Annotated in this window: 41 protein-coding genes and 2 riboswitches; of the genes, 36 read left to right on the top strand and 5 right to left on the bottom strand. The window is 40.6% G+C overall.

Annotated features, from left to right (window positions below; translation table 11 throughout):
* Positions 1 to 745, bottom strand: a 745-nt coding sequence (locus BM390_RS11965; protein ID WP_089855066.1) for a hypothetical protein, incomplete at its 3' end; no start/stop codon positions are given.
* 169 nt (positions 746 to 914) lie between these two features.
* On the opposite strand from BM390_RS11965, the gene BM390_RS11960 reads away from it, so the two are divergent.
* The 4 genes from BM390_RS11960 (at position 915) to BM390_RS11945 (ending at position 3,252) form a co-directional block, all read left to right on the top strand.
* Entirely contained in the window at positions 915 to 1,283 is a 369-nt protein-coding gene (locus BM390_RS11960) for a Fic family protein (RefSeq protein WP_082394533.1), read from the top strand.
* 128 nt (positions 1,284 to 1,411) lie between these two features.
* Positions 1,412 to 2,026, top strand: a complete 615-nt coding sequence (locus BM390_RS11955; protein ID WP_062322559.1) for a DUF2975 domain-containing protein — start codon at positions 1,412 to 1,414, stop codon at positions 2,024 to 2,026.
* Between the two features lie 24 nt (positions 2,027 to 2,050).
* Complete coding sequence (locus tag BM390_RS11950) at positions 2,051 to 2,287, top strand: helix-turn-helix domain-containing protein (RefSeq protein ID WP_062322561.1); 237 nt, start codon at positions 2,051 to 2,053, stop codon at positions 2,285 to 2,287.
* 113 nt (positions 2,288 to 2,400) lie between these two features.
* Positions 2,401 to 3,252, top strand: coding sequence for a hypothetical protein (locus BM390_RS11945; RefSeq protein ID WP_089855063.1), 852 nt, complete (start codon positions 2,401 to 2,403; stop codon positions 3,250 to 3,252).
* A 532-nt stretch (positions 3,253 to 3,784) separates the two neighbouring features.
* Here BM390_RS11945 and BM390_RS11935 read toward each other — a convergent pair.
* Both BM390_RS11935 and BM390_RS11930 read right to left on the bottom strand, forming a co-directional pair.
* The gene (locus BM390_RS11935) at positions 3,785 to 5,392 is read right to left on the bottom strand and encodes a PTS transporter subunit EIIC (protein WP_062322567.1); all 1,608 of its coding nucleotides are present in this window, start codon (positions 5,390 to 5,392) and stop codon (positions 3,785 to 3,787) included.
* Between the two features lie 194 nt (positions 5,393 to 5,586).
* A complete protein-coding gene (locus tag BM390_RS11930; protein WP_062322569.1) occupies positions 5,587 to 6,150 on the bottom strand; it encodes a TetR/AcrR family transcriptional regulator in 564 nt (187 codons plus the stop codon).
* A gap of 279 nt (positions 6,151 to 6,429) precedes the next feature.
* Between BM390_RS11930 and BM390_RS11925 the strand changes: the two genes are divergently transcribed.
* From BM390_RS11925 to BM390_RS11915, 3 genes are all read left to right on the top strand, one after another.
* Positions 6,430 to 7,131: an ABC transporter ATP-binding protein gene (locus BM390_RS11925; protein WP_062322571.1), complete on the top strand. Its 702-nt coding sequence runs from the start codon at positions 6,430 to 6,432 to the stop codon at positions 7,129 to 7,131.
* 12 nt (positions 7,132 to 7,143) lie between these two features.
* On the top strand, positions 7,144 to 10,590 hold the full coding sequence (locus BM390_RS11920; protein ID WP_089855060.1) for an FtsX-like permease family protein: 3,447 nt from the start codon (positions 7,144 to 7,146) through the stop codon (positions 10,588 to 10,590).
* Positions 10,591 to 10,940: 350 nt separating this feature from the next.
* A riboswitch (purine riboswitch) is annotated at positions 10,941 to 11,041 on the top strand.
* 124 nt (positions 11,042 to 11,165) lie between these two features.
* On the top strand, positions 11,166 to 12,464 hold the full coding sequence (locus BM390_RS11915) for an NCS2 family permease (protein ID WP_062322575.1): 1,299 nt from the start codon (positions 11,166 to 11,168) through the stop codon (positions 12,462 to 12,464).
* Between the two features lie 62 nt (positions 12,465 to 12,526).
* On the opposite strand, the gene BM390_RS11910 is transcribed toward BM390_RS11915, so the two are convergent.
* Positions 12,527 to 12,856, bottom strand: a complete 330-nt coding sequence (locus BM390_RS11910; RefSeq protein ID WP_062322577.1) for an Hsp20 family protein — start codon at positions 12,854 to 12,856, stop codon at positions 12,527 to 12,529.
* Positions 12,857 to 12,956: 100 nt separating this feature from the next.
* Here BM390_RS11910 and BM390_RS11905 point away from each other — a divergent pair, with 100 nt between their 5' ends.
* The 14 genes from BM390_RS11905 (at position 12,957) to purD (ending at position 26,837) form a co-directional block, all read left to right on the top strand.
* A complete protein-coding gene (locus tag BM390_RS11905; RefSeq protein ID WP_089855057.1) occupies positions 12,957 to 13,601 on the top strand; it encodes a DUF2179 domain-containing protein in 645 nt (214 codons plus the stop codon).
* Positions 13,498 to 13,767, top strand: a complete 270-nt coding sequence (locus BM390_RS15890) for an NETI motif-containing protein (protein ID WP_089855054.1) — start codon at positions 13,498 to 13,500, stop codon at positions 13,765 to 13,767. The genes BM390_RS11905 and BM390_RS15890 overlap by 104 nt, the downstream gene beginning before the upstream one ends.
* A gap of 81 nt (positions 13,768 to 13,848) precedes the next feature.
* Positions 13,849 to 13,947: riboswitch (purine riboswitch) on the top strand.
* Positions 13,948 to 14,102: 155 nt separating this feature from the next.
* A complete protein-coding gene (purE, locus tag BM390_RS11895; RefSeq protein ID WP_062322579.1) occupies positions 14,103 to 14,594 on the top strand; it encodes a 5-(carboxyamino)imidazole ribonucleotide mutase in 492 nt (163 codons plus the stop codon).
* Positions 14,581 to 15,705 (top strand): 5-(carboxyamino)imidazole ribonucleotide synthase, encoded by a 1,125-nt coding sequence (gene purK, locus BM390_RS11890; protein WP_231631524.1) that lies wholly within the window; start codon positions 14,581 to 14,583, stop codon positions 15,703 to 15,705. The genes purE and purK overlap by 14 nt, the downstream gene beginning before the upstream one ends.
* A 151-nt stretch (positions 15,706 to 15,856) precedes the next feature.
* Entirely contained in the window at positions 15,857 to 17,152 is a 1,296-nt protein-coding gene (gene purB, locus BM390_RS11885; RefSeq protein ID WP_089855051.1) for an adenylosuccinate lyase, read from the top strand.
* A 24-nt stretch (positions 17,153 to 17,176) separates the two neighbouring features.
* Positions 17,177 to 17,881, top strand: coding sequence for a phosphoribosylaminoimidazolesuccinocarboxamide synthase (gene purC, locus BM390_RS11880; protein ID WP_062322583.1), 705 nt, complete (start codon positions 17,177 to 17,179; stop codon positions 17,879 to 17,881).
* Positions 17,881 to 18,129 carry a phosphoribosylformylglycinamidine synthase subunit PurS gene (gene purS, locus BM390_RS11875; protein WP_062322585.1) on the top strand — a complete coding sequence of 83 codons (249 nt, stop codon included), beginning with the start codon at positions 17,881 to 17,883 and terminating at the stop codon, positions 18,127 to 18,129. The genes purC and purS overlap by 1 nt, the downstream gene beginning before the upstream one ends.
* Positions 18,126 to 18,809, top strand: coding sequence for a phosphoribosylformylglycinamidine synthase subunit PurQ (gene purQ, locus BM390_RS11870; protein WP_062322587.1), 684 nt, complete (start codon positions 18,126 to 18,128; stop codon positions 18,807 to 18,809). The genes purS and purQ overlap by 4 nt, the downstream gene beginning before the upstream one ends.
* Positions 18,793 to 21,021, top strand: a complete 2,229-nt coding sequence (gene purL, locus BM390_RS11865; RefSeq protein ID WP_089855048.1) for a phosphoribosylformylglycinamidine synthase subunit PurL — start codon at positions 18,793 to 18,795, stop codon at positions 21,019 to 21,021. The genes purQ and purL overlap by 17 nt, the downstream gene beginning before the upstream one ends.
* Positions 20,997 to 22,406, top strand: coding sequence for an amidophosphoribosyltransferase (gene purF / locus BM390_RS11860; protein ID WP_062322589.1), 1,410 nt, complete (start codon positions 20,997 to 20,999; stop codon positions 22,404 to 22,406). The genes purL and purF overlap by 25 nt, the downstream gene beginning before the upstream one ends.
* A gap of 15 nt (positions 22,407 to 22,421) precedes the next feature.
* Positions 22,422 to 23,453: a phosphoribosylformylglycinamidine cyclo-ligase gene (purM, locus tag BM390_RS11855; protein WP_089855045.1), complete on the top strand. Its 1,032-nt coding sequence runs from the start codon at positions 22,422 to 22,424 to the stop codon at positions 23,451 to 23,453.
* Complete coding sequence (gene purN / locus BM390_RS11850) at positions 23,440 to 24,015, top strand: phosphoribosylglycinamide formyltransferase (RefSeq protein WP_062322591.1); 576 nt, start codon at positions 23,440 to 23,442, stop codon at positions 24,013 to 24,015. Before purM ends, purN begins: the two co-directional genes overlap by 14 nt.
* 17 nt (positions 24,016 to 24,032) lie before the next feature.
* The gene (purH, locus tag BM390_RS11845; protein ID WP_062322594.1) at positions 24,033 to 25,565 is read left to right on the top strand and encodes a bifunctional phosphoribosylaminoimidazolecarboxamide formyltransferase/IMP cyclohydrolase; all 1,533 of its coding nucleotides are present in this window, start codon (positions 24,033 to 24,035) and stop codon (positions 25,563 to 25,565) included.
* A gap of 21 nt (positions 25,566 to 25,586) precedes the next feature.
* Complete coding sequence (purD, locus tag BM390_RS11840; protein WP_089855042.1) at positions 25,587 to 26,837, top strand: phosphoribosylamine--glycine ligase; 1,251 nt, start codon at positions 25,587 to 25,589, stop codon at positions 26,835 to 26,837.
* Between the two features lie 110 nt (positions 26,838 to 26,947).
* Here purD and BM390_RS11835 read toward each other — a convergent pair whose 3' ends face one another.
* A complete protein-coding gene (locus tag BM390_RS11835) occupies positions 26,948 to 28,267 on the bottom strand; it encodes a 6-phospho-beta-glucosidase (RefSeq protein WP_089855040.1) in 1,320 nt (439 codons plus the stop codon).
* 236 nt (positions 28,268 to 28,503) lie between these two features.
* Here BM390_RS11835 and BM390_RS11830 point away from each other — a divergent pair, with 236 nt between their 5' ends.
* The 15 genes from BM390_RS11830 to istA form a co-directional block, all read left to right on the top strand.
* Positions 28,504 to 29,553: a DUF3048 domain-containing protein gene (locus tag BM390_RS11830; RefSeq protein WP_231631525.1), complete on the top strand. Its 1,050-nt coding sequence runs from the start codon at positions 28,504 to 28,506 to the stop codon at positions 29,551 to 29,553.
* 45 nt (positions 29,554 to 29,598) lie between these two features.
* Positions 29,599 to 29,901: a YerC/YecD family TrpR-related protein gene (locus BM390_RS11825; RefSeq protein ID WP_062322598.1), complete on the top strand. Its 303-nt coding sequence runs from the start codon at positions 29,599 to 29,601 to the stop codon at positions 29,899 to 29,901.
* Positions 29,902 to 30,888: a Gfo/Idh/MocA family protein gene (locus BM390_RS11820; protein WP_089855037.1), complete on the top strand. Its 987-nt coding sequence runs from the start codon at positions 29,902 to 29,904 to the stop codon at positions 30,886 to 30,888.
* A 162-nt stretch (positions 30,889 to 31,050) separates the two neighbouring features.
* Positions 31,051 to 31,728, top strand: a complete 678-nt coding sequence (pcrB, locus tag BM390_RS11815; RefSeq protein WP_062322604.1) for a heptaprenylglyceryl phosphate synthase — start codon at positions 31,051 to 31,053, stop codon at positions 31,726 to 31,728.
* A gap of 12 nt (positions 31,729 to 31,740) precedes the next feature.
* On the top strand, positions 31,741 to 33,948 hold the full coding sequence (gene pcrA / locus BM390_RS11810) for a DNA helicase PcrA (protein WP_089855034.1): 2,208 nt from the start codon (positions 31,741 to 31,743) through the stop codon (positions 33,946 to 33,948).
* Positions 33,949 to 33,964: 16 nt separating this feature from the next.
* Positions 33,965 to 35,950, top strand: coding sequence for an NAD-dependent DNA ligase LigA (gene ligA / locus BM390_RS11805; RefSeq protein ID WP_089855031.1), 1,986 nt, complete (start codon positions 33,965 to 33,967; stop codon positions 35,948 to 35,950).
* Between the two features lie 17 nt (positions 35,951 to 35,967).
* The gene (locus tag BM390_RS11800) at positions 35,968 to 37,119 is read left to right on the top strand and encodes a CamS family sex pheromone protein (RefSeq protein WP_089855028.1); all 1,152 of its coding nucleotides are present in this window, start codon (positions 35,968 to 35,970) and stop codon (positions 37,117 to 37,119) included.
* A 118-nt stretch (positions 37,120 to 37,237) separates the two neighbouring features.
* Positions 37,238 to 37,528 carry an Asp-tRNA(Asn)/Glu-tRNA(Gln) amidotransferase subunit GatC gene (gatC, locus tag BM390_RS11795; protein ID WP_062322609.1) on the top strand — a complete coding sequence of 97 codons (291 nt, stop codon included), beginning with the start codon at positions 37,238 to 37,240 and terminating at the stop codon, positions 37,526 to 37,528.
* An 11-nt stretch (positions 37,529 to 37,539) separates the two neighbouring features.
* Positions 37,540 to 39,018, top strand: coding sequence for an Asp-tRNA(Asn)/Glu-tRNA(Gln) amidotransferase subunit GatA (gene gatA, locus BM390_RS11790; protein ID WP_062322611.1), 1,479 nt, complete (start codon positions 37,540 to 37,542; stop codon positions 39,016 to 39,018).
* Positions 39,019 to 40,449: an Asp-tRNA(Asn)/Glu-tRNA(Gln) amidotransferase subunit GatB gene (gene gatB, locus BM390_RS11785; protein ID WP_089855025.1), complete on the top strand. Its 1,431-nt coding sequence runs from the start codon at positions 39,019 to 39,021 to the stop codon at positions 40,447 to 40,449.
* A gap of 145 nt (positions 40,450 to 40,594) precedes the next feature.
* Positions 40,595 to 41,551: a diacylglycerol kinase gene (locus BM390_RS11780; protein ID WP_089855021.1), complete on the top strand. Its 957-nt coding sequence runs from the start codon at positions 40,595 to 40,597 to the stop codon at positions 41,549 to 41,551.
* Between the two features lie 133 nt (positions 41,552 to 41,684).
* Positions 41,685 to 43,061: a 23S rRNA (uracil(1939)-C(5))-methyltransferase RlmD gene (rlmD, locus tag BM390_RS11775; protein ID WP_089855017.1), complete on the top strand. Its 1,377-nt coding sequence runs from the start codon at positions 41,685 to 41,687 to the stop codon at positions 43,059 to 43,061.
* A gap of 444 nt (positions 43,062 to 43,505) precedes the next feature.
* Entirely contained in the window at positions 43,506 to 44,282 is a 777-nt protein-coding gene (locus BM390_RS11770) for a recombinase family protein (protein ID WP_218161160.1), read from the top strand.
* A gap of 17 nt (positions 44,283 to 44,299) precedes the next feature.
* Positions 44,300 to 44,722, top strand: a complete 423-nt coding sequence (locus tag BM390_RS11765; RefSeq protein ID WP_089855015.1) for a hypothetical protein — start codon at positions 44,300 to 44,302, stop codon at positions 44,720 to 44,722.
* Between the two features lie 139 nt (positions 44,723 to 44,861).
* Positions 44,862 to 46,337: IS21 family transposase (gene istA / locus BM390_RS11760; RefSeq protein WP_089855070.1), on the top strand; the 1,476-nt coding region annotated here is incomplete at its 3' end.

The following is a 46,337-nucleotide window of genomic DNA, read 5'->3' as shown; positions in this document are numbered from 1 at the left end:
CTGATTTGGCGTCTTTCCGTCCCGAAATGGTCATCTTACCGTAACGCGCCGCTACCCAATCTTTCTGCCAACGCTCAGGATGAGCGTGATAAGACTTTTGTGTTAACCGGCCGCGCGCGAGTTTCTTACTCCCGAAACACACACCCGTCACTTTGTTTGTCAATTGAATCAATTGTTTTTCATATCGATCTTTCTTAAAGTTCAACTGGCCCAAGCGAGACTTTAGGTGTTTGATTTCAACATCAAGGTATTGATGTTCAAAATCATAAGCACAGTAAAATAAGCGTGTGGAATGCTTATATGTCACAACAAAAAAGGCCCCTTTTTGTTGTTCACGTGACGTTTTATTGAACATCGGTGTTCCTTTGACAAAAGAGCCTTTTATCTTTTGAAGTGTCGTCAAGCGCGCCTTCGTCGCTTTTATTTTTCTTTTAACGGCGTTGATTTGTTCTTTTTTATTACGCATGTACACCTTCTTCAATTCTTTTTGCGCGGATAGACGGGCGCGTCCTTGTTGAACAGCACTGTTCGCATAATAATCATTTAATCCGTAACGTTGCTTTAACCGTTGATGGATGGAGACGGAACTTTTCTCTTTCACGCCCCTAAGCTCACGAACCTCAGCTTGATAACGAAAATGTTTGGCTTGATTAAACACCCGAAGGGTGTGATCCATGGACATAACAAAGTTTGCGTCGATCTTATGCTTATATAAGCGATTTGAAAAAATAGCCTTCATGCCCATGAAACCCACCCTCTCTTTGTTTTGTGACGATCACTGTTAATGCTTTAATTATACCACGAGGAATATATGTTTGTCACTTCAAAAATATTGAAAACAAGCGATTCATCACCCACCTAGTGCTGACGCACTTGAGGAAGGTGTCTTCTCACCCTAAAGCGATAAAGTCTTAATTACGGGTGCAAATCATATACCACCGTCTCCTGAAAAGATTCAGGATGAGATGGACAAATTAATGGCTTGGTACGAAAATGCTGAATGCTTACACCCAGTAGAAAGAGCAAGTGTGCTTCATGCGAAATTTATGAACATTCATCCATTTAGTGATGGTAACGGGAGAACGAGCCGGTTATTAATGAATTTTGAATTGATGAAAGCAAAGTACCCACCAATCACCATAGAAAAAGATGATCGATTTAACTATTATGAAGTATTAGATATTTCTGGTTTGAAAGGTGATTATGAGCCATTTATCGCATTTGTGGCTGAAAGAGCCATCACGACTTTAGTATACTATTTAGATTTTTTAGATGGCAATTAGATTGAGGTCTGTTGTAAATTTAAATGCATTTTTTAAAGTGTTAATTTAAATTTTTATAGTTGATTGATTGGTTGTGTGGTATTATATGGAGGGAGTGTAGAATATAAAAAGGAAGTGGAGGGAGTTAAATGAAACAAGATCTAACTGTATTGCAAAAGAAGATTAAAGGGGATACGACATTTCTTTTAGTTAGTGGCATTATTCTTGTTTTTGTCATAGGATTCTATGTAACTGATATTTTTCAGTACAGTACAATGACAGATTCAGCGTTTACTATCCAGCAAGTAAACACAGATACAGGAATGCAAAATTATCTTTATATAAATGGTGAACAGCAGTATCCTATCGACTATAATTATTATGGACGCCTAAATGAAGAAGGAAGTATGGAAATTAGAAAACTTCTTATTTCGGAAAATATAATAAACACGGTAAGAAGCCTTTTAATGATGATTATTCTCTTTACACTAACGAAAATATTTAAAGACTTAAAAGCAAAACAATCACCCTTTTATCATAAAAACGTGAAACGATTACGAATGGTAGCGTTGGTGAGTATGTTATTTGCTGTCTTACCACCAACAATTGACTTCGTCTTTTCGCTCGTGATATTTAATTTTGCCATTTTTAACGCTACATCATTGAACTTTTATATTATTTTTATAAGTGTTGTGATCGGAATGATTGCTGAAGTATTTAATTATGGCTCTGTCCTTCAAAAGGACATGGATCAAATTGCATAAATTATATTGTGAATGGAGATAAATATGGCGATTATTATTAGACTCGATCGAGTGATGGCAGATAGAAAAATGTCTTTGAACGATTTAGCCAAACAGGCTGAGATGACAAATGTCAATCTATCTAACTTAAAGACAGGCAAAATGAAGGGAGTACGCTTTGAAACGATGAACAAATTGTGTAAAATATTACATTGTCAACCAGGTGATTTATTTGAATTTATCGAGGATGACAGTGAAGAAGTGATAAATAAAACACGTTAAAGTTCAGAATAACAGGCACATTAATCATATATGAAAAAAGTGTATGAGTTATTTTCCTATGGTCAAAAACATGTGTGATTTTGAATGCAAATGAACGAGCTGGAGTTGATAAGGTGCACCAAAAAGCTAAGACGTTACTGATATCGAATAGTATATTTTTTGTCCTAATCTTTTTTCATCACTGGGTCATTCATCGTTTTGGTGATGATTGGGTGATTTATGTTTTGTTGTATGTCTGTCTGGGCTTTACTTTCAACATTCTAGAGGATGCGCTGATACAAAAACAACGAACATTGATTATTTTTTCAAGTCTAGATAGTTTCATTCGAGTGACGGCTCTTTTTGTTCATTTTGCATTGATTATATTAAACCAATCGATACTACAATGGAGGATTATCTTGATGTACATACTATCGCTCATGATGGAATATCAAATAAATCGGTACATGATGAAGAAAGACTATAAGAGCGTATCTTGGTATAATAGACGAACGATTCAGTCTGCGATAGATCAAATTGCCACTTTAAATAACAATGAACCAATCAAAGCCAATAAACACCTTTGTATTATTCGATATTTAAGTAAACAAACAACCTATGTCATCCTATTATTTTTACTTATGATTATAAGTGCTGTTACATATAGGCAATTAGATTTCTTAGTATTACTTCCAATAAGCATGGTTATTTTTATAACGTATTTAGCTATTAGGAATCAATGGCAGATGAATAAAGTCACTCATCTTATCCCGTTTAAACAGGTTCTCAATGTTTTAACGTTTGGTTTGGCTGTGATCTTGATTTACACTGTCGAAGTATTTTTAATAAAAGATACGTCTATGCTGTATGTTAGTTTATGGTTTGTGACAATTCTATTATTGATACCGACATTCTTACTTAAACGTCAGATAGAGCAATCACTTGTTCAAGCAGCAAGGGCTGATTCGGAACAGAAGGGCGTGTAAATATGAGAGAGACGTTACTATTTATGGTGTCTGTTACGGTACAGGTTATGAATTCAATATATATCATGCGTGTGGGTGCCGACCTTGTATTAATGAAAAGATTACAGCGCGCTAAAGTTGATCGATCATTTTTACCTTCCGAAAAAACAGTCGTTTATCAGATAATTGGCTATGTCGGACTGTGGGGGATATTTACGTGGCATTACTTTTTCAATACGCCTTTTCTAGATTCATCGACAAGACTAATCGCATTTCAGACTAATGCAACCTTCCTTATCGCGCATATCGCCTGGGATTTTTTCATGACAAGAAAGGAACCGGTAGAAAGTGTGCCCAATTCGTTTACACAAGTTGATTGTATTAAATCTTGGCGGGAAAAGATAGCTAATAGTACAGCTTGGACCCTTTTGACATCTCTCTTGATAATGCTTATATACTGATTGTCACGGTGATGTTGATTTAATGAAATGAGACAAGCCCCGTTGATACACCATGTATCAACGGGGCTTGTCATGTTCTATTGATGACGCAGTTACTCTTTTTTCTGTGCTTGGCGATATTCATCAATATTTGATTTAATATTGGCCACTTTAGGTCCGTAAATTACTTGGACGTTATTTCCTTTTACCATGACACCCGCAGCACCCGTTGATTTAAGTAACGGTTGATCGACTTTTTCACCGTCTTTAACGTTTACACGTAAACGTGTGGCACAGTTACTCACGTCATTCAAGTTATCTTCGCCACCTAAACCTTCAATAATATCTTTTGACATTTCATCTGTCACATCACCCGTTTTTCCACCGGCTTTTTTATCTTTATAATCTTGTTTTGTGTACAGTTTAGATTCGGTATCGCCTTCTTCACGCCCAGGTGTTTTAAGGTCAAATTTATGGATGAAGAAGCGGAAAGCGAAGTAATAAACAAAACCATAAATAACACCGACGATGACGACTGGAATCCAGTTAGTCATAGCTTGACCTGGTAAAATACCGTAGAAGATAAAGTCGAGTAAACCACCGGAGAACGTTAAACCGACCCCGACTTCTAAAACGTGCATGATAACGAATGATAAGGCACCTAATACAACGTGTACACCAAAGTATAAGAATGGTGAAGCAAATAAGAATGAAAACTCAATAGGTTCAGTAATACCAGTAAAGATTGAAGTTAATGAAGCAGAAACCATTAAACCTTTAACGTCTTTTTTACGCTCTTCACGCGCTGCTTGATACATCGCAAAAGCAGCGGCAGGGAAACCAAAGATCATGAATGGGAACATACCACTAAAGAATTTTGCGGCTTCAGGATCAATCGGCTCGCCAGCTGAGAGCTGAGCAAAGAGAATGTTCTGAGCACCTTCGACTGTTTGACCCGCGACCTCTGCTACACCACCAAGAGCTGTTTGCCAGAATGGTAAATAAAAGACGTGGTGTAAACCGAGTGGGATCAGCGCGCGATAAATGAAACCATATAAGAATGTCCCAACATAACCTAAGTCGGCAACGGCTTCACCTAACCAAGCAATACCACCACCGGCAAATGGCCATAAGAAGGCCATAAGGATACCGACAAAGACAGCGGTAAAGGCTGAAATAATCGGTACGAAGCGTGTACCTGAGAAGAATGATAGCGCATCTGGTAATTCAATTTTATAAAAACGATTGTGTAAGTAAGCGACAATCAGACCGATGATAATACCACCAAACACCCCCATATTTAATGTATTATCAAATCCAACGACAGACCCAACTAACCCTGCCGTTTCATTTAATGCATCAATATCACGGAAGTTATCGATGGTACTCGTCATAGACGCATACATCATAAAGTAAGCAACGGCCGCTGAAAGTGCTGCAACTTCTTTTGCTTGTTTAGCCACACCGAGACCAACAGCAATCGCAAAGAAGAGTGGTAAGTTACCGAAAATAACATCACCAGAGTCACTTAGAATAGATAGGAAGCCATTTAGAACGGTTCCTTCACCTAAAATATTTTCAAGACCATACAATTCGATGAACGCATCACCTGTAAAGGATGCCCCAATCCCAAGCATAATACCAGCAGCTGGCAGCAGTGCGATCGGTAGCATAAACGTTCGTCCGAGTGTTTGTAAGGTGTCCATTACCTTACCTTTCATAGTTATCTCCCCCAAAAAAATATAGTCTACAAAAAAGGTGAGTAACAAAGAATAGCCCTTCTAAAAAAATGAATAATAACGGTTGTGTTGACTATTCAATCGTTACTCGGTTTTTAGTAGCTAGTTTAGTATTCCCGTAAGAGGCTAAATTAAACACGAAACGAGCGTATTGACTACTGATGACATGTCAAGTGTCAGTCATCATAATAGTAAGTGCCATTTTCGGTCAGTTGAATAATCAGTTGGGCGAGGGATTCTGTGGATTCTTTCATGCCATTTTTAAGCCATTTCTTCAAAATGGCCATGCTGCCACTTACCCCAAATAATACAACATATTCTTTCATCTGTTCGTCAAACTGATCTAAATGTGTTAGGGAGATAAAATTAACAAACTGCATAATTTCATTTTCTAATGTGTCGTCACTGTTCTCACTCAAAAGCACGGAGATTAAGGCGGCATTTTTCTTTCCATACTCTAAGATAGGGATTAATTTTTGCTCATTAACGGGATGAGTCGTATCAACGGTTTGTTGTTCCATGTAGTGACGGATATTTAGCACAACATCTGCTTGAATTTGTTTTAATAGATCATATTGATCAGCATAATGCGTATAGAATGTACTACGATGCACATCAGCTGTCTCGCATAAATTTGTCACGGAAATTTTTGAAATGTGTTTCACTTGTAGGAGTTCAACCAGCGCTTCTTGTAATAACAGTTTAGTCATTTTTACACGACGATCATTCGTTTTACTCATAGTATAACCTCTTTCCAAGGATATTTTTTGTGAAAGAAATGAATGGTAATTTATAAAATTTCGTACGGAAACCGACATTTTTTTGAAAAACGTCGGGTATCAGACAATCAATCCGACATTGTAGATTGATAATAGACACTATGTCTATTATAATTTAAATGTATAGTCATCGCAACAAGCATTTGTTTCATTACAAGTGAAAAGCGATGCATGTAAGAGAAAAGAGTCACCCTAAAAAATAGGGTGAAAAAGATACAACATGATAAGGGGGCGTCTGACGTGAGTTATGTACGTGTAGTAGATGAATTTAAGCGTTATACAATGGGGGAGAATACCATTGTCGCAAATAATGGGATTACGTTTGATGTAGAACAAGGCCAATTTGCCGTTATTTTAGGTCCAAGTGGGGCCGGAAAATCAACGGTGTTAAATATATTAGGGGGCATGGACTCACCGGATGACGGTCATATTTATGTCGATGACAAAGATATTAGTCAATATTCTAAAAAACAACTCACAACGTATCGTCGTGATGATGTTGGTTTTGTGTTTCAATTTTATAATCTTGTCCCGAACCTAACGGCGAGAGAAAATGTTGAACTGGCCAGTCAAATTTCACCTGATGCACTTGATGTTGATGAAGTGATGGAGAGCGTCGGCTTAACAGATCGCCGTGACAACTTTCCAGCACAACTTTCCGGCGGGGAACAACAACGGGTGGCCATCGCCAGGGCACTGGCGAAAAATCCGAAATTATTACTGTGTGATGAACCGACAGGGGCATTAGATGTTCAAACAGGTAAACAGATTTTACGTCTCTTACAAAACACAGCGCGTGATTTTAATACGACAGTCATTGTGATTACACACAATGCTCAAATTGCGCCGATGGCTGATCGAGTTATTTATATTCATGATGCAAAAGTAAAAGAAATCGTCGAAAATCCACGTCCACGTTCAGTGGATGAAATCGAGTGGTAGAAAGGAGCTCTCATGCAGAAAAAAACAGCCTTGTACAAAATGATTTGGCGTGAGATTACTTCTTCAAAAGCACGCTTTTTCTCAATTTTGTTTTTAATTTTACTCGGCGTTGGCTTCTTCTCTGGTCTACAAGCAACCGGACCAAATATGTTGAAGACAGCGGATGATTATTTTAATCAACAAAACTTGTATGATTTACACATCCAATCCAATTATGGTTTAGATGAAGAAGAATATACACGATTAGAAGAAAAAGAAGAGATTGAGTCGCTTGAAGGGCATTATAGTCATGATGTGCTATTTGGAGAAGATAGACTGGTCATAAAGTTGATGGGTCATGATGAAGACAATCAACTTAATCAGCTTAGAGTGGACGAAGGACGCCTGCCAGAGAAATCCAATGAAATAGCACTTGACTACAATGATGTCTTAACGAGTCAATATACTATTGGTGACGAGGTCACGATTTATAGCGGTAGTCAGGAGGCAAATCTTTCTGACACCGTATCAGAATCAACGTTTACGGTCGTTGGTTTTGTCACATCCCCTCGTTACATTACGAATGATTCAAGAGGTCAAACGACGATTGGACGTGGTCAACTTGATGCTTTTGGTGTCGTTCAAGCAGATGTCTTCACCCTTGATGTATATACGGATATCTTCGTTACGTTTAAGGCATCAGAAAACCTATCGATGTATAGCGACACTTATATCGAACAAATGAAGGACTATAAAGACGCATACGAACCTGCCTTAGAAGAAGTAGGGGCAGGTCGCCTTGACAAAATTAAGGCCGATGCTAGAGAAGAAATTGAAGAGGGTCAAACAGAGATTGAAGAGGCCAGACAAGAACTGGCCGATGCAGAACAAGAATTAGCTGAGGCAAAAGAAGAACTTGAAACAGGAAAAGAAGAACTGGCTTCAGCAGAAGCTGAACTAGAAGACGCTTTTTTAGAGCTTGACCGGGAAGAACAAAATTACCGTGACGGTGTCGACACGTTCGAACAAGAAATGAAACAGGCAGAAGAACGACTAGCAGATGAAGAACAGACACTTCTGGAGAGTGAACAACAAGTAAAGAATGGTCTAAGTGAGATTGAAGCAGGACTGAATCAATTAAATGAGCCTTATGCCGACCTTGTCGGTCAAGAGACAGCGCTGCTTGATCAACGCGACGATATTCGTCAATTAAACCAACAATTAAGTGAGTTTTTCCAAACGCCCGTCGAATTATTAACGGATGAGATGAAACAAGCGTGGATCGACGAAACAGCCGAGATGACGTTTAATGACACGTCTTTATCTACGTTATTACAAGGTTACTTTAACGGCACCGTAACACAAGAAGAAATTACGGCGTTTATGTCTTCGGCTGATGCCGGTTTAACAGCTGGCATTTCAGAGTTGCGTACTAATATTAATGAAATCAATAATCAGCGTGATGAACTAGAAGCCCAGCAACAAGAACTACGCGCAAGTCTAGAAGAGATTAACGCAGGAAAACAAGCATTAGAAGAGGCGCGTACGGAGTTAAATAATCAGCGCACCGAAACAGAACAAGAGCTCGCGGCCGGCCGGAGTCAGCTTGATGAAGGTTGGGCTGAGTATGACAAAGGTGTGAGTGAACTAGAAGAAGCAAGAGGGGATCTTGCGGAAGGTCAAGCGGACTACGAAGAAGGTCTAGTGACCTTTAATGAAGAAAAACAAGACGCAGAACGTGAGATTAAAGAAGCAGAACAAGCACTTATTGAAGCACGTGATGAGCTTGATAAGCTTGAGGCACCAACGTATTACTTAACCGTCCGCCATGATAACGGTCAACTCGTCGAATTTGAAGAGAATGCGGAACGGATGAGTGATTTAGCGACAATCTTCCCGGTGGTATTCTTCTTAATTGCTGCCCTTGTGACGCTAACGACAGTGACACGGATGATCGAAGAACAACGGGTTGAAATGGGCACATTAAAAGCACTCGGATATACCGATCGTGATATTCAGAAGAAATATTATCTTTATGCTTTATCCGCAACCCTAGTCGGGGCGATCCTCGGGTTAGTCCTAGGGTACACGTTATTACCAAAAGTGATTTTTAATGCGTATCAAATTCTGTATAACTTACCACCACTCGCCTTAGATTTTTATTGGTCATTTACCTTGATTTCACTTGCGGTGGCTTTATTCTCTAGTTTAGTGACCGCTTGGTATGTCTTGCGTAAAGACTTAAAAACAACACCAGCCATCTTGATGCGACCAAAAGCACCAAAGAGCGGGAAACGCATTTTAGTCGAACGTATCACGCCGCTGTGGCGCCGGATGAACTTTATGCAAAAAGTCACCGCCAGAAACCTATTCCGATATAAACAGCGGATGTTAATGACGGTGATTGGGATCAGTGGTTGTGCAGCGCTTATCATTACTGGATTTGGCCTGAAAGGGGCTGTTGAAGGGATTGTTGACTTACAATTTGGTCGGGTGATGAACTATGAAGCCGTTGTGGCGCTTGATAGTGAAGCATCATCAGATGAAAAAGAAGCGTATCGCACCATTATTGATGAGAATGATATGATTGAAGCATCTTTAATGGTTTATCAAGAGACATTAGCTGCGAATAAATCAGGGGTTACCCCTCAAGATGTCACGATGTTTGTACCAGAAACACCAGCTGAACTCAATCGATTTGTGCAATTAAAAAACAGAACGAGTGGAGAAGCTTTTGATTTATCAGAAGATGGGGCGATTATTACTGAAAAGTTAGCGACATTATTTGAAGTAGAAAAAGGTGATGATATGACCTTTACAACAGCTGATGATGACACGCTGACAGTGACCGTTGGAGGTATCATCGAAAATTATGCGGGTCACTACTTATACCTCAGTCCAAGTCTATATGAAGAGAGTTTCTCTTTAGAACCAGAGTATAATGCCGAGCTGTTGAAGTATCCTTACAGTGAAGCGTTTGAAACAGAACTCAGTGATGACTTAAGTGAGTCAGATTACGTCATTACGACAAGCTATAATCAGTCGATGCTTAACTTATTTAAAGATTCGATGGAAAGTTTAAATATTGTTGTCGTTGTCTTAATTGTCGCAGCGGCTGGATTAGCCTTTATCGTGCTGTACAATTTAACCAATATTAATGTGTCAGAAAGGATCAGAGAGTTATCCACAATAAAAGTACTCGGGTTTTATGACAATGAAGTGACGATGTATATTTATCGGGAAAATATTATTTTGACATTGATGGGCATTGTCGTCGGTGGCTTATTCGGGCGTCTTTTACACGTCTTTGTTTTAGGTACAGCCTCAATGGATAATATGATGTTTAATCCAAGTCTTGACTGGACAAGTTACCTTTATGCGGCGATTCTTACCATGGTCTTCTCAACGATGGTCATGTTGATGATGCACCGTAAATTAAAACATGTGGATATGATTGAAGCATTAAAATCGAATGAATAAGACTGGTAATTGTAAATGGAACATCTTCAATAATTGATAGTATTCGTTTAGTATAAAGATAATGAAGCAGCCGTCATCCCTCATGAAGGAAGGGATGACGGCTGTTTGTTTGTAAAGGAAAAAAGTAGAAACACAATCTTTTTTATAAGTGAAAAGAACGAATCTAGTCGTTTGGATGAAGACATACACCTGTTAATGTTTTTGGTAAACACTAACATTCGTCTTTTTTAGTTATAATATTCTGTTAAATGAAAGAGATATCCGAATAATGAATCCTTAAATTTTTAATAATATTCGTATTTTACTATTGACGATTAAAACTGAACCATGTATGATAAACGATGTAATCAAAATAAAACTAAATATTTCGTCGTATAATCTTGAGAATATGGCTCATGAGTCTCTACCGACCACCGTAAATGGTCTGTCTACGCAGAAGTGAATAACCATCGTTTGATGCTTTTTTTTATTTATATGTTTTAAACAAAAACTTCTGACTAAACACTACACACTCAAGATTAAGTGATCTTTGGTGTGTTTTTTTATGCCGACGAAACAAAGAAGGGAAGAGGATTATGTTAGAAAAGTATTTTAATCTAAAAGAGTTAGGCACGAACGTCAAAACAGAATTTATGGCAGGTTTAACCACCTTCCTAGCGATGGCGTATATTTTATTCGTTAACCCAGATGTTTTATCAGCATCAGGTATGGATAAAGACGCTGTTTACGTTGCGACAGCACTTGCAGCGGTCGTTGGAACGCTTGTCATGGGGCTTTATGCGAAATACCCAATCGCGCTTGCGCCTGGTATGGGACTAAACGCATTCTTCGCTTTTACCGTTGTCGGTGATTACGGTATTCCTTGGCAAACAGCACTAAGTGGGGTATTAGTATCTGGTTTAATCTTTATCGCATTGACTTTGACAGGCGTGCGTGAAGCGATCATCAATGCGATTCCAAAAAACTTAAAACTAGCGGTTGGTAGTGGTATTGGATTATTCATCGCCTTTTTAGGGTTCCAAAATGCAGGTATTATCGTTGGTGACCCAGCAACACTTGTGGCATTAGGTGATTTCTCAAACGGTAACACAGCGCTTGCGATTTTCGGTCTTGTTGTAACAGTTGTTCTTATTACACTTAAAGTCGGTGGCGGTGTCTTCTACGGTATGATTATTACCGCAGTTGCTGGTATTATCTTTGGTTTAATTGACTTACCAAATGCCATCTTTGGTTCAATCCCATCCATTGCCCCAACATTTGGTCAAGCGTTCACCAACTTTGGTGATGTCTTTACTTTACAAATGCTTGGTGTTATCTTAACCTTCCTTTTCGTTGACTTTTTCGATACCGCAGGTACGCTTGTAGCGGTTGCTGAAAAAGCTGGTTTAATGAAGGGAAATGAATTACCAAATGCAAGTAAAGCTCTTCTTTCAGACTCTGTCGCAACAGTGACAGGTGCTGTTTTAGGAACATCTACGACAACAAGTTACGTAGAATCAGCTGCAGGTGTTGGTGCGGGTGGACGTTCTGGTTTGACGGCAGTCTTTGCGGCACTTTTCTTCGGTTTAGCGCTATTCTTTTCACCGCTATTAAGTGTTGTCACAAATGCGGTAACAGCGCCTGCTTTAATTATTGTCGGTGTTATGATGGTATCGAGCTTAAAAGAAATCGAATGGGATCACATCGAAGTAGCTGTCCCAGCTTTCTTAACGATTATTATGATGCCACTGGCTTATAGTATTGCGACAGGTATTGCGGTTGGGTTTACTTTCTATCCAATTACGATGTTAGCACGTGGTCGTGGTAAAGAGATTCCAGGCCTAATGTGGGTGTTATCTGTTATCTTTGTGTTATTCCTAGCGTTTTTAAGCTAAGTTAACAAGTATCTAGGTTAATCAATAGTATGTATCATCGCCAAAAGCGTCGCCTATAGTCATTATAGCCGGCGCTTTTTTAATACATATTCCGTTCCATCTTCTGTGTGAATACAAGCAATAATTTTTTGGTCAATGGCTTCTGGTAAGGTGACTTGTCGGTTAATGTGTGTACTAGGTACTTCTTGATAGAGGGTGGTGCCATCATTTGATGTTGATAGATGACCAGTAAAGGTAAGGGTACGATTGTGAATCGATAACTTTAAAGATGAAGATAATTTCTCAGGTAAAAAGGTACGGATATAAAAATAGTCCTTATCTTCATATATGTTGAGAAGCGGAAAAGGAATCGATTGCTTTGTCAAATGAAGTTTATCTAATAAAGTTTTCATCCATATCACCTCCACCCATAGTGTATGACAGATCGTTAAAGGTGTTCATTGGAAAAAACATCTGGACTATTATACAATGTGTGTTGGGAGGTTTTAAACTATGCTAGATAATGCGATTGGGATTATACTTATCATTTTAGCAGTTAATATCGTGTACGTTTCTTTATCAACGATTCGAGTTATCTTAACGTTAAAAGGTCAAAAATATATCGCGGCAGCGATTGGTACGTTAGAGATTATGCTCTATACGGTTGGTTTAGGCTTAGTACTTGATAACTTAGACCGCATTGAAAATTTAATTGCCTACGGGCTTGGTTACGGCATTGGTGTCATTATCGGTTCGAAAATTGAAGAGCGCTTAGCGCTTGGTTATACAACCGTCAATGTGATTTCGAGTGAACCCGACCTTAACTTTACGGAACGCTTACGGGAAAATGGCTATGGTGTCACCAGTTGGTACGCTTATGGTATGGAAGGTGATCGTCTCTCAATGCAGATCCTTACCCCGCGTAAATACGAAGGGCACTTGTATCATACGATTAAAGAAATTGACCCAAAAGCTTTCATTATTTCCTACGAACCGAAACAAATTAATGGAGGGTTCTGGGTGAAGAAAGTAAAGAAAGGAAAGATTAAACGCAGTGTCCAACAAGAAGAAACGATTATCAAAGCAATCAACGAATCAGAAGGCATCCACGTCTCAGACGAAACGAAAGAAAGAACGCTTCATAAAACAGACGAATGAATCACTCGATGACTGTTTAGATCGCATCAAGCAAGCAGGGTATATGCCGGTGCGTCGAGTGGAAAAACCGATATTTGAAGAAGTGTTAGAAAATGGCTCAAAAGTGAATAAAGTTGTCTCGAGTGACATTTCATTTGATGCAATCTTGATTAAAGACGAACAATAAATTAGTATTATAATTTATTGTTCGATTTTTATTGACTAACCCCCCTGCAATTGTTATGATAATGATGCAGAAAAAAAGTGTAAAAACGATATAAACTCGCCTCATATAATTTGAGAATATGGCTCAAAAGTTTCTACCCATTACCGTAAATAATGGACTATGAGAGCAGGTGAATCAATGATCAATCATGTTTAACAACCGTTAAACGTTGTTTGTGATTGTCTGTGTTAATCAAATTGTGATTAAGCGCATGTTCATCTTCTCTCATCTAATCCATGACGTGAAGGTGAGTATGTGCTTTTTTTATTGAATAATTTCTAGAAATGAGGGAGACAATGGCGCAAGTTGGTGTAATTATGGGAAGTATTTCAGATTGGGACACAATGAAGCACGCCTGTGACGTGTTAGAAGGATTTATGATTCCTTATGAAAAAGAAGTGATTTCTGCTCATCGCACACCAGAAGATATGGTGCGTTACGCGAAAGATGCGCGTCAAAGAGGCTTAAAGGTCATCATTGCGGGGGCTGGTGGGGCAGCCCACTTACCAGGGATGGTCGCAGCTTCAACCACACTACCAGTCATTGGTGTACCGGTTGAGTCAAAAGCATTAAATGGCCTTGATTCATTGCTCTCAATCGTACAAATGCCAGGTGGTGTGCCAGTCGCAACGGTAGCCATTGGTAAAGCAGGAAGTAAAAATGCGGGACTGTTAGCAGCGCAAATCCTCGCAACGACAGATGAGGCGATTGAAGAGACATTAGAAAATTATCGCCTTGAGATGAAAGGGAAAGTAGAAGAAATGAGGGATGAACTTGCCGATCAATAGTTTACTGTACGGAAAGACGATAGGCATCATTGGCGGGGGGCAACTCGGACGCATGATGGCTACAGCCTTAAGACATATGGGGTATCGTTTGATTGTCCTTGATCCAACACCAGACTGTCCGGCAGCGCAGCTCGCTGATGAACAGATTGTGGCACAGTATGATGATTTAGAAGCCGTGAAACAGCTTAGAAAAAAAAGTGATGTCGTGACGTATGAATTTGAAAATGTTGATTTAGAAGCCGCACGCTATCTAGAAGCGGAAGGTGTCCTACCTCAAGGCGCGAAATCACTAGAAATCACCCAAGACCGTGAAAAAGAAAAACAAGCGATGCTTGATAGTCATCAACCGGTCAGTCCGTTTCAGATTGTGACATCAGAAAAAGAGTTAGATGAAGCGATTCAGACGATCGGCTTACCTGCGGTTGTAAAAACATGTCGCGGAGGTTACGACGGTAAAGGTCAGGTCAAACTAAAAACAAAAGCAGATCTACCTGCTGTAAGTGAGATGCTTGAACGAGGCGAAAGGTTAATTTATGAAGCGTTTGTTACTTTTGATTGTGAAATTTCTGTCGTCTTTACTAGAAGTATGGACGGGGATATTCGTTATTTCCCGGTTGGTGAGAATGTGCATCGTGACCACATCCTGCATACGACAACCGTTCCGGCAAATGTGTCAGAGAACGTCTTAAACAAGGCCAAACAAGCTGCCAAGGATATTGCTGAAACGATCAGTGTTGTCGGAACCTTTACTTTAGAGCTCTTCGTTAAAGGTGAGGACATTTATGTGAACGAACTTGCCCCTCGCCCGCATAACTCTGGCCATTACACTATTGAAGCGTGCAATGTGAGTCAATTTGAGCAACATATTCGGGCCATTGTTGGTTTGCCGCTCTTACCGGTCTATTTCCACGGGGCCAGTCAGATGATTAATTTACTAGGGGATAACTTAGATCAATACTTTAACTATCCGGAGCGCCTTACTGATGTGCATATTCATATGTACGGGAAAGATGATATTAAACCGAAGCGAAAAGTCGGTCACTTAACGATTGTAGCTGAATCAAACGAAGCGCTCATTCAAAAAATAAATGATTTACACAGACAAAAATAACATAAATAGAGATCAGTGACGTTCAATTGAACGTAATGGGGACAAGCTATACTATAGAGAACAATAAAAAATAGAGAGAAAAAGATAAAATAGATCTTGGTAGAGAAAAAGACAGTAGCTAAAAATAAGAGGCATACCAGGAGGAAAACAAATGATAGAACGTTATACACGCGAAGAGATGGGTCGGATTTGGACAGATGAGAATCGTTACCAAGCATGGTTGGAAGTAGAATTATTAGCTTGTGAAGCATGGAGTGAGCTCGGAATCATTCCGAAAGAAGATGTTGAAAAATTACGCGAAAACGCAAGCTTTGATATTGACCGTATTCTTGAGATTGAACAAGAAACACGTCATGACGTCGTTGCCTTTACGCGCGCCGTATCAGAAACAGTCGGCGAAGAGAAAAAGTGGGTGCACTACGGTTTAACCTCAACCGATGTGGTAGACACGGCTTTGTCTTATTTAATGAAACAAGCAAATGTGATTATTCGCAAAGATATTGTGAATTTTATCGAGATTCTAAAAAATAAAGCAATTGAACATAAACATACCGTGATGATGGGACGCACGCATGGTGTGCACGCGGAACCGACCACATTCGGTTTAAAGATGGCGTTATGGTATGAAGAAATGAAACGTAACTTAAAGCGGTTTGACGATGCTTGTGCCGTTATTGAAACAGGGAAGCTTTCAGGTGCTGTTGGTACGTATGCCAACATTGACCCGAATGTAGAACAATATGTCTGCGAAAAACTTGGGCTCGCGCCGGCACCTGTTTCAACGCAAACATTACAACGTGATCGTCATGCACAGTATATGGGGACGTTATCACTTATTGCAACATCGATTGAAAAGTTCGCTACCGAGATTCGCGGTCTTCAAAAGACAGAAACACGCGAAGTCGAAGAGTTCTTTAATAAAGGACAAAAAGGATCATCAGCGATGCCACATAAACGGAACCCAATTGGCTCTGAAAATATGACGGGGATGAGTCGCTTAATGCGCGGCTATATGGTCACAGCATATGAAAATGTGAGTCTTTGGCACGAGCGTGATATTTCACACTCATCAGCTGAACGCGTGATTATTCCTGATGCGACGATTACACTCAATTACATGTTAAATCGCTTCAGCAATATCGTGAAAAACTTGACGGTATTTGAAGATAACATGAAACGTAATATTGACCGGACCTATGGTGTTATCTTCTCACAACGTGTGTTATTATCACTGATTGATAAAGGGATGAGCCGTGAAGCAGCCTATGACATTGTTCAGCCAAATGCGATGAAAGCTTGGGAGAACGGAATTCATTTTAAATCATTAATTGAAGAGGTTGAAGACATTACGTCACGTCTCACGCAAGAAGAAATTGATGATTGTTTTGATTATACGTATCATTTAAAGAATGTTGACGGTATTTTTGAACGTATCGGCCTCGCTTAATCTTACGAGAGAAGGGATGATCATATGCTTGAACTACTTTATGAAGGTAAGGCTAAGAAAGTCTATCAAACAGAAAAAGAAGATGAGCTTATTCTCAGTTATAAAGATGATGCAACGGCCTTTAATGGTAAGAAAAAAGCCCAGTTCGTAGGTAAAGGACGTTTTAATAATCTCATTACCGCCCACGTCTTTCGTTACTTAACGACTGAAGGGATTCCCCATCACTTTATTGAAACATTAAATGATACGGACCAACGCGTGTATAAAACGACAATCATTCCGATGGAAGTCGTGGTGAGAAATCGTTCATCATACAGCTTGAATAATCGTTTAGGGATTAAAGAAGACACGATTTTTTCGCCTCCACTAGTGGAATGGTTTTATAAAAACGATACACTCAATGATCCACTCATTAACGACCAACATGTCTTTTTATTGACTGATGTGACAAAAGAAGAACTGAATCAGATGTATAACCAAACCTTACAGATTAACGACGCTTTAAAACGTTTCTTTCATCAAATTGATTTAGACTTAATTGATTTTAAAATTGAGTTCGGCCGAAATAGTAGAGGTGAGATCATCCTCAGTGATGAAATTTCTCCTGACACGTGCCGACTAGAAGATATCCATACAAAACACCATTTAGATAAAGATGTATTTAGACAAGGGACAGGCAATTTACTTGATGTGTACCAAATTATATTATCACGGTTGGAGGAATTATAATGACAAAAGTAAGCATTCACGTAACGTTAAAAGAAGGGGTACTTGACCCACAAGGAAAAGCAATTGAAAACTCACTCAATACACTTGGCTATGACGGTGTGCATGATGTGCGGGTAGGGAAATTGATTGAAATGTTTATTGATCACGATGATGTTGAAGCCCAAGTGAAAGTTATGTGCGATAAATTACTCGCTAACCCAGTCATTGAAAACTTTACCTATGAGATTGAGGAGGGAGTAGCCCAGTGAAGTTTGCGGTGATTGTTTTTCCAGGATCTAATTGTGACCGTGATATGTATCATGCGGCAAAAGATGCTCTCGGGGCTGAAGCTGAGCTTGTCTGGTATCAAGATGCCGCTTTAGAAGGCTATGATGCGATTTTAATCCCTGGTGGTTTCTCATATGGTGATTACTTACGCTGCGGGGCGATTGCCTCAACATCAGATATCGTGACGTCACTTCGCCGTGAAGCAGAAAAAGGGACCCCGATTTTAGGGGTATGTAATGGGTTTCAAATTTTACTTGAGTCAGGCCTATTACCAGGTGCATTGATTCGAAACGAAAATCTTAAATTCATCTGTCACTTTGAAGAATTAGTTGTTAATAATAATGAGACGCTATTTACAACCGATTACGAAAAAAATGACGTAATTTCTATTCCAGTCGCTCACGGTGAAGGGAATTATTACTGTGATGACGAGACATTAAATGAATTAATCGAACATAACCAAATTGTGTTTACTTATAAAAATAACCCGAATGGTTCTGTCCGTGATATCGCCGGGATTGTCAATAAAGAAGGCAATGTTCTTGGCATGATGCCACACCCAGAAAGAGCCGCAGAAATGTTACTCGGTAGTGATGACGGTTTAAAGATGTTTACATCAATGCTTAAAAATTGGAGGGACCAATATGCAACAAACGCGTGAAGTAAGTCCAGAAATGATTGAAACAGAACAACATTATCGTGAAATGGGCTTAACGGATGAAGAATATCAGTCAATTAAACAGATTTTAGGACGTCGTCCGAACTTCACTGAGACCGGTATTTTTTCTGTTATGTGGTCCGAGCACTGTAGTTATAAAACATCTAAGCCACTTTTAAAAAAATTCCCAACGGAAGGTCCACAGGTCATTCAAGGACCTGGTGAAGGTGCCGGGATTGTTGATATTGGTGACGATCAAGGCATTGCCTTTAAAATTGAAAGTCATAATCACCCATCAGCGGTTGAACCTTATCAAGGAGCAGCAACAGGTGTTGGCGGGATTATTCGGGACATTTTCTCAATGGGCGCAAGACCCATCGCCTCACTTAATTCATTACGATTTGGTTCACTGAATAATCCACGTGTCAAGTACCTCTTTGATGAAGTCGTCCATGGTATTAGTGGTTACGGTAACTGTGTTGGGGTGCCGACTGTTGGCGGGGAAGTGCAGTTTGATGATTCTTATGAAGGTAACCCACTCGTCAATGCGATGGCCGTTGGTTTAATTGATAAGAAGGATATTCAACAAGGGATCGCCAAAGGCTTAGGTAATACCGTGTTATATGTTGGTTCTAAAACAGGACGTGACGGGATTCACGGGGCAACTTTCGCATCAGAAGATTTGACCGAAGACTCTGAAAGTAGACGCTCTAACGTGCAAGTAGGGGATCCGTTCATGGAAAAACTCCTCATCGAAGCGTGTCTTGAAGCGATTCATTGTGAAGCGCTTGTAGGGATGCAAGATATGGGAGCGGCAGGTCTTACCTCATCAGCATCTGAAATGGCAAGTAAAGCTGGTATGGGTATGGAAATGAATTTAGATCTTATTCCTCAGCGGGAACAAAATATGTCAGCATATGAAATGATGCTGTCAGAATCACAAGAACGCATGTTACTTGTCGTTGAAAAAGGTCGTGAACAAGAAATCGTTGATATCTTTAAAAAATATAGCTTAGAAGCAGTAAATGTTGGTCACGTGACGGATGATAAACAGTTCCGTCTCCTTCATAAAGGAGAGGTCGTCTGTGATATTCCGGTTGACTCACTCGCAGAAGATGCGCCGGTTTATTATAAACCATCAAAAGTACCGGCCTATTACGAAGAATTTCAACAGATGGCGCCTTACGTGCCAGTAGTTGATGATTACAGTGCGATGTTAAAACAACTGTTGCAACAACCAACGATCGCAAGTAAAGAATATGTTTATGATCAATATGATTCCATGGTACAAGCGAATACGGTGGTCAGCCCTGGTTCTGACGCGGCGGTTGTTAGAATTCGTGATTATGATAAGGCGATTGCGATGACAACGGATTGTAACTCACGTTACCTTTATTTGGATCCATTTGTTGGGGGCAAGATTGCAGTCAGTGAAGCGGCGCGTAATATTTACGCATCAGGCGCTAAACCACTTGCGATTACAGATGGCTTGAACTTTGGTAATCCAGATAAACCAGAAAACTTCTGGCAAATGGAACAAGCCGTTGATGGTATGAGTGCCGCATGTCTCGCGCTTGATACCCCGGTTATTAGTGGGAATGTCTCGCTTTATAACGAGTCAAATAATCAAGCGATTTTCCCAACGCCAATCGTTGGTATGGTTGGTCTCATTCGCTCAACAAAATATATTACGACCCAACATATGAAACAAGCGGGTGACGTAATTTTGGTCATTGGTGACACAAAACCAGAATTCGGTGGCAGTGAACTTCAAAATGTCTTAGAAGGTAAATATTTCGGTCAGTCACCTGCCGTTGATTTGGAAGTTGAACGCAAGCGCGGTGACGCCTTACTGGAAGCAATTGAACAAGGTCTCGTTCAATCGGCTCACGATCTATCTGAAGGTGGTTTCTCTGTCGCCTTAAGTGAAACGTTATTTAACCAACCAACACTCGGGGCACACGTTGATCTTAAAGGTGATACGACGTCACTACTGTTTAGTGAAACGCAGTCACGCTACGTCATTTCTGTGAAACCTGAAGATGTGGACCGTGTCACAGCACTTATATCAGATGCAAAAGTTGTCGGAACAGTGACGAATGATCAAAAACTTGTCGTTAAGGTAAACGGTGAGAAGGTCATTGACGAACAGGTTAAAACATTACAAGATTTATGGAAAGGAGCTATCCCATGCTTGCTGAAATCAAAGGCTTAAATGAAGAATGTGGTGTCTTTGGTATCTTTGGTCATGATAAGGCAGCTGAAATGACGTATTATGGTCTCCATGCCCTCCAACACCGCGGGCAAGAAGGCGCTGGTATTGTGACGAGTAATGGGGAAGCCTTACATCTTCATAAAGGCATCGGTTTAATCAATGAGGTCTTTAGTGAAGGGCAAATTAAAAATTTACCCGGACGTAGTGCGATTGGACACGTCCGTTATACGACACAAGGTGGGGGCGGTTATGAGAATGTTCAGCCGCTCGTTTTCCGCTCACAAACGTCTAGTCTCGCGCTTTGTCATAACGGGAACTTAGTGAATGCTTTTGCGTTAAAGTCAAATCTAGAAGCTCAAGGTAGTATCCTACAAACAACGTCTGATACGGAAGTTGTCGCTCACCTCATTAAGCGCAGTGGTCACTTACCGCTTGAAGAAGCGATTAAACAAGCACTTGGTATGATTAAAGGCGCCTATGCGTTTACTATTCTAACGGAAGATCAAATGTTTGTCGCTTTAGACCCACGTGGTCTTCGTCCGCTTTCGCTTGGTCGACTTGGTGATAGCTACGTTGTCGCAAGTGAAACATGTGCCTTTGATCTCATTGGGGCGAAGTATGAACGTGAAGTGAGACCCGGGGAACTGTTAGTGATTGATGAATCAGGTTTACGCTCTACAACGTTTAGTTCGCCAATGAAGCGGACGCTTTGTTCGATGGAGTATGTCTACTTCTCACGTCCAGATAGTAATGTGAACGGCTTAAATGTCCACGCCTCACGTAAAGTGATGGGAAAACAACTGGCTAAAGAGGCACCAGTAGAAGCAGATATTGTCACTGGTGTACCAGATTCAAGTATTAGTGCGGCCATCGGCTATTCAGAAAAAAGCGGGATTCCTTATGAAATCGGCTTAGTCAAAAACCGCTATGTCGGCCGGACCTTTATCCAGCCGTCACAAGAACTACGTGAACAAGGAGTGAAGATGAAACTCTCGCCTGTCCGCGGTATTGTCGAAGGGAAACGCGTCGTGATGATTGATGATTCCATTGTCCGCGGCACGACCTCGCGTCGCATTGTTAATTTACTAAAAGAAGCAGGCGCAACAGAAGTCCATGTCCGAATCGCTTCGCCTCCAATTGTGAATCCATGCTATTACGGGATTGATACCTCAACAAAAGGTGAATTGATTGCGGCGAATTTCTCAATTGAAGAGATGCGCGAAGAAATTGGGGCAGATTCACTCGCCTTTTTATCTGTAGAAGGATTAGAATCCTCTATCGTGACAGAAGATACGTTAGAACAAGGGATTTGCCATGCTTGTTTTACTGGAAAATATCCAACGGAAATCTATCCGGAATCAATTAATCCAGCGTATAAAGAATAATGAGGGGGATTTTTAATGAGCGATATTTATAAATCGGCCGGTGTCGATGTCCATGCCGGATATGAAGCAGTAGATTTAATGAAAAAACATATTAAGCGTACGAATCGTAAAGAAGTGATCGGCGGTGTCGGTGCTTTTGCAGGATTATTTGATTTATCATCCATGTCATACGCGGAACCAGTCTTAGTTTCAGGCACGGACGGGGTAGGAACGAAGTTAAAACTTGCGTTTCAGCTAGACAAGCATGATACCGTCGGTATCGATCTAGTGGCGATGTGTGTCAATGATGTTGTTAGTCAAGGCGCCGACCCGCTCTTTTTCTTAGACTATATTGCTTGTGGCAAAAATGAACCTAAAAAAATCGAACAAATCGTGAAAGGCATTGCGGAAGGTTGTGTGATGAGTGGCGCAGCCCTTATTGGTGGTGAGACAGCTGAGATGCCAGGGATGTATCAAGATGGTGAGTATGATTTAGCTGGCTTTACGGTTGGTATTGGCAATAAGCCTGACCTTATTACGGGTGAAACGATTGAACAAGGCGACGTCGTCCTGGGTATTAAATCAAGCGGTGTTCACTCCAATGGTTTTTCACTTGTGAGAAAAGTGATTGATGAACAAAAACTTGGTTTAACTGACTATGTCGATGAACTCGGTATGACCTTAGGTGAAGCCCTACTTGAACCGACCCGCATTTATGTGAAAATGATTCAACAGTTGAAAAATCATGTGACAATTAAAGGAGTTAGTCATGTGACGGGTGGCGGTTTTTATGAGAATTTACCACGTATGTTACCGGAAGGATTAGGTGTGGATGTCCTAAAGAATAGCTGGGACGTGTTACCAATTTTTACTTACCTACAAAAACAAGCAGACTTTTCATTTGAAGATATGTTAGGTGTGTTTAATATGGGTATTGGTATGGCGGTTGTTGTGGCTGAAGAAGAGAAGTTTCTGGCGTTAGATATTTTAAATGAACAAGCATCAGAAGCGTTTCATATCGGTACCATCACCGAAGATGAAGGAGTGAGACTTGTTGAAGAAAACTAAGCACTTAGCTGTATTCGCCTCAGGTACCGGGTCAAACTTTGACGCGATTCAACAAGCGATTGAAGAAGGCGCACTTGATTCGGATATTACGCTCGTCGTGAGTGACGTTCCAACAAGTGCGGTCATTGACAAAGCGAAACAAAAAGGGTTAAAAACATTTGTTTTTAACCCTCAGTCATATCCAAATAAGCGTGCGTTTGAAATAGAAATCGTCGAAGCTTTACAAAGAGCTGACGCTGATTATATTATTTTGGCTGGCTATATGCGCCTGATTGGTGCAACGTTACTTCACGCCTATGAAGGGAAAATCGTCAATATTCACCCATCGCTCTTACCGAGTTTTAAAGGGTTAGATGCGATTGGTCAAGCCTTTGACGCCGGTGTTAAAATAACAGGTGTGACGATTCATTACGTCGATGAGGGGATGGATACAGGTCGTATTATTGCTCAAGAAGCAGTAAAAGTAGAAGACACATACGGGCGTGATGATTTACAACGCGCGATTCAAGCAGTTGAACATCGATTGTATCCAACGACAATACAAACGTTACTTAAACAATAACTAAGGGGGAATTTTTAGTGAAAAAACGTGCATTATTAAGTGTATCTGATAAAACGGGACTTGTCCCATTTGCCAAAGGTTTGATTGAACTAGGGTATGAGCTTGTATCAACAGGGGGAACACTTAAAGCTTTACATGACGGCGGCCTTGAAGCCAAACAGGTATCAGAAATTACCGGTTCAGATGAAATTTTAGATGGTCGGGTCAAGTCACTTCATCCGGTGATCCACGCAGGTTTACTTGCTCGTCGTGATGATGAGAACCATATAGCTCAACTAAAAGAGCGAGAAATTGGCTTAATTGATGTCGTGGTTGTGAATCTTTATCCGTTTAAAGAAACGATTAGTAAGCCAGGTGTCACAGAAGACGAAGCGATTGAAAATATTGATATTGGTGGTCCGACCATGCTGCGTTCGGCAGCGAAAAACTTCCGTGATGTCACGGTCGTTGTCGACCCAGCGGATTATGATGCTGTTCTTACGTCATTACAAGCAGGTAGTGACAAAGAGATGCGCAAACAACTCGCGGCGAAAGTGTTCCGCCATACCGCACATTATGATAGTTTGATCGCAGAATACTTTGTGACATTAACGGATGAGAAAGATACGGAAACATTATCACTAAGCTATGAATTAAAACAATCGTTACGTTACGGTGAAAACCCGCATCAAGAAGCGGCGTTTTATGAAAAAGCCAACTATCAAGGGGCGTCCATTGCCCACTGCACACAGCTAAATGGTAAGGAACTCTCTTACAATAATATTCAAGATGCCAATGCGGCGCTAGAAATTGCGTTAGAGTTTGATGAAAAGCCAGTCGCGGTGGCGTTAAAACATATGAATCCTTGTGGTGTTGGGATTGGTGAAACCATTGAAGCAGCGTTTAATAAAGCGTATGAAGCGGACCCAATTTCAATCTTTGGTGGGATTGTCGCGTTAAACCGTGAAGTCAATAAAGCAACAGCTGAACAGTTAAAAACAATTTTCTTAGAAATTGTCATCGCACCAAGCTTTAGTGATGAGGCTCTGGCCATCTTAAAAGAAAAACCAAATTTACGTCTATTAAAAACAGACTTCACGAAAGATACAACCGATAAAAAGAAAGTCGTCAGTGTCTTAGGTGGCTTACTCGTCCAAGACCGTGATGCCGGTCATGTGACCGTTGATGACTTAGAAGTCGTGACAGACCGCAAGCCAACAGAGGAAGAACTAAAAGCGTTACTGTTCGGTTGGAAAGTAGTGAAACATGTGAAATCGAATGCGATTGTCCTTGCGACAGCAGATAAAACGGTTGGTGTCGGTGCAGGTCAAATGAACCGTGTGGGTGCGGCGAAAATTGCGATCGAACAAGCAGGTGAGAAAGCCAAAGGTGCAACCCTTGCTTCTGATGCGTTCTTCCCAATGCCGGATACAGTTGAAAATGCGGCCTTAAGTGGCATCACCGCGATTATTCAACCAGGTGGTTCGAAACGTGACCAAGATTCTATTGATATGTGTAATAAGCATGGTTTAGCCATGGTTATGACAAAGATGCGTCACTTTAAACATTAAGAGAAAGTGGGATAACTGAAGATGAAGGTACTTGTGATTGGTAGCGGTGGTCGTGAACATATGTTAGTAAAAACACTGAATATGTCATCTCGTGTATCTGAGGTGTTTGTCGCACCGGGTAATGCGGGGATTGGACTTGAGGCAACGTGTGTTGATATTAATGAAACAGATTTTGATCAGTTAATTGATGTTGCGAAAGAAAAGCAGATTGACTGGACCATCGTTGGTCCAGAAGTACCCTTGACCAAAGGGATTGTTAATGCCTTTAGAGAAGCGGGCTTAAAGATTTTTGGTCCAACGAAAGAAGCCGCCATCATTGAAGGTAGTAAAGATTTCACCAAAGCGTTAATGAAAAAGTATCAGGTTCCAACGGCAGACTATCAGACGTTTACGGATGCGAAACAAGCGATTAATTATATTAAGGCAAATGGCGCACCGATTGTCATTAAAGCAGATGGGTTAGCGGCTGGTAAAGGTGTGGTCGTTGCGATGACAGAAGAAGAGGCGATTGATGCGGTTGAAGATATGCTTCTTAATCATAGCTTTGGCGATTCTGGTGCCCGTGTGGTGATTGAAGAATTCCTAGACGGAGAAGAATTTTCACTGTTTGCGTTTGTTGAAGGTGAAAACGTCTATCCAATGATTCCAGCACGTGACCATAAGCGAGCGTTTGATTATGATGAAGGGCCAAATACAGGCGGTATGGGGGCATATAGCCCACTAGCTGATTTAGCGGACAGTCAGGTTGACTTTACGATTGAACACGTACTTAAACCTGTTGCTAAAGCGATGGTGAAAGAAGGTCGAGCATATACGGGGCTGTTGTACGCGGGTCTGATTGAAACAGAGGCTGGGGTTAAAGTCATTGAATTTAACGCGCGCTTTGGCGACCCTGAAACACAAGTTGTCTTGCCGTTATTGGAAAATGATCTCATCGATGTCATTGAAGCAGTAAGTGAAGGTCGTGATCTGCAGCTAACATTTAAGGATGCCTTTGCGATTGGGACGGTTGTGGCGGCCAAAGGTTATCCGGGTACGTATGAAAAGGGTATAGCATTACCAAAACTTCCAGAAGATGAGGATTGTTACGTGATTCATGCCGGCACAAAACAAGTCGGTGATACCTTCGTCTCAAACGGTGGACGGGTCTTACTTGTTGGGTCGGTCAAGCCGACAATCAAAGAAGCGCACGAGGCGGTATATCGCTATTTAACCCACTTTGATCAAACGGATGATTTTTTCTACCGTAAAGATATCGGTAAAAAAGCCTAACGTAAACAATAGGTTATGAGCCATCTTTTAAAATTTCAAAGATAGCAAAGAAAAAAGCAGACCAAAGCGGTCTGCTTTTTTGTGGTAGCTAAAGTTAATCAAAACAAATGTTACTTGTTAAAAAACTGGGGTAAGTGATCTTTATGAGCTTCCATCATTTCATCGACTATCTCTCTTGCGACGGTATCAGATGGTGTGAGTGGATTAATTGATAGCGCTAGGACAGCTAAATCAACATCCCCTGTGACAGCTGCTTCGGCGCTTAAGCGTTCAAATGACTTAATTTGTTGAACAAGTCCACGTACCGCAACCGGTAAATCACCAATCGCAATCGGTTTCGGTCCATCTTTTGTGATCACTGAACTAATTTCTACCGCTGAATCATCTGGAATTGAGGCAATCGCACCGTTGTTCCGAGTGTTTACCGGTTGAATGTCACGTTTATCATTGTAAATTGAGGTAATCAGACGCACGGCCGCATCAGAATAATAGGCCCCACCACGTTCTTCGAGTTGCGGTGGCTTAATATCGAGTGTGTCATCTTTATATAGTTCAAATAATTCTTTCTCTAGTTTCGATACAACTTCTGCACGTGTGCCTTGTTCATCAGCTTCTTTTTGTTGTTTTTCTAACATATCTCGGTGTTTGTAATAATAGTTGTGATACGGGCAAGTGAGCACGCCGAGGGCACGGATAAAGGACGGGTCATAGCCAATCCCTTCAATGTTTTTCACAAAGCTTGTTTGTTTTGGGTCGGTGAGTTTTTCAACGACGTGTTCGGTCACATTCTCCCCATCTAAGAACACATTTAAACCGTACACCATATGATTTAATCCGGCAAAATCAATCCGAATTCGGCTATGGTCAACATCGAGTAATTTACTGACGCCCATCTCAATGCCAATCGGTACATTACAAAGTCCCACAACTTTTTCAATGTTTGAGTAACGTAAGACAGCTTCAGTGACCATCCCGGCAGGATTCGTGAAGTTAATCAGCCAAGCGTCAGGACAGAGACGTTCCATATCACGGGTAATGTCTAGAATCACCGGAATCGTTCGTAACCCCTTAAATAAGCCGCCCGGTCCGTTCGTCTCTTGGCCAATCACATCATATTTGAGTGGAATCCGTTCATCTTTTTTGCGGGCTTCAAGTAACCCGACGCGAAACTGCGTGGTTACAAAATCGGCCTCTTTTAGTGCTTCTTCACGGTCGAGTGAGAGTTCAACCCGAATATCTAAGCCTGCTTTTTTGATCATGCGCTTGGCTAAGTTACCGACGATCTCTAACTTTTCCTTTCCTGCTTCAATATCCACAAGCCATAATTCAGTCAGTGGAAATTCATCGTATCGTTTAATAAACCCTTCAATTAATTCTGGCGTGTAACTTGAACCGCCACCAATCGTTGCGACTTTTAACTTCTTTGTCATCTGTATTGCCCCCTTAAGTGTTGTTAGATTTAGCTTAATACAACGGAAAGTTTGCGACTAGTCATTTTATGTATTCGGTTTCAAAAGACACCTATTGGGACATGTTTCGTATTTGACACACTGTGTTACAAATGGTTGCGTTTAAGCTCTTTTTGGTTACGCAATAATTTCGTTACCCGGTAAGGGGTGAGATTTGTTATACTAGACAGTAGAGTAACGAACTAACAGAGTAAAGGATGAGTCAGGTGAAAAAAATCGTCGTCGTAACATTAGTCTTGATCGGTCTTGTTTTAGCAGGATGTAATGAAGAAGAAGCCAAACCAATCCAAGACCAACAGAAAAAAGAACCGACAGAACAAGTCCATGAACCTATCGATGTAGGAAGTAAAGATCCAGATATTATGGCCCCACTGACAGGTGAAGCGATTGATCAACCGTTAGATAACCGCATCATTGCGGTGATGGTCAATAACCATCCAAAAGCACGACCACAATCTGGATTATCAGTTGCGGATATTGTCTTTGAAATATTGGCAGAAGGTAATATTACTCGACTTATGGCGATGTTTCATAGTCAAGTGCCTGATGTGATTGGACCGGTGCGCAGTGCGCGTCCTTATTACTTTAATTTAGCCGACGACTACGGTGCACTCTATATTTACCACGGGGCAGCGGGATTCATTGAAGATATGTTAAAAAACGGGGCCGCTGATTATTTAAACGGTGCGTATTACGACAATAATCAAACGCTTTTTAAACGGGAATCATTTAGAGTAGCGCCGCACAACTCTTATTTACTAACTAATGGGATAGAAGCTACGGCAACGAATAAAGGCTACTCAGTCGAACAATCACCTGAGCCGTTGACGTTTATTCGAGAAGATATTGAAACGACAGAAACGGCCAGCGACATTTCTTTTTCATACGGAAATGAAACAACACGCTACGTATACGATGCGGTCTCAGAAACGTATACGAGATTTAATGATCAAGCACAAACGAAAGAGTTGAGTGATGAGACGCCAATCACCTTAGATAATATCTTCATTTTAGAGACTTATCATGAAGTGGTTGATAGTGCAGGGCGTCGTGAAATTGACTTTGCTTCAGGCGGTGACGCTTTACTGCTTCAAAAAGGTTATGTCAAACGCGTCAAATGGGAAAACCGTGACGGGCGCTTGTTGCCAGTCGAAGATGGGGAGGTTGTTCCTTTTGTCCCAGGACAAACATGGGTCAATGTCTTACCAACGTCACGTGGTATCGATACTGTTACAATGACAGACTAACAGGATGAGTATAAATGGTAGAAGATTTTAAAAGGGGGAAATTTGATGCAGATTGATAAATTACGCGGAGAACAACTGGATCAATTATTTGATGCGATTTTGTCACTAGAATCGCGTGAGGAATGTTATCAATTTTTTGATGACATCGCCACAATGAATGAAATACAAGCACTGACACAGCGGTTAACGGTCGCTAAAATGTTATCAGAAGGTCAAACGTATCACGCGATTGTAGAAGAATCACACGCGTCTACAACGACGATTTCACGGGTAAAACGTTGTTTAACTTACGGTAGTGGTGGATATGATACCGTACTAAAAAGACTAGCGGATAAGGGGGACGAATAAATGTTGAGACTAGGTGTGATAGGAACGAACTGGATTACGGACCGCTTTTTAGATGCGGCCCACCAAACGGGTGAGTTACAGCTAACGGCTGTCTACTCACGAACAGAAGAAAAAGCGAAACAATTCGCAAAGAAGTACGAGGTAGACACAACCTTTACTCAACTCTCTGACTTTTTTAAAAGTGACGCTTTCGATGCTGTGTATATCGCCAGTCCAACCGCACTTCATGCGACTCAAGCGATTCAGGCAATGGAGCATAAAAAACATGTCTTAGTTGAAAAGCCGATGGCGTCTAACGTGCGTGAAGCGGAAAAAATGTTTGCGGTCGCAGAAAAAGAAGGGGTCGTTTTAATGGAAGCAATGAAAACGACACATTTACCTAACTTTGACTTAGTCAAAGACTTAATCGAAGAAATTAAACCTGTTCGTCGCGTCATCGCAAACTTTTGTCAATATTCTTCTCGTTATGATCGCTACAAAGAAGGTGAAGTGCTCAATGCCTTTAAACCTGAATTATCCAATGGATCGTTAATGGATATCGGTATTTATACGATTTATCCTATCATCAAGCTCTTTGGTCAACCGAAAGAGATTCAAGCCTCAGCCATGATGTTAGACACAGGTGTCGATGGCAGTGGGACTGTTTTACTCAGCTATGATGAACTAGAAGCCAATATGATCTTTTCTAAAATCACCAACAGCGCCCTCCCGTCAGAAATTCAAGGGGAAAACGGATCGATTGTGATTGATAAATGGAGTGATATGTCAGGCATTCACTTGGTTGATAAAGAAGGTCATAAAGAGGAGCGCTCCCTTGAACAATTAACCAATTCTATGGGATATGAAGCGCGTCATTTTGCTGAACTTATTAAAACAGGTCAAACAGAAAGTGATATTAATACCTTTGATACGTCATTACAAACGATGAAAGTGTTAGATGAAGCCCGCCGTCAGATTGGGGTTGTTTATCCAGCAGATGAAAAATAATTTTGTTTAGAACAAGTATTTCTTATTCAAAGTAAAATGAACTATTTCAGAAAAAATACGCTGACACAAGGCGTATTTTTTCTTGTTTTTTATTGTGTTTCAACATAGCTGGCGCAGATTTTGTTATAATGAAATGATGAATAAGTCTTGGAGGAATTAATGATGAAGACAATCGATACGTGGCAACACGTTTTTAAATTAGATCCCGCAAAATCTTTAACCGATGATGAACTTGACCTGGTCTGTGAATCTGGAACAGATGCCATCATCGTTGGTGGAACAGATAACGTCACCTTAGATGGTGTGCTTGACCTACTTAGTCATATTCGTCGCTATGAAGTGACGGTGGCACTTGAAGTATCAAACATAGAAGCCGTTACGCCAGGTTTTGACTATTATCTCATTCCAATGGTACTTAATAGTACGGAGAAGAAATGGATGATGGACACGCAACATGAGGCGATAAAATCGTTCGGGCCGATGATTCCCTTTAACGACCTTGTAGCTGAAGGTTACTGTATTATGAATCCTGATGCTAAAGCCTACAAACTCGCAGACTGTAAGCTACCAACAGTAGAAGATGCGGTCGGGTATGCGAAAATGGCGGAACACCTCTTCCACTTACCTGTCTTTTACTTGGAGTACTCAGGTACAAAAGGAGACACAGACGTGTTAAAGAAAGTGGCAAGTGAGCTATCAAAGACACAGCTCATCTACGGTGGTGGTATCAGAACACGTGAGGATGCCAAAGAAATGAAACAATATGCTGATACGATTGTTGTCGGCAATAGTTTATATACCGATTTTAACCAAGCAATTAAAACAGTGAAGCTCAATTAAGGAGGCGTTTTTGTGAACCATCCGTTATTACAAGGATTAAATCCAAAACAACAAGAAGCAGTTAAACATACCGATGGTCCTTTGCTTATTATGGCCGGGGCGGGTAGTGGGAAAACCCGCGTACTCACGCATCGGATTGCCTATTTACTCGATGAAAAAGACGTCTCACCTTTTAGCGTCTTAGCGATTACCTTTACCAATAAAGCGGCACGCGAAATGAAAGAACGAGTCGAAAAACTTGTTGGCCCAGATGCGAAAAATATGTGGGTCTCGACCTTTCACTCGATGTGTGTGCGTATCTTACGCCGGGATATTGACCGGATTGGCTATAGTAAGCAATTTACGATTTTTGATAGTGCCGATCAGTTGACAGTGATTAAAAACATTTTGAAAAATCAAAACCTCGATACGAAAAAGTTTGAACCTCGTGCGATGTTAGGTATGATTAGTCAGGCGAAAAATGAACTGTTGTCGGCGAAAGATTATGCGAAAGAGGCGTATGACTATTACACGAAAGTGGTCGCCGATGTCTATAAGGCTTATGAGAAAATCTTGCGCAAAAACCAAGCCCTTGATTTTGATGACTTGATTATGCAGACCATCGTCCTCTTTCAACAAGTACCGGACGTGTTACATTATTATCAACGCAAATTTCAATATATCCATGTCGATGAGTATCAAGATACCAATCATGCGCAGTACATGTTAGTGAAGCTCTTAGCGGCGCGCTTTAAAAATGTCTGTGTTGTAGGTGACCAAGATCAATCGATTTATGGCTGGCGCGGGGCAGATATTAAAAATATTTTATCCTTTGAACAAGACTATCCACAGGCGAAGACGATTCTGTTAGAACAGAACTACCGCTCAACCAAACCTATTTTAGATGCGGCTAACGCGGTGATTGAGCATAATAAAAACCGGATCAAGAAAAATCTGTGGACAGACAACCGTGAGGGTGAAAAAATCATCTATCATGAGGCAGAAACAGAACGCTATGAAGCGTTTTATGTGGCGGATAAAATCAGTGATGCGGTGAGAGCGGGCCGTTTTAATTACCGTGATTTTGCGGTCCTTTACCGGACAAACGCCCAGTCGCGTGCAATTGAGGAAACGTTCGTTAAAGCAAATATCCCTTATCAGATGGTCGGTGGGACGAAGTTCTATGACCGAAAAGAAATTAAAGATATTTTAGCTTACTTAAGACTCATTTCAAACCCAGATGACGATGTCAGCTTTAGCCGAGTTGTCAATGAACCGAAACGTGGGATTGGTAAAACAAGCTTAGAAAAACTGCAGCACTATGCTGATTTACATGATATTTCTCTAATGACCGCCATTAAAGAAGTTGATTTTATTGGCTTAAGTAAACGAGCCACCAATCAGTTACTGCAATTTAGCGAGATGGTGATGAATTGGTATAAGAAACAAGCATTTTTAAGTGCCACCGATATGGTGAATGATGTATTAGAAGAGACCGAATATGAAGACATGTATCAACGAGATCCTTCAATCGAAGCCCAAACACGACTTGAAAATATTAATGAATTTAAATCGGTCACGAAACATTTTGAAGCACAAGCAGAAGATCAATCATTGGTTAGCTTTTTAACGGATTTAGCCCTGATTAGTGATATTGACCGGTTAGAAGACGGTGAGGATGCCGATAATAAGGTGACACTCATGACACTACATGCGGCTAAAGGATTAGAGTTTCCAGTTGTGTTCTTAATCGGTCTAGAAGAAACGGTCTTTCCCCATAGCCGGTCCATGATGGACGAAGAGGAAATGGATGAGGAACGCCGTCTTTGTTATGTCGGTATTACCCGAGCTGAAAAAGAGCTGCACGTGACCCATGCCAACATGCGGACATTGTACGGCCGCACGAACTTTAATGGTCGCAGCCGATTTATTGATGAAATACCGAAAGATTTAATCGAAGGCTTTGAGGGCGATACCCTTGAGTTAGATGACACACCGTTTGGTTTACCTGCTCGTGGCGTGGCACCTGCTAAACCGAAGCGGCGTCCAGTCAAACAACCGTCACCCGGCGCTCATGCTGAGTGGAATGTTGGTGATAAGGCAGAACATAAAAAATGGGGCGTGGGTACGGTCGTAAAAGTATCCGGTAAACCAGATGAACGTGAGCTTGATATTGCCTTTCCAGCACCCGTCGGACTCAAGCGACTCATGGCGCAATTTGCCCCAATAACGAAAAAATAACGGGAGGACCAACGTGATGGAAGTAAAAGAAGAGATTCAAGCGTTAAAAGAGAAGCTTGTTAAATATAATCATGAATATTACGTGTTGGATCAACCATCGGTGCCGGATAGTGAGTACGACCGACTGATCCAGCGGCTGATTAAACTTGAAGAAGAGCACCCAGAACTAAAAACAGCGGACTCACCTACGGTGCGTGTCGGCGGAAAAGTGTTGGATGCCTTCATCAAAGTTGACCACCAAACACCGATGTTATCGCTTGGAAACGCGTTTAATGAAGCGGATTTGCGTGCTTTTGATGCGCGAGTAAAAGAGGCCCTTGGAAAAACGGCTGTGCCGTATGTATGTGAACTTAAAATTGATGGTTTAGCTGTCTCATTAACGTATGAAGATGGTCAGTTTACGCTTGGTGCGACGCGCGGCGACGGTTCGACGGGTGAGAACATTACTGAAAACTTAAAAACGATTCGGACGATCCCACTAAAGGTAGACGCAACCGGTCGGTTAGAAGTACGCGGGGAAGCGTTTATGCCAAAAGCCTCTTTCGAGAAGTTAAACGAAGCAAGACTTGAAAATGACGAGGAACCGTTTGCGAATCCGCGTAACGCAGCTGCTGGGTCACTTCGTCAGCTCGACAGTAAGGTGGCGGCTAAGCGGAACTTAGATATTTTTCTTTATGCGGTCGGTGAGGCGCCTGTTGAAAAAGAGGCGCACAGTGCCTACTTAACCTACTTAGAGACACTTGGCTTTAAAACAAATAAAGAACGAGAAGTGTGTCAGTCTATGGATGACGTGATCGACTATATCCATCGGTGGACAACTAAACGTGCGAACCTTTCCTATGAAATTGACGGGATTGTTGTGAAGGTCGATGATATAGCGGCCCAACAACAACTCGGCTTTACCGCAAAAAGTCCGCGCTGGGCCATTGCGTATAAGTTTCCGGCTGAAGAAGTCGTCACCACACTTGAAGATGTAGAGTTTAGTGTGGGCCGGACGGGGATTGTCACACCGACAGCCATTTTAACACCGGTCAAGGTCGCAGGAACAACCGTTAGTCGCGCGTCACTTCACAATGGTGATTACATTGAGGAAAAAGATATTCGCTTAAACGATCACGTGATTATTAAAAAAGCCGGCGACATTATTCCAGAAGTCGTGCGTGTGATTGAAGATGCGCGACCAGCCGATTCTGTACCGTTTCACATGCCAACGCAATGTCCAAGTTGTGACTCAGAACTGGTTCAATTAGAAGGAGAAGTGGCACTGCGCTGTTTGAATCCACAGTGTCCAGCTCAGCTCACTGAAGGTCTCGCCCACTTTGTCTCGCGTCTTGCGATGAATATTGATGGGTTAGGTGAGAAAGTCGTTGAACAACTCTATCATGCCGGTCTTGTGAAAGATGTGAGTGATCTTTATTACTTACAGCGTGACGATGTAATAAACCTCGAGCGCATGGGTGAAAAATCCGTTGATAACCTATTAGCGGCCATTGAGGCGTCAAAAAATAATTCATTGGAGCGATTATTGTTTGGTTTAGGGATTCGTTTTATCGGTTCAAAAGCAGCTAAAACGTTAGCCATCGCTTTTGAAACTATGGATAACTTAAAGCAACAAGACAAAGAAGCGCTGATGGCTGTCGATGAGATTGGCGATAAAATGGCCGATGCCGTCGTTAAGTATTTTAATGAACCTCATGTAGATGTGTTACTGAATAGATTAAAGAACCAAGGCGTGAATATGTCATATACCGGCCCAAAAGCACCGGAAGTTGTGGATGAAACGTTTAATGATAAGACGTTTGTCATTACTGGTACATTAGAAAATTACAAACGTCAAGAACTGAAAGCATTGTTAGAGGCGCGAGGGGCTAAAGTAACTGGCAGTGTGTCGAAAAAGACAGATGTGTTAATTGCTGGTGAAGAAGCAGGATCCAAGTTAGATAAAGCTGAAAAACTCGGCATTACGATTTGGGATGAAACGACATTAACTGACCAATTATGAAAGAGAGGAGGCATTACATGAAACGACTCATATCGATGATTATATTATCTATCGTTGTTGGCTGTGCACCGCAGTATGATGAAAATGATGAAGTAATTGATGAAACGTTGCCAGGTGAGGAACAAGAAACAGCGATTATCCCAAACTATCAAGTCGATGAATCAGATTATCAAGTCTTGTTGCCATATCGTCTAAGTGAATCGCGTGGTGTAACGACGAATCAAATCGCCAATCGGATTGATATCCGGGCGTTTGAAAATGATTTAAGACGTCATTCAACGGATGTGTTTGATCCTGACGATTACTTCTTTCAAGAAGGTCAACAAATTGGACGCAGTGAATTATATAGTTGGCTTGAGCGCTACAGTGAAGCATCACAATATGGACTCAATCCAGCGGTCTCTTACACAGAGGACAGCTCATTGGAAGAGAAACTGGCAGATGAACGAGACAATCCAAAATATTTAACGCATATTTTAGAACAAAACTTTTTAGTCCGAACAGAAGAAGATACCGTAAAGCTCGCAGGTATTTCTTTAGGGATTGCGATGAAATCAGAATATCAATTCCAAACAGAAATTGGTGGTCCATTTTATTATGAAGCCATTTCAAACGAAAAGATGTTGACAGAGGCAAAACGTGTCGCATCAGAAGTTGTGACACGCCTGCGTCAAAAGGATGGTTTAATGGATGTGCCAATAATGGTTGCGATTTATCAAGAAGCAGCGCGTAACAGTTTAGTCCCCGGCCATATGGTTGCTAAAACAGTGGTTGACGCCGGGTCTGGTAATGTGAGCGGTTGGGAATCAATTGAAGAAGAGTACGTGCTATTTCCGTCCGCGCGGGCAAGAGAAGTAGACCCGGATTTATCAGCGATTGTGGCTGACTTCCAAGAAGATATTCGTGAGTTTTTTCCGAATTATGTTGGCTTAGTAGGGGAAGGCTTTTATCAAGGTGATCAATTAAGAAAACTAACATTAGAGATTCCACTCACTTTTCAAGGTCAAGCAGAAATCAATGGTTTTACACAATATGTGTACGGCTTAGTCATGGATAGTTTTCAAACCCATTATGACTTAGAAGTGGTTATTAAGTCAGATCAACAGCAAGAGAGTCTCATTATGCGAGAGCGTGATGCAGAGAAAGCGACCGTCTATATTTATGAATAACGCTAACTTCTGAAATCTTCAGATAATTTGATAGAGTAGTTGCCTAAACTATGAAAAGTTTGCTATTATCATAAGTATGTTTAAATAAAGGGACGTAACATAACCGGAGGTGAATGAAATGACAGACATTTCAAAAGATCAAGTAAGACATGTCGCTCACTTAGCACGTTTAGCGGTAAGTGAAGAAGAAGTCGATAGGATGACAAAACAATTAGGTGATATCATTCATTATGCAGAGTTATTAAATGAACTCGATACAACAGGTGTGGAGCCAACCACACACGTACTCGATTTGAAAAATGTGATGCGTAAAGATGAGCCACGTAAGTGGATCACACGAGAAGACGCACTGAAAAATGCACCAGATCAAAAAGATGGTCAATTTAAAGTACCAACAATTTTAGAGTAGGGGGGATTCACATGACAGTATTTGATTATACGTTAGAACAGCTACAAGCGAAGCTACATAGTAAGGAAGTGACGGTAACAGACCTTGTACAAGCATCTTTTGACCGCATCGATGAAGTAGAAGATGAAGTCAAATCATTTCTAACATTAAATAAAGAACAAGCGTTAGAAAAAGCGAAGCAATTAGATGAAAATATGCCCGAAAAAACAAATCCGTTATATGGTATCCCAGCTGGGATTAAAGATAACATTGTCACAAAGGGCCTAAGAACAACGTGCGCGAGTCAATTTTTGAGTAATTTTGATGATCCGTTATATGATGCAACTGTTATGGAGAAGTTAAATAAAGAACAAGCAGTTGTCATTGGCAAGTTAAACATGGATGAATTTGCGATGGGTTCAACAACGGAGAATTCAGGTTATTACGATACACGTAACCCATGGAACACGGATTATGTCCCAGGCGGGTCAAGTGGTGGTTCAGCTGCCTCTGTTGCTGCAGGTGAAGTGTTTTATTCACTTGGTTCAGATACCGGCGGTTCGATTCGTCAACCGGCGTCATTTTGTGGGGTTGTTGGATTAAAGCCGACGTATGGCTTAGTATCCCGTTTTGGTCTTGTTGCGTTTGCCTCATCCCTTGATCAAATCGGACCACTCACACGAACAGTAGAAGATAATGCGTATGTCTTACAAGCGATTGCTGGCCATGACAACATGGATTCAACGTCAGCAAATGTGGACGTTCCTAACTACCATGACGCGCTTAAAGACGGTGTGAAGGGTCTTAAAATTGCTGTGCCAAAAGAATATTTATCAAGTCAAGAAGGCATTCAACCAGAAGTGCGAGAAAAAGTTGAAGCAGCCCTTGAGGTATTTAAATCATTAGGCGCAACGGTTGATGAAGTATCATTGCCACACTCGAAATATGCTGTTGCTGCTTATTACTTACTCGCTTCATCTGAAGCAAGTGCCAACCTTGCCCGCTTTGATGGGATTCGTTATGGTCAGCGTGCAGAAAATGCGGAGAACTTAATTGATCTCTTTAAAAAATCACGTAGCGAAGGTTTTGGCGATGAAGTGAAACGTCGTATTATGCTTGGGACATTCGCACTAAGTTCAGGTTACTATGATGCGTACTATAAAAAGGCTCAACAAGTGCGGACATTAATCAAACAAGACTTTGACAAAGTCTTTGAAGACTATGATGTGATCATTGGACCAACATCACCAACACCAGCCTATAAGATTGGTGAAAAAATTGATGATCCACTCACTATGTATGCTGATGATGTCTTAACGATTCCGGTTAACCTTGCGGGTGTACCAGGTATGTCGCTTCCATGTGGTTTCAGTAAAGACAATCATTTACCGATTGGGTTACAAATCATTGCGAAGCACTTTGATGAGAAAACGATTTACCGTGCAGCCTATGCCTATGAACAAGCAACGGAACATCATAAAGAACGCCCAAATTTGGGAGGTGCAAAATAAATGAACTTTGAAACAATTATCGGACTAGAAGTCCACGTAGAATTAAAAACAGATTCTAAAATCTTTAGCCCAAGTTTTAACCACTTTGGTGCTGAACCGAACGAAAATATTAGCCCGATTGATTTAGGCTATCCAGGTGTGTTACCTGTCTTGAACGAAGAAGCTGTAAATTTTGCGATGAAAGCCGCGATGGCTTTAAATTGTGAGATTGCAACAGATACAAAATTTGACCGTAAAAACTATTTCTATCCTGATAACCCAAAAGCGTATCAAATTTCACAATTTGACCAACCGATTGGGGAGAATGGTTACATTGATATCGAAGTGGACGGTAAAACTAAACGGATTGGTATTACGCGTCTGCACTTAGAAGAAGATGCTGGTAAACTGTCGCACACGGATGAAGGGTATTCTCTTGTTGACTTTAACCGTCAAGGGACGCCACTCGTTGAGATCGTATCGGAACCAGATCTACGCTCACCAGCAGAAGCGTATGCGTATTTAGAAAAGTTAAAGAATATTATTCAATATACTGGCGTCTCTGACTGTAAGATGGAGGAGGGATCCCTTCGTTGTGATGCAAATATTTCCCTTCGTCCAATCGGACAGGATGAATTTGGCGTAAAAGCAGAACTTAAAAACTTAAACTCCTTCTCATTTGTTCAAAAAGGGCTTGAATTTGAAGAGAAGCGCCAACAAAAAGTGTTGATGTCAGGTGGCGAAATTCTTCAAGAGACCCGTCGTTATGATGAACAAACAAAAGAGACGATTCTGATGCGGGTTAAAGAAGGATCAGATGATTACCGTTACTTCCCAGAACCAGATCTTGTGCCGCTTTACATTGATGACGCTTGGAAAGAACGGATTCGTGCAGAAATTCCTGAGTTACCAGATGCACGTAAAAAGCGTTACGTCGAAGACTTAAACTTACCAGCCTACGATGCGATGGTTCTCACACAAACGAAAGAAATGTCTGATTTCTTTGAAGCAGCGATTAAAACAGGGGCCGATGTGAAACAAGCGTCGAACTGGTTAATGGGTGAAGTGTCAGCTTACCTTAACAAGGAACAAAAAGAACTGCATGATCTACCAATGACACCAGAAGCGCTTGCGCGCATGATTACGTTGATTGAAGACGGCACGATTTCATCTAAGATGGCGAAGAAAGTCTTCAGTGAACTCGTTCAAAATGGTGGTAACCCAGATGAGATCGTCAAAGCTAAAGGCTTAGTTCAAATTTCAGATGAAGGTCAACTAACAGACATTATTACCGCGATCTTAGACCAGAATGAACAATCGATTATCGATTTCAAAAATGGTAAAGATAAAGCGATTGGTTTCTTAGTCGGTCAAGTAATGAAACAGACTAAAGGTCAAGCAAACCCACCAATGGTAAATAAAATCTTGATGCAAGAGATTAATAAACGATAAACACGAAAACATAAAGAAATACTTATCGACAAAAGGCTATCAATCACTTATTGATAGCCTTTTGATGTGAAAAGTGATATGATTTTGACGTGATACTTATAAAAATGAAACATATATATAGATAGAAGGAGTAAGGGGGATAATCATGAAGCGTGCACGAATTATTTATAATCCAACATCAGGAAGAGAAGGGTTTAAACAAAAGCTTCCCGATGTCTTAGTGACTTTTGAACAAGCAGGATTTATTACATCTGCCCATCAAACAACCGCAAAAGGTGATGCGACAACGGCGGCGCGATTTGCCTGTGAAGAACGTTATGATTTAATTATTGCGGTTGGTGGCGATGGCACGATTAATGAAGTCATCTCTGGCATGGCCGAACAACCGCATCGACCAACGCTTGGGATTATCCCTGCAGGTACTACGAATGATTTTGCGCGGGCATTAAAAATTCCGCGTCAAATTGATAAAGCCGTCCAAAGTATTTTAAATGGGACAAAAGAAGCACTGGATATTGGTAAGGTTAACGATCACTATTTCATTAACATTGCCGGTGGAGGAAAGATTACCGAAGTGTCATATGAAGTGCCAAGTAAGTTAAAAACTGTTCTCGGTCAGCTTGCTTATGTGATTAAAGGTGTTGAAATGTTGCCGCGACTCCGTCCGATTCGTACGCGGATTGAATATGACGGTAAAGTAATGGAAGAGGATATTATGTTATTTTTAATTGCGAATTCGAATTCGGTAGGGGGCTTTGAAAAGTTAGCACCCGATGCCCGAATGAATGATGGGGTCTTTGATTTATTTGTCTTAAAGAAATCGAATGTGGCTGAATTTATTCGCGTGATTTCTGATGCACTTAGAGGCCAACATGTCTCTAATAAAAATGTTTTTCATGCGACGGCGAGTGAAATTAAAGTCACGACAGACGAAACAATGCAACTCAATGTGGATGGTGAGTTCGGGGGATTATTACCAGGGCATTTTATTAATTTAAAAGAGCATATCACCTGCATCTTACCGACAGATGAACAAAAAGAAGCGGATGAAAAGAAACAGATTCTCGAATCGATTGAGTTTCCAGAGGATGCATCCGAGTAAGGTTAGAAAAGATTCCTTCTTTAAGGAGTCTTTTTGTATTTCCCGGGAAATACTGTCGAATGTAGGACTTTTAAAAATAGTGAGATTCTGCTACACTTACAACAGCAAATGAAGATAAAGGACGTTGAAAATAATGAGTAAGCACGCACCTGTAAAGAAAAATCAAACGATTACGTTAAGTTTTGAAGATATGACCCATGAAGGGAATGGGGTAGGGAAATTAGACGGTTATCCCGTCTTTGTCCCGAATACGTTACCTGGGGAAGAGGCTGACGTTAAGATCATATTCGTGAAGAAAAACTTCGCGATTGGTAAATTAGTTGAACTAAAAAAAGAAAGCCCTCACCGAGTAGAACCACCATGTGCGGTCTATCATCAGTGCGGGGGATGTCAGCTGCAGCATATGGATTACGAGATGCAGCTTGAGATGAAGCGCCAACAAGTCGAGAATGTCTTTAAAAAGATTGCCCATATTACCGATGTTGAAGTCAAACCAACACTCGGGATGGAAGACCCTTGGCGTTATCGTAATAAAGTTCAAATTCCTGTCGGTGAGAAAAATGGCGAATTAATCACTGGTTTTTACCGAAAGAAAAGCCATGAAATTATTGACGGCATGGAGACGTGTATCATTACCGATGAAGTGAATGATACCGTTGTTGAAAAAGTAAGAGCGATCGCAAGTTCACTCGGTATCCGGGCATATGACGAAAAGATTCATAAAGGCACCTTGCGTCACATTGTTGTCAGACGCGGAAAACAAACGGGTCAATTAATGTTAGTACTCGTCACAAGAACGAAAACATTGCCACATAAACAAGCGTTGCTTGACGAGATTATCAAAGCTTTCCCGAAAATTGATTCAATCATCCAAAATGTGAATAGTCAGCGGACGAATGTGATTTTAGGTAAAGAAACAATCACGTTGTATGGGTCAGATTATATTTATGACACGATTGGTGATGTGAAGTTTGCCATTTCAGCTAAGTCATTTTATCAAGTGAATCCAGATCAAACGAAAGTCTTGTATGACCAAGCACTCGCCTTTGCTGGACTGACTGGTAAAGAAACGGTCATTGATGCGTATTGTGGTATTGGGACGATTTCACTCTTTTTAGCCCAACAAGCAAAACAGGTCTACGGTGTAGAAATTGTGCCAGAAGCCATTGATGATGCGAAGAAAAATGCTGAACTTAATAATATTACCAATGCCGAATTTGTCGTCGGTGAAGCAGAAAAAGTCATGCCTTGGTGGACGGCTCAAGGATTAAGACCTGACGTGATTGTCGTTGATCCCCCGCGTAAAGGTTGTGATGAAGCCTTACTAAAAGCCATGATTGATATGGGACCTAAACGGATTGTTTATGTTTCATGTAACCCGGCTACATTAGCGCGTGATGTCAAAATGTTAGCCGATCATTATGACGTGAAACAGATTCAACCGGTAGACATGTTTCCGCAAACGAGTCATGTGGAGTGTGTGGCGTTGATGTCTAGGGTGGATGGATAAGAAGAATTGAAGTATTGATGGAATAAGGTTTGTAGGGTTTCGCTTAAGTTTATTTTATGTGAATAAACGGGCGGAACCCTTTTTGTTATTGGCTTTAGAAGCACTGAAATTCTAGGTTGAGTTGATAGAATGACTTTTTGGTAGGGGAGTTGATAGGTTAGATGTAAGGTGTAAAATGTGCTATATTTAGACTAATCATATAGTCGGAAAACACGTAGAATATAATTAGTCTAAATGAATATGAAATGTAAGTGCCAGGAGGTAAGGAGATGTCAAATCAGCGCAAGGTACATTTTATTCCGCCCAAACCTATTAAACGCGAAAAACGAGTGGGAATTTATTGTCGTGTAAGTTCAAACAGTATGGAACAATTAAATAGTTTAACAACACAAGTATCGGCCTTAACTAGATTAACAGCGTCTACCACCCCCTAATTGGTTACTTGTGGATACATACATAGATATTGCATCCGGAAAAGCAAAGTCCAACCGCAAAGCATTTAATCGTCTGATAAAAGATTGTGAGGAAAAAAATATAGAAATTATTATAACGAAAAATATTAGTCGATTTGGTAGAGATACGGTTGAAGTACTTGAAGGGTTGAACAAATTAAGAGAACTGGGATTTCGTGTTATTTTTGAACAAGAAGGATTAGATACAGCGGATACGGATAGTGCCTTGATGATTTCCATTATCGAATCCATTGCCCAAGCTGAAAATGAATCTCGAAGTGAAAACATTAAATGGGGATATAAACCTCATGCCGCCCAAAGAACTTCTAAACTATATAATAGGAAATGCTATGGCTATGAAAATGATGAAGATGGTTTATTGATTATAAAGGATGAAGAAGCTATAAATGTTCGGTTAATTTTTAATTTATATTTACGTGGCCTTAGCATTATTGCTATAAAAAGAGAATTAGAGAGACTAGGAATAAAAACACCGACTGGAAAAGAAAAGTGGAGTAAAAGAACGATTGATGTCATGCTGAGCAATGAAAAGTACATAGGTGTAGTTAGGTTACTAAATACGGGAGAACATCAAGAACATTATGTATCCGAAAATAATCATCCAGCAATCATTTCAAAGGGAAAATTTGAAGCGGTACAGGTAGAAAAGAAAAATAGAAGTAATGTTGTGAAAACTGAAGATGGCCTAAAAAGAAAGGGTAGGAAGTATAGTTCGAACAGAAAAAGTGTTGATGTAAAAAACAGTTAGAAACAGGAGACTATAATATGAATGAATATTTTAAAAATGATGTAAATACACCTAATCCCGGATCAAGAGAAAGTTCTGTTCATTATAGTAATGTTAGGTTCAAAAAGGCAAAGAAACAGGCCGAATTAAATCCATTCCCAATTGATAAGGTTATTGAATATATAAATGATTTTTTAAATGATATAGGTGTGAAAAAAGTGAGTTCACCTATGGTAGGTGCAACAAGTATTGATTATGATTCAATAAAAATCACTAATAATCTAAATGATGTACGTGATATTGTATGGCTTAAATTTACAAAGGATGGGTATATTGGTGTTGTTGCAGTGAGTAATGATATAAACTTTGATACTCCTAGGTCAGAAGAAGATTATAATAAAAAAATTAAAGTTTTTAATAATTGGAGTAAACAATATGAATATAGATTTGATATGGCATAATTGAAATGTAGTTTACGGCAGTTAATTCATGTTGGTCAAATTCGGCCCAAAAATATACAAAAAACCACTTGCCAACACTCAAAAATAACTTTAAACTCCTCGTTAGACCAATAACGTTTGACAGGAGGATATTTAGGAGATGTTAGCAGTGGCTGAAGTAAATTATATCAGATATGAAGTGAATCAAAAAGGTGAAAGTTATGCGAGTGTTAGTCGGAAGACAGGTATTGATGCTCGTACAGTAAAAAAATATGCCAATCAAGAAGACTTTGAAGTTAAAAAACCCCAGTGCCGAAAGGCACCTGTCATGGATCCAGTAAAACCGATTCTTGATGAATGGTTGAATGAGGATTCTAAAAAGAAACGGAAATATCGCCGCACGGCGAAACGTTTATTTCAACAGCTTGTGGAAGATCATGATTTTAAAGGGTCTGAAAGAAGTGTTCGTCAGTATGTTTCTAAACGAAAAAAAGAATTAAAAACAATGGTTGATCAAGCTGCTTTACCTTTAGAATCTATCCCGGGGACAGCCCAAGTGGATTTCGGAACGGCTCCTTTTGTTTATCAATCAGAATCGATGGAGTTACCTTATTTGGTAATGTCGTTTCCTTTCAGTAATACTTTTTATTTTCAGGTTTTCCCTTCGGAAAATGCGGAGTGTTTACTCGAAGGGTTACAACGTATGTTTCATCATATGGGTGGGGTTCCAAGAACCATTCGATTTGATAATTTTAGACCGGCAGTAAAAAAGATATTAGGCAAAGGAGAGCGAAAGCTCACGGATGTGTTTGAACGCTTTGTGGGGCATTATGGCTTTCATTATGAGTTTTGTAATCCAGGTAAGGGGAACGAAAAAGGCCATGTCGAAGCGATGGTGAAGTATGTAAGGAATAATTTCTTATTACCGGAATGTCATATTGAAGATTTAGATCAATTTAATGAAACGTTATGGCAAAAAGCTGAGGATGATCGTGATCGTTCTCATTACAAAAAAGATGCGCCAATAGATACGCTCTATCAAGAGGATTGCGCACAATGGCTTCTCCTTCCGGAGAAATCATTTGATTGTGTACGTTATGAAGTAGTTAAAGCTGATAAATATGGTTTTATTACTGTGGATAAAAAGCAATACTCAAGTTCGCCTCGATTCGCCGGGGATAAGTTAACCGTTGCAATCACATATAATTCAGTGATTGTTTTAAATGAGCAACACGAAGCTGTGGTTCATCATTCGAGACTCTATGGTGTTAGACGAAAATCAATGGTCTGGCAACCCTATCTTGATTTATTATCTCGACGACCACGAGCGATTAAGTACACCAGTATCTATGATCATTTCCCAGAAGAATGGACGCGATATTTAAAAGCTTGTACAGAAGATGAGCAAAAAGAAGCATTAAGATTATTAGGTACGTTACTTAAAAATGATGATTTCACGCTACTGAATCAGGCACTCAATGATGTATCAGCACAAGGACACCCAAGTGTTGACCAAATTAAACATCGATTCTATTCACTCATTAATAATCAAGAAGATTATTCAACATACACGCCTCAAATGTCTTTACCTGATATGCCTGATATCACAAGAGGGCTTGAACATTACGATGCCCTC

The organism is Halolactibacillus miurensis, assembly GCF_900116255.1.
GTDB classification, from domain to species: Bacteria; Bacillota; Bacilli; order Bacillales; family Amphibacillaceae; genus Halolactibacillus; species Halolactibacillus miurensis.
Note: the sequence above shows the minus strand (reverse complement) of the source record. Positions and strands in the feature narration are given on the sequence as shown.

Excerpts from the sequence above, each read along its gene's own strand:
- BM390_RS11820 (WP_089855037.1), top strand. The coding sequence starts at position 29,902 with ATGTTGAGACTAGGTGTGATAGGAACGAACTGGATTACGGACCGCTTT.
- BM390_RS11835 (WP_089855040.1), bottom strand. The coding sequence starts at position 28,267 with ATGACAAAGAAGTTAAAAGTCGCAACGATTGGTGGCGGTTCAAGTTAC.
- BM390_RS11950 (WP_062322561.1), top strand. The coding sequence starts at position 2,051 with ATGGCGATTATTATTAGACTCGATCGAGTGATGGCAGATAGAAAAATG.
- BM390_RS11830 (WP_231631525.1), top strand. The coding sequence starts at position 28,504 with ATGAGTCAGGTGAAAAAAATCGTCGTCGTAACATTAGTCTTGATCGGT.
- ligA (WP_089855031.1), top strand. The coding sequence starts at position 33,965 with ATGGAAGTAAAAGAAGAGATTCAAGCGTTAAAAGAGAAGCTTGTTAAA.
- BM390_RS11935 (WP_062322567.1), bottom strand. The coding sequence starts at position 5,392 with ATGAAAGGTAAGGTAATGGACACCTTACAAACACTCGGACGAACGTTT.
- BM390_RS11825 (WP_062322598.1), top strand. The coding sequence starts at position 29,599 with ATGCAGATTGATAAATTACGCGGAGAACAACTGGATCAATTATTTGAT.
- rlmD (WP_089855017.1), top strand. The coding sequence starts at position 41,685 with ATGAGTAAGCACGCACCTGTAAAGAAAAATCAAACGATTACGTTAAGT.
- BM390_RS11800 (WP_089855028.1), top strand. The coding sequence starts at position 35,968 with ATGAAACGACTCATATCGATGATTATATTATCTATCGTTGTTGGCTGT.
- purD (WP_089855042.1), top strand. The coding sequence starts at position 25,587 with ATGAAGGTACTTGTGATTGGTAGCGGTGGTCGTGAACATATGTTAGTA.
- BM390_RS11920 (WP_089855060.1), top strand. The coding sequence starts at position 7,144 with ATGCAGAAAAAAACAGCCTTGTACAAAATGATTTGGCGTGAGATTACT.
- gatC (WP_062322609.1), top strand. The coding sequence starts at position 37,238 with ATGACAGACATTTCAAAAGATCAAGTAAGACATGTCGCTCACTTAGCA.
- purF (WP_062322589.1), top strand. The coding sequence starts at position 20,997 with ATGCTTGCTGAAATCAAAGGCTTAAATGAAGAATGTGGTGTCTTTGGT.
- BM390_RS11955 (WP_062322559.1), top strand. The coding sequence starts at position 1,412 with ATGAAACAAGATCTAACTGTATTGCAAAAGAAGATTAAAGGGGATACG.
- BM390_RS11910 (WP_062322577.1), bottom strand. The coding sequence starts at position 12,856 with ATGAAAACTTTATTAGATAAACTTCATTTGACAAAGCAATCGATTCCT.
- purC (WP_062322583.1), top strand. The coding sequence starts at position 17,177 with ATGCTTGAACTACTTTATGAAGGTAAGGCTAAGAAAGTCTATCAAACA.
- purE (WP_062322579.1), top strand. The coding sequence starts at position 14,103 with ATGGCGCAAGTTGGTGTAATTATGGGAAGTATTTCAGATTGGGACACA.
- BM390_RS11765 (WP_089855015.1), top strand. The coding sequence starts at position 44,300 with ATGAATGAATATTTTAAAAATGATGTAAATACACCTAATCCCGGATCA.
- BM390_RS11905 (WP_089855057.1), top strand. The coding sequence starts at position 12,957 with ATGCTAGATAATGCGATTGGGATTATACTTATCATTTTAGCAGTTAAT.
- purL (WP_089855048.1), top strand. The coding sequence starts at position 18,793 with ATGCAACAAACGCGTGAAGTAAGTCCAGAAATGATTGAAACAGAACAA.
- BM390_RS11930 (WP_062322569.1), bottom strand. The coding sequence starts at position 6,150 with ATGAGTAAAACGAATGATCGTCGTGTAAAAATGACTAAACTGTTATTA.
- BM390_RS11915 (WP_062322575.1), top strand. The coding sequence starts at position 11,166 with ATGTTAGAAAAGTATTTTAATCTAAAAGAGTTAGGCACGAACGTCAAA.
- gatA (WP_062322611.1), top strand. The coding sequence starts at position 37,540 with ATGACAGTATTTGATTATACGTTAGAACAGCTACAAGCGAAGCTACAT.
- gatB (WP_089855025.1), top strand. The coding sequence starts at position 39,019 with ATGAACTTTGAAACAATTATCGGACTAGAAGTCCACGTAGAATTAAAA.
- purB (WP_089855051.1), top strand. The coding sequence starts at position 15,857 with ATGATAGAACGTTATACACGCGAAGAGATGGGTCGGATTTGGACAGAT.
- BM390_RS11780 (WP_089855021.1), top strand. The coding sequence starts at position 40,595 with ATGAAGCGTGCACGAATTATTTATAATCCAACATCAGGAAGAGAAGGG.
- purM (WP_089855045.1), top strand. The coding sequence starts at position 22,422 with ATGAGCGATATTTATAAATCGGCCGGTGTCGATGTCCATGCCGGATAT.
- pcrB (WP_062322604.1), top strand. The coding sequence starts at position 31,051 with ATGAAGACAATCGATACGTGGCAACACGTTTTTAAATTAGATCCCGCA.
- purS (WP_062322585.1), top strand. The coding sequence starts at position 17,881 with ATGACAAAAGTAAGCATTCACGTAACGTTAAAAGAAGGGGTACTTGAC.